General features: G+C 65.3%; 53 protein-coding genes and 1 tRNA gene (2 of these 54 running past the window's edge). 15 read left to right on the plus strand and 39 right to left on the minus strand.

Annotation, left to right across the window (positions count from 1 at the left end; all coding sequences use genetic code 11):
- Positions 1-163, plus strand: partial view of an O-succinylhomoserine sulfhydrylase gene (locus XW59_RS24670; protein WP_047148526.1) — the final stretch only. It extends 1,031 nt beyond the left edge of the window; only the last 163 of its 1,194 coding nucleotides appear in the window; its start codon lies off the left edge, out of view; it ends in the stop codon at positions 161-163.
- Between the two features lie 9 nt (positions 164-172).
- On the opposite strand, the gene XW59_RS24675 is transcribed toward XW59_RS24670, so the two are convergent.
- Entirely contained in the window at positions 173-778 is a 606-nt protein-coding gene (locus XW59_RS24675) for a CDP-alcohol phosphatidyltransferase family protein (protein WP_047148618.1), read from the minus strand.
- Between the two features lie 153 nt (positions 779-931).
- On the opposite strand from XW59_RS24675, the gene apaG reads away from it, so the two are divergent.
- A complete protein-coding gene (gene apaG / locus XW59_RS24680) occupies positions 932-1,324 on the plus strand; it encodes a Co2+/Mg2+ efflux protein ApaG (RefSeq protein WP_047148525.1) in 393 nt (130 codons plus the stop codon).
- Here apaG and XW59_RS29430 read toward each other — a convergent pair.
- Positions 1,317-1,460, minus strand: coding sequence for a hypothetical protein (locus XW59_RS29430; RefSeq protein WP_170990213.1), 144 nt, complete (start codon positions 1,458-1,460; stop codon positions 1,317-1,319). The two genes, apaG and XW59_RS29430, sit on opposite strands and share 8 nt — an antisense overlap.
- Before the next feature lie 89 nt (positions 1,461-1,549).
- Between XW59_RS29430 and XW59_RS24685 the strand changes: the two genes are divergently transcribed.
- Positions 1,550-1,822 (plus strand): hypothetical protein, encoded by a 273-nt coding sequence (locus tag XW59_RS24685; protein WP_047148524.1) that lies wholly within the window; start codon positions 1,550-1,552, stop codon positions 1,820-1,822.
- Here the strand turns inward: XW59_RS24685 and XW59_RS24690 are convergent.
- The 6 genes from XW59_RS24690 to XW59_RS24710 all read right to left on the minus strand — a co-directional run bounded on the left by XW59_RS24690 (position 1,815) and on the right by XW59_RS24710 (position 6,100).
- Entirely contained in the window at positions 1,815-2,096 is a 282-nt protein-coding gene (locus XW59_RS24690; RefSeq protein WP_047148523.1) for a hypothetical protein, read from the minus strand. The genes XW59_RS24685 and XW59_RS24690 overlap by 8 nt on opposite strands.
- Before the next feature lie 84 nt (positions 2,097-2,180).
- Entirely contained in the window at positions 2,181-2,342 is a 162-nt protein-coding gene (locus XW59_RS29435; protein WP_170990214.1) for a hypothetical protein, read from the minus strand.
- Between the two features lie 126 nt (positions 2,343-2,468).
- On the minus strand, positions 2,469-2,816 hold the full coding sequence (locus XW59_RS24695) for an MliC family protein (RefSeq protein WP_047148617.1): 348 nt from the start codon (positions 2,814-2,816) through the stop codon (positions 2,469-2,471).
- Between the two features lie 48 nt (positions 2,817-2,864).
- On the minus strand, positions 2,865-3,854 hold the full coding sequence (locus XW59_RS24700) for an Hsp33 family molecular chaperone (protein WP_082137808.1): 990 nt from the start codon (positions 3,852-3,854) through the stop codon (positions 2,865-2,867).
- Positions 3,855-3,969: 115 nt separating this feature from the next.
- Positions 3,970-4,887 carry an ornithine carbamoyltransferase gene (argF, locus tag XW59_RS24705; protein WP_047148522.1) on the minus strand — a complete coding sequence of 306 codons (918 nt, stop codon included), beginning with the start codon at positions 4,885-4,887 and terminating at the stop codon, positions 3,970-3,972.
- Between the two features lie 16 nt (positions 4,888-4,903).
- Positions 4,904-6,100, minus strand: coding sequence for an aspartate aminotransferase family protein (locus tag XW59_RS24710; RefSeq protein WP_047148521.1), 1,197 nt, complete (start codon positions 6,098-6,100; stop codon positions 4,904-4,906).
- A 411-nt stretch (positions 6,101-6,511) separates the two neighbouring features.
- Here XW59_RS24710 and XW59_RS24715 point away from each other — a divergent pair, with 411 nt between their 5' ends.
- On the plus strand, positions 6,512-7,018 hold the full coding sequence (locus XW59_RS24715; RefSeq protein ID WP_047148615.1) for a GcrA family cell cycle regulator: 507 nt from the start codon (positions 6,512-6,514) through the stop codon (positions 7,016-7,018).
- Positions 7,019-7,154: 136 nt separating this feature from the next.
- On the opposite strand, the gene phoU is transcribed toward XW59_RS24715, so the two are convergent.
- Positions 7,155-7,865 (minus strand): phosphate signaling complex protein PhoU, encoded by a 711-nt coding sequence (gene phoU / locus XW59_RS24720; protein WP_047148614.1) that lies wholly within the window; start codon positions 7,863-7,865, stop codon positions 7,155-7,157.
- Between the two features lie 116 nt (positions 7,866-7,981).
- Positions 7,982-9,256 carry an ATP-binding protein gene (locus XW59_RS24725; RefSeq protein ID WP_047148520.1) on the minus strand — a complete coding sequence of 425 codons (1,275 nt, stop codon included), beginning with the start codon at positions 9,254-9,256 and terminating at the stop codon, positions 7,982-7,984.
- 107 nt (positions 9,257-9,363) lie between these two features.
- Here XW59_RS24725 and ppk2 point away from each other — a divergent pair, with 107 nt between their 5' ends.
- On the plus strand, positions 9,364-10,260 hold the full coding sequence (ppk2, locus tag XW59_RS24730) for a polyphosphate kinase 2 (RefSeq protein WP_047148519.1): 897 nt from the start codon (positions 9,364-9,366) through the stop codon (positions 10,258-10,260).
- A 5-nt stretch (positions 10,261-10,265) separates the two neighbouring features.
- On the opposite strand, the gene XW59_RS24735 is transcribed toward ppk2, so the two are convergent.
- Complete coding sequence (locus tag XW59_RS24735; RefSeq protein ID WP_052958509.1) at positions 10,266-12,200, minus strand: glycosyltransferase; 1,935 nt, start codon at positions 12,198-12,200, stop codon at positions 10,266-10,268.
- Between the two features lie 239 nt (positions 12,201-12,439).
- Between XW59_RS24735 and XW59_RS24740 the strand changes: the two genes are divergently transcribed.
- On the plus strand, positions 12,440-13,300 hold the full coding sequence (locus XW59_RS24740) for a transporter substrate-binding domain-containing protein (protein ID WP_047148518.1): 861 nt from the start codon (positions 12,440-12,442) through the stop codon (positions 13,298-13,300).
- Here the strand turns inward: XW59_RS24740 and XW59_RS24745 are convergent.
- Both XW59_RS24745 and XW59_RS24750 read right to left on the minus strand, forming a co-directional pair.
- Complete coding sequence (locus XW59_RS24745; RefSeq protein WP_047148517.1) at positions 13,294-14,142, minus strand: sterol desaturase family protein; 849 nt, start codon at positions 14,140-14,142, stop codon at positions 13,294-13,296. The genes XW59_RS24740 and XW59_RS24745 overlap by 7 nt on opposite strands.
- A gap of 54 nt (positions 14,143-14,196) precedes the next feature.
- Positions 14,197-14,610: a tellurite resistance TerB family protein gene (locus XW59_RS24750; RefSeq protein ID WP_047148516.1), complete on the minus strand. Its 414-nt coding sequence runs from the start codon at positions 14,608-14,610 to the stop codon at positions 14,197-14,199.
- Between the two features lie 157 nt (positions 14,611-14,767).
- Between XW59_RS24750 and XW59_RS24755 the strand changes: the two genes are divergently transcribed.
- A complete protein-coding gene (locus tag XW59_RS24755; protein ID WP_047148515.1) occupies positions 14,768-16,426 on the plus strand; it encodes a lysine--tRNA ligase in 1,659 nt (552 codons plus the stop codon).
- Here XW59_RS24755 and XW59_RS24760 read toward each other — a convergent pair.
- From XW59_RS24760 to XW59_RS24815, 11 genes are all read right to left on the minus strand, one after another.
- On the minus strand, positions 16,415-17,131 hold the full coding sequence (locus tag XW59_RS24760) for a thermonuclease family protein (RefSeq protein ID WP_052958508.1): 717 nt from the start codon (positions 17,129-17,131) through the stop codon (positions 16,415-16,417). The genes XW59_RS24755 and XW59_RS24760 overlap by 12 nt on opposite strands.
- 6 nt (positions 17,132-17,137) lie before the next feature.
- Positions 17,138-17,779 carry a helix-turn-helix transcriptional regulator gene (locus XW59_RS24765; protein ID WP_047148514.1) on the minus strand — a complete coding sequence of 214 codons (642 nt, stop codon included), beginning with the start codon at positions 17,777-17,779 and terminating at the stop codon, positions 17,138-17,140.
- Positions 17,780-17,901: 122 nt separating this feature from the next.
- Positions 17,902-18,522, minus strand: coding sequence for a 2-hydroxychromene-2-carboxylate isomerase (locus XW59_RS24770; RefSeq protein WP_082137807.1), 621 nt, complete (start codon positions 18,520-18,522; stop codon positions 17,902-17,904).
- Between the two features lie 18 nt (positions 18,523-18,540).
- The gene (locus tag XW59_RS24775; RefSeq protein ID WP_082137806.1) at positions 18,541-18,828 is read right to left on the minus strand and encodes a type II toxin-antitoxin system RelE/ParE family toxin; all 288 of its coding nucleotides are present in this window, start codon (positions 18,826-18,828) and stop codon (positions 18,541-18,543) included.
- 6 nt (positions 18,829-18,834) lie between these two features.
- Complete coding sequence (locus tag XW59_RS24780) at positions 18,835-19,089, minus strand: hypothetical protein (protein WP_136068486.1); 255 nt, start codon at positions 19,087-19,089, stop codon at positions 18,835-18,837.
- A 4-nt stretch (positions 19,090-19,093) separates the two neighbouring features.
- Positions 19,094-19,639: a thioesterase family protein gene (locus XW59_RS24785; RefSeq protein WP_047148610.1), complete on the minus strand. Its 546-nt coding sequence runs from the start codon at positions 19,637-19,639 to the stop codon at positions 19,094-19,096.
- A gap of 220 nt (positions 19,640-19,859) precedes the next feature.
- Positions 19,860-22,076, minus strand: coding sequence for a 3-hydroxyacyl-CoA dehydrogenase NAD-binding domain-containing protein (locus XW59_RS24795; RefSeq protein ID WP_047148511.1), 2,217 nt, complete (start codon positions 22,074-22,076; stop codon positions 19,860-19,862).
- A gap of 20 nt (positions 22,077-22,096) precedes the next feature.
- Positions 22,097-23,305 carry an acetyl-CoA C-acetyltransferase gene (locus XW59_RS24800; protein ID WP_047148510.1) on the minus strand — a complete coding sequence of 403 codons (1,209 nt, stop codon included), beginning with the start codon at positions 23,303-23,305 and terminating at the stop codon, positions 22,097-22,099.
- Between the two features lie 171 nt (positions 23,306-23,476).
- Positions 23,477-24,649, minus strand: coding sequence for an acyl-CoA dehydrogenase family protein (locus XW59_RS24805; protein ID WP_136068482.1), 1,173 nt, complete (start codon positions 24,647-24,649; stop codon positions 23,477-23,479).
- 72 nt (positions 24,650-24,721) lie between these two features.
- Positions 24,722-26,518, minus strand: a complete 1,797-nt coding sequence (locus XW59_RS24810; RefSeq protein WP_047148509.1) for an acyl-CoA dehydrogenase C-terminal domain-containing protein — start codon at positions 26,516-26,518, stop codon at positions 24,722-24,724.
- Positions 26,519-26,721: 203 nt separating this feature from the next.
- Positions 26,722-27,153, minus strand: a complete 432-nt coding sequence (locus tag XW59_RS24815; protein ID WP_348639332.1) for a MerR family DNA-binding transcriptional regulator — start codon at positions 27,151-27,153, stop codon at positions 26,722-26,724.
- A gap of 421 nt (positions 27,154-27,574) precedes the next feature.
- On the opposite strand from XW59_RS24815, the gene XW59_RS24820 reads away from it, so the two are divergent.
- The 3 genes from XW59_RS24820 (at position 27,575) to XW59_RS24830 (ending at position 33,022) form a co-directional block, all read left to right on the plus strand.
- Positions 27,575-31,117, plus strand: coding sequence for a peptidoglycan-binding protein (locus XW59_RS24820; protein ID WP_047148508.1), 3,543 nt, complete (start codon positions 27,575-27,577; stop codon positions 31,115-31,117).
- Positions 31,118-31,305: 188 nt separating this feature from the next.
- Positions 31,306-32,229: a sulfite exporter TauE/SafE family protein gene (locus XW59_RS24825; RefSeq protein WP_047148507.1), complete on the plus strand. Its 924-nt coding sequence runs from the start codon at positions 31,306-31,308 to the stop codon at positions 32,227-32,229.
- 4 nt (positions 32,230-32,233) lie between these two features.
- Positions 32,234-33,022, plus strand: a complete 789-nt coding sequence (locus XW59_RS24830; protein ID WP_047148506.1) for a TIGR02186 family protein — start codon at positions 32,234-32,236, stop codon at positions 33,020-33,022.
- A gap of 8 nt (positions 33,023-33,030) precedes the next feature.
- Here the strand turns inward: XW59_RS24830 and pdeM are convergent, their stop codons facing one another.
- The 3 genes from pdeM to XW59_RS24845 form a co-directional block, all read right to left on the minus strand.
- Positions 33,031-33,741, minus strand: a complete 711-nt coding sequence (pdeM, locus tag XW59_RS24835; RefSeq protein ID WP_047148505.1) for a ligase-associated DNA damage response endonuclease PdeM — start codon at positions 33,739-33,741, stop codon at positions 33,031-33,033.
- Entirely contained in the window at positions 33,738-36,251 is a 2,514-nt protein-coding gene (locus tag XW59_RS24840; RefSeq protein WP_082137805.1) for a ligase-associated DNA damage response DEXH box helicase, read from the minus strand. Before XW59_RS24840 ends, pdeM begins: the two co-directional genes overlap by 4 nt.
- Positions 36,252-36,314: 63 nt before the next feature.
- Entirely contained in the window at positions 36,315-37,289 is a 975-nt protein-coding gene (locus XW59_RS24845) for a methyltransferase domain-containing protein (RefSeq protein ID WP_047148503.1), read from the minus strand.
- 106 nt (positions 37,290-37,395) lie between these two features.
- On the opposite strand from XW59_RS24845, the gene XW59_RS24850 reads away from it, so the two are divergent.
- A complete protein-coding gene (locus tag XW59_RS24850) occupies positions 37,396-38,406 on the plus strand; it encodes a ligase-associated DNA damage response exonuclease (protein WP_047148502.1) in 1,011 nt (336 codons plus the stop codon).
- A gap of 6 nt (positions 38,407-38,412) precedes the next feature.
- Positions 38,413-40,014 (plus strand): cisplatin damage response ATP-dependent DNA ligase, encoded by a 1,602-nt coding sequence (locus XW59_RS24855; protein WP_137327094.1) that lies wholly within the window; start codon positions 38,413-38,415, stop codon positions 40,012-40,014.
- 241 nt (positions 40,015-40,255) lie between these two features.
- Here XW59_RS24855 and XW59_RS24860 read toward each other — a convergent pair whose 3' ends face one another.
- On the minus strand, positions 40,256-41,314 hold the full coding sequence (locus tag XW59_RS24860; RefSeq protein ID WP_047148500.1) for a hypothetical protein: 1,059 nt from the start codon (positions 41,312-41,314) through the stop codon (positions 40,256-40,258).
- Between the two features lie 213 nt (positions 41,315-41,527).
- On the opposite strand from XW59_RS24860, the gene XW59_RS24865 reads away from it, so the two are divergent.
- Entirely contained in the window at positions 41,528-42,481 is a 954-nt protein-coding gene (locus tag XW59_RS24865; protein ID WP_047148499.1) for a nitronate monooxygenase family protein, read from the plus strand.
- A gap of 73 nt (positions 42,482-42,554) precedes the next feature.
- Here the strand turns inward: XW59_RS24865 and XW59_RS24870 are convergent, their stop codons facing one another.
- From XW59_RS24870 to XW59_RS24895, 6 genes are all read right to left on the minus strand, one after another.
- Positions 42,555-43,802: an RNA polymerase sigma factor gene (locus XW59_RS24870; RefSeq protein WP_047148498.1), complete on the minus strand. Its 1,248-nt coding sequence runs from the start codon at positions 43,800-43,802 to the stop codon at positions 42,555-42,557.
- 98 nt (positions 43,803-43,900) lie between these two features.
- Positions 43,901-44,326 carry a YciI family protein gene (locus XW59_RS24875; RefSeq protein ID WP_047148497.1) on the minus strand — a complete coding sequence of 142 codons (426 nt, stop codon included), beginning with the start codon at positions 44,324-44,326 and terminating at the stop codon, positions 43,901-43,903.
- Between the two features lie 131 nt (positions 44,327-44,457).
- Entirely contained in the window at positions 44,458-46,980 is a 2,523-nt protein-coding gene (locus tag XW59_RS24880; RefSeq protein WP_047148496.1) for a heavy metal translocating P-type ATPase, read from the minus strand.
- A 255-nt stretch (positions 46,981-47,235) separates the two neighbouring features.
- Entirely contained in the window at positions 47,236-48,036 is an 801-nt protein-coding gene (locus tag XW59_RS24885) for a xanthine dehydrogenase family protein subunit M (protein WP_137327095.1), read from the minus strand.
- 110 nt (positions 48,037-48,146) lie between these two features.
- Positions 48,147-50,501 carry a xanthine dehydrogenase family protein molybdopterin-binding subunit gene (locus XW59_RS24890; protein ID WP_047148495.1) on the minus strand — a complete coding sequence of 785 codons (2,355 nt, stop codon included), beginning with the start codon at positions 50,499-50,501 and terminating at the stop codon, positions 48,147-48,149.
- A gap of 102 nt (positions 50,502-50,603) precedes the next feature.
- Positions 50,604-51,104 (minus strand): (2Fe-2S)-binding protein, encoded by a 501-nt coding sequence (locus tag XW59_RS24895; protein ID WP_047148494.1) that lies wholly within the window; start codon positions 51,102-51,104, stop codon positions 50,604-50,606.
- Between the two features lie 404 nt (positions 51,105-51,508).
- Between XW59_RS24895 and XW59_RS24900 the strand changes: the two genes are divergently transcribed.
- Positions 51,509-51,584, plus strand: a tRNA-Thr gene (locus XW59_RS24900).
- Positions 51,585-51,629: 45 nt separating this feature from the next.
- On the opposite strand, the gene XW59_RS24905 is transcribed toward XW59_RS24900, so the two are convergent.
- On the minus strand, positions 51,630-52,430 hold the full coding sequence (locus XW59_RS24905) for a glycosyltransferase (protein WP_137327096.1): 801 nt from the start codon (positions 52,428-52,430) through the stop codon (positions 51,630-51,632).
- Positions 52,431-52,663: 233 nt separating this feature from the next.
- Here XW59_RS24905 and XW59_RS24910 point away from each other — a divergent pair, with 233 nt between their 5' ends.
- Entirely contained in the window at positions 52,664-53,908 is a 1,245-nt protein-coding gene (locus XW59_RS24910) for a mechanosensitive ion channel family protein (RefSeq protein WP_047148493.1), read from the plus strand.
- A gap of 49 nt (positions 53,909-53,957) precedes the next feature.
- Here the strand turns inward: XW59_RS24910 and XW59_RS24915 are convergent, their stop codons facing one another.
- The 4 genes in view from XW59_RS24915 to XW59_RS24930 are tightly spaced (at most 10 nt apart) and all read right to left on the minus strand, a layout consistent with a single transcriptional unit that may run on beyond the window.
- Positions 53,958-54,785 (minus strand): dipeptide ABC transporter ATP-binding protein, encoded by an 828-nt coding sequence (locus XW59_RS24915; protein ID WP_047148492.1) that lies wholly within the window; start codon positions 54,783-54,785, stop codon positions 53,958-53,960.
- The gene (locus XW59_RS24920; RefSeq protein WP_082137804.1) at positions 54,782-55,630 is read right to left on the minus strand and encodes an ABC transporter ATP-binding protein; all 849 of its coding nucleotides are present in this window, start codon (positions 55,628-55,630) and stop codon (positions 54,782-54,784) included. The genes XW59_RS24915 and XW59_RS24920 overlap by 4 nt, the downstream gene beginning before the upstream one ends.
- Positions 55,631-55,632: 2 nt before the next feature.
- On the minus strand, positions 55,633-56,541 hold the full coding sequence (locus XW59_RS24925) for an ABC transporter permease subunit (protein WP_047148491.1): 909 nt from the start codon (positions 56,539-56,541) through the stop codon (positions 55,633-55,635).
- Between the two features lie 10 nt (positions 56,542-56,551).
- Positions 56,552-56,917, minus strand: partial view of an ABC transporter permease subunit gene (locus XW59_RS24930; protein WP_047148490.1) — the end only. 639 nt of this gene lie beyond the right edge of the window; the window shows 366 of its 1,005 coding nt (coding positions 640-1,005); its start codon lies off the right edge, out of view — the gene reads right to left on this strand; the stop codon is at positions 56,552-56,554.

Consider the following 56,917-nt stretch of genomic DNA (forward strand, 5'->3'; position numbering starts at 1 on the left):
GAGCCTGATCACGCATCCGGCGACGACGACGCACAAGAACCTCACCGACGAGGCCCGCGCCGAGCTGGGCATCACCGGCGGCACGGTGCGTCTTTCGGTCGGGCTCGAGGACGGCGACGACCTGATCGAGGACATCGAGCGGGCATTGGCGAAGGCTGCCTGAGCCGGCTCGTCAGCGCAACGTGCGCCAGGCAAGCACCACGCGCGAGATCGCGGTGTAGAAGGTGAGAGCGGCGAAAGCGTAGGCCAACGCGGCAAACCATTGCGGGAACAGGCAGAAGGCGGCGAAGAACAGGATCGTCTCGCTCGCCTCTGCCAGACCGGTGGTAAAGAACAGCGACTTCTGGCCGCGCGCCGACGTCTCCATTTTCCGCCGTTCCGCCATCACCGCGTAGGCGAGGAAGCTCGACCCGTTGACGTAAAAGGCAACGAGGAGCACCGCGCCGGCCACCGCGTTGGCGGCCGGGTCGGCAAGCACGAAGGCCATCGGGATCGCGCCGTAGAAGGCGAAGTCGAGGACGATGTCGAGATAGCCGCCGAGATCGGACTTGCCGCCGATGCGCGCCACCGCGCCGTCGAGCCCGTCGCCCAGGCGGCTTGCGAGCAGGAGGATGAGGCCGGCGAGATAGGCCCCGCCGGCGATGGCAGCGGCGGCGGCGAGGCCGACGGCGAAGGCGCCGATCGTTATCGCGTTCGCCGAGACGCCGCGACGGGCGAGGACGGCCGCGATGCGGTCAAGCATCGGATCTATTCTCGGCCTCACCCACCCGTCGAGCATCGATGCGTCCTCGCTTTTCCCAAGGCGACCATAGATCGGGCGAGGCCGCGGCGCCAATCCCGGCCCGTCACGGCCCGAACAAATTTCCGGTATCCATGTTGACCGGCCCTCCGTTCGTGCCAAATCTCCCTTCATGCTTTCAGGTTGAAACGGATGTACCGCAGCAAGACACGCAATATCGAGGTCGAGGTCGAGCCCTTCTATCTCGAGGACCGCTCAAGCCCGGCGGAAAGCCGGTTCGTGTGGGCCTACCGGGTGACGATCGCCAACAATTCCGACGAGTTCGTCAAGCTGATCTCGCGCTACTGGCGCATCACCGACGCGTCCGGGCGGACCGAGGAAGTGCGCGGACCGGGTGTCGTCGGCGAGCAGCCTGAACTCAATCCGGGAGACAGCTTTCAGTATACGTCGGGTTGCCCGTTGCGTACGCCCTCGGGCATCATGGTCGGCGCCTATACGATGAAAAACGCCGACGGCGAGACCTTCGACATCGACATTCCCGCTTTCTCGCTCGACATTCCGGGCGAGGCGCGTTCGGTCAACTGATCCTGGACCTGGCGCGAACGGGTGCAACCTTCGCCCGCCGGGGGGCGGGCAACAGCGCCGGCGTCCCCGACTGCCGGTTTTCCTCGATGATGCGGAAAGCCGCCCAGGCCGCGACGGCGAGAAACAGAAGCCTCATTTCGTGACTCTCCTATTGTGCCACATGAACCAGTGTGGAACGGATTTTGTTCCCCGCGTGTTGACGAGACAGGAAAGAGGGAGACCGGCATGGCAAGCGGAAAACCAATCACGACGGCGCCAAGGGACGGCAGCAAGATCACCGTCTATTGGACGGACAAGGACGGGCAGGAAAACGAGTCCATCGCCCAATACCGCTCGCTGGAACAGCTGAAGAATTCGGGCGGGGAATGGGATGAGAGCGACGCCGGCTGGTGGACCTTCATAGACGGCGACACCCAGCAGCGCATCGAACCGCATTCCTGGAACCCACACCCGGACGAAGAAGACGAGGAAGGGGGCGACAAACCACGCCCTATGTAGCGGGTTCGGTTTCCTCGGGGTCTTCCCCCTCGGGAAAGAGATTTCGGTCCATCAACGCCCTGCCGAAACGATAGACGATGTCGGCGGCTATCTCGTGCTTCTCGCCGATGAGACGGTTGTAGACCTTGCCGGCGGCAAAGTTCATGCGCCGGTGGGCTCCGGGATCCGCTTCGTGGATGATCTGCGCTATGCAGATAGCGATCTCACAGATCGCCTCGGCGACCTCTTCGCGCTCCTGCGCTGGTTCTGCAACACCGTCCGGCATATTGCCCATTCATGAATCCGCCCCCGCAGATTCGCGAATCCTGCCGCGCATCGGTTTAATAATGCTTAACCATGACATCGCAGACAGTGACACCTATCGCAGGACCGGCGGCTTGCAGTCGGGATTCGACCATTGCTCGCAGGGCAACGACGCCCTTTCCGGCGGGCCGGTTTCCGAAGTGTGCGAGACGAGCTGGGCCAGCCCGGCCGCGAAAGCGGCTGCAACGAGGTAGATTATCGCCAGGCGAAACAGCATCGGCCATCCGGCAGGTTGCGCCCCTCGCCACCATCCGAAGCGGCACCGATCTTCGGCGGTTTGCCGTTTACGAACGCTTACCCCTAGCTTTAACCATAACTTGGTAACGCTTATCGCGGAGTCAAATCAACCCTTGACCGAACAACTCACCGGATCGGCGTCCTCGCCCTGCATGAGATCGTAGAAATCGGCGTCGTCGCCCTTCGTCCACCAGACATATTGCGCGCCGGCATATTTCGCGCCCGAGGCGGCAATGACGTTCGACGCCACGATGGTTTCATCCGCCAGGGTCAGCACCGCCAGCGAGACGTTCTCGGCATTGACGTATTCGACCGCGATTTCCCGATCGCCACAGACATAGGTCGCGCTGGTGCGCTCGACCTCGCCCTCGCCGGGGACGTCGATGGTGATCTCCGCCGCCTGCAGCGGCAGTGCAAAAGCAAGAAAAACGGCTGTCGAGAAAATGATACGCATAGTGGACCTCCATTCCGCGCCGCGCGCCGACACGGAACGAGGCATCCCTCAATCCGTTCCGGCGAATTCGGCCGGGTCGAAACTATATTGCTTCGAACAGAACTCGCAAGAAACGCTTATCTCCTCGTCCTCGGTGCTCTCCGCGATCTCCTCGGCGGTGAAACCGTCGAGGATCGAACGGATCTTCTCGCGCGAGCAACTGCAGCGGTCCGCCACTCCGACGCCTTCGAACACGCGCACGCCGTGCTCGTGGAAGAGGCGGTAGAGCAGCCTTTCGGAGCCGACCGTCGGGTCGAGAAGCTCGTCGGGCTCGACCGTGCCCACCAGCGCCTGGACTTCCGCCCAGGCGTCGTCGGTCGGGTCCGGCGCGTCGCCATTGTCTCCGTCGCCGCCATGCAGGTCGGGAAGACGCAGGCGTTCCGGCGCGTCCGGCAGGAACTGCGCGAGCAGGCCGCCGGCACGCCAGTGCCAGCGCGATCCGCCGTCGTCACGCACCATCTGCCGCGCGACCGCCAGCCGAACCTCGGTCGGTATCTGCTCGGATTGCCGGAAATAGGTTCGAGCGGCCTCCTCCAGCGAGCTGCCGTCGAGCTGCACGATGCCCTGGTAGCGCTGCATATGCGCACCCTGGTCGATCGTCAGCGCGAGCACGCCGGCGCCGAGAAGATCGGCGGGCGAGGCCTGGCCGGCCGCGACGGCCGCTTCGAGGCGCTCCTCGTCGAAGCGCGCATAGGCGCGCAGCGAACCAGGCGTCGTGAAATCGGCGACAAGCATGTCGACCGGCCCTTCCGAACGGGTTTGCAGGATGAACTTGCCGTCGAACTTCAGCGACGTGCCGAGAAGCACGGTCAGCGCCATCGCCTCCGCGAGCAGCCGCGCCACCGGTTCGGGATAGTCGTGGCGTTCCAGGATTCCGTCGAGGATGGGCCCCAACTGCACGGCGCGGCCGCGCGCGTCGAGCGCCGCCACCTCGAAGGGCACCACATGGTCGTCGCCGGCGAAACCGAATTCGCCGAGCTTTCTTTCCGTCTCAGCCAATGGAGCAAATCCCGTCAGAGCATCCCGCGCGAACGGCAACTTGCCCTCGCGAAAAACGCGTTCAAATCAAAAACAATGCGCCAAGCCCATCAAATAGGTTTGGGCGAGCCGGGTATCAAGCGCTCAAGCACCAGGCAAGCACGGCCTTCTGCGCGTGGAGCCGGTTCTCGGCCTCGTCGAACACCACCGAATGCGGCCCGTCGATCACCTCGTCCGTGACCTCCTCGCCGCGATGCGCGGGCAGGCAGTGCATGAAGAGCGCATCGGGTTTCGCATGCTTCATGAGCGCTTCGTTCACCTGATAGGGCGCGAAGATGTTGTGGCCGCGGGCGCGATGCTCCTGGCCCATGGACACCCACGTGTCGGTGACGACGCAGTCCGCGCCGTCTACGGCGTCGCGCGCGTTCGCTATGAACTTCACGCGGCCGCCATTGGCCGCCGCCCAGTCGACATATTTCTCCTGCGGCTCGCTGCCCCCCGGGACCGCGATATTCAGCCGGAAATCGAACCGGGCCGACGCCTCGACCAGCGAATGCAGCACGTTGTTGCCGTCGCCGGTCCAGGCGAAGAGCCTGTCCTTGACCGGTCCGCGATGCTCTTCGAAGGTCATCACGTCCGCCATGATCTGGCAGGGATGCGTGTCGTCGGTCAGGCCGTTGATGACGGGGACGGAAGCGTTCTCCGTCAGTTCCACCAGCCGCTCGTGCGTCGTGGTGCGGATCATGATCGCGTCGACATAGCGCGAAAGCACCTTCGCCGTATCGGCGATGGTTTCCGAGCGGCCGAGCTGCATTTCGGTGCCGGTCAGCATGATCGTCTCGCCGCCAAGCTGGCGCATGCCGACATCGAAGGACACGCGGGTGCGTGTCGACGGCTTGTCGAAGATCATGGCGAGCACCTTGCCGGCAAGCGGCTTCTCGGTCTCGCCCGCCTTCAGCCGCGCCTTGCGGGTGCGCGCATCGTCCAGAATGGCGCGCAGATCCGCCGCCGAAACTGAGGAGAGGTCCGTGAAATGGCGAAAATCGGCTCCCATGGGTTGCTCCTTTCGCTCAGTTGCTTGTCTTGGCGGTCACCGCGCCGAGCTTGGCGGCGGCGCTGCGGATGCGGTCGATGCCGACCCGGATTTCCTCTTCGCTGACGGTCAGCGGCGGCAGCAGGCGTATGACGTTGTCGCCCGCTGGCACGACCAGGAAATGCTCGTCGCGAAGCGCGGCGTTGACCGCGGCGTTCGGCGCGCGGCATTTGAGGCCGAGCATCAGGCCGACACCGCGAACCTCCTCGAAAACGTCGGGAAACTCGTCGACGACGGAGGCAAGCCCCTGCTTGGCGAGCAGCGCCTTGTCGCGCACCGACTGCAGAAAGCCTTCCTCGAGAACGACGTCGAGAACCGCGTTGCCGACGGCCATCGCCAGCGGATTGCCGCCGAAGGTGGTGCCGTGGACACCGGCGGTCATGCCCTTCGCGGCCTCGTCGGTCGCCAGGCAGGCGCCGACCGGGAACCCCCCGCCGATGCCCTTGGCGATCGCCATGATGTCCGGCGTGACGCCCGACCATTCATGGGAAAAGAGCTTGCCGGTGCGGCCGATGCCGCTCTGGACCTCGTCGAAAATGAGAAGCAGGCCGTTCTGGTCGCAGAGCTCGCGCAGCTTCTGGAGAAAAGGCGCCGATCCCTCGCGGATGCCGCCCTCGCCCTGCACCGGCTCGATCAGGATCGCGGCGGTCTCGTCCGTTATCACCTTCCTCACGGCTTCCAAATCGCCGAACGGAACCTGGTCGAAGCCCTCGACCTTGGGGCCGAAGCCCTCGAGATATTTCGGCTGCCCGCCGGCGGCGATCGTCGCCAGCGTCCGGCCGTGGAAGGCTCCCTCGAAGGTGACGATGCGATAGCGGTCCGGCTGGCCGTTCACATAATGATAGCGGCGCGCGGTCTTGATCGCGCATTCCAGCGCCTCGGCGCCCGAATTGGTGAAGAACACCTTGTCGGCGAAGGTGTTCTCGGCCAGGCGCTCGCCGAGGCGGCTCTGGCCCGGAATCTGGTAGAGATTGGAGACGTGCCACAGCTTGCCCGCCTGTTCCGTCAGGGCGGAAACGAGGTGCGGGTGGCTGTGTCCGAGCGAGTTGACCGCAATGCCGCCGGCAAAGTCGAGATATCGCTCGCCGCTTTCCGTCACCAGCCAGCTTCCCTCTCCCCGGTCGAATGCCAGGGGCGCGCGGGCAAAGGTCTCGTAAAGCGCCGAACCGCTCATTATATGGGTCTCCGGATACTCGTTTGCCGAGCGGACAAAGCCTTTCCAGGGGCATTTTCCGCCAAGCCGCGGACGAAATCAAAAAAGCCGCCCAAAGGGCGGCGAGGAAGAACTTATATCGGGTTTTTCGGCTGGTGTGTCAATCGAAAGGTCTCGGCGAACCAGGCCTCCGCAACTCTCCCGCAGCCTCCATCGGGCCGCGGGATGGCAAGTTGGGGAAAACCGAAAAAACCGATTCGTCAAGCTGGCCGGACTCTTGTCACGGAGTCCGCCGATAAGGTAGTTTGAGGCCGGAAATAACTAGATTTCGTGCGGCGGATCTAATCACACCAGTAGATGTGGTGCCCTCCCGGCATTGCCCGGGCGGTTGTGGATTCCGATTCCCGCATGCTGCAGCAGGAGCATGTCCCGATGAACTGGACTGACGAGCGCGTTGAACTTCTCAAGAAGCTCTGGTCGGAGGGCTTGAGCGCAAGCCAGATCGCGAGCCAGCTTGGCGGGGTCAGCAGGAACGCGGTCATCGGCAAGGTGCATCGTCTCAAGCTTTCGGGACGCGGTCGTGCCTCGGCCGCTCCCTCGCGCCCGAAGAAGGCCGCCCAACCCAGCGCGCCGCGCACGGTGACCCGGACGTCGCGTCCCGTCGCCGCCTCGGTCGGCGCGACCGCGCTGCAGGTCCAGTTCGACGCCGAGCCGGTGGCACGTCACGCCCTGCGTCCGATTCAAAACGTCGTCGTCCCGATGTCGCGCAACCTGAAACTGGTCGAGCTCAGCGAGCGCACCTGCAAATGGCCGAACGGCGACCCGCTCGCCGAGGATTTCAGCTTCTGCGGCAACGATGTGGGCGAAGGCGGCCCCTACTGCGCGTACCATTCGCGCGTCGCATACCAGCCGGCGGCGGAGCGTCGCAAGGCCCGCTGACGCAGGCGTCGAGCTGCATGAAAACCAAAGGGAGCGGTCCTTGCCGCTCCCTTTTTATTTTTTCGGTAATGGAGAGGATCGCCACGCCGGTCCCGAGACGACGCCGGCGATGAAGGGCAACCCGCGTTCCGCCCCCTCAGCCTTCCACCACCACCTTGTGGCTCTTGTCTTCCTTGGGTCTTTCGATCGGCATCTGCTCGCCGGTGACGATGTAGTAGACCGTCTCGGCGATGTTGGTGGCATGGTCGCCGATGCGCTCGATGTTCTTGGCGCAGAAAAGCAGATGGGTGCATGACGAGATGTTGCGCGGATCCTCCATCATGTAGGTGAGGAGCTCGCGGAAGAGCGACGTGTACATGGCGTCGATCTCCTCGTCGCGGTCGCGCACGAAACCGATGCCGTCCACCCCGCGCGAGGCGTAGACGTCCAGCACCTGCTTCAACTGCGTGAGCGCGAGGTTCGACAAAGCCTCCAGCCCGCGGAAGAAGCGGATGGGCTGGCGCGCGTCCACCACCGCCACGACGCGCTTGGCGATGTTCTTGCCGAGATCGCCGACCCGCTCCAGATCGGCGGAGATGCGGATGGTGCCCACGATCTCGCGCAGGTCGTCGGCCATGGGCTGGCGCTTGGCGATGAGCACGATGGCGCGGTCGTCGATCCAGCGCTGGCCCTCGTCGAGCACGACGTCGTCGGCGATGACCTTCTGGGCGAGATCGACATCGGAATTGATCAAAGCGGCGACGGCCTGCTCGACCATGCGCTCGGCATGTCCGCCCATGGCGGCGATGCGGTTGCCCAGCATCGCAAGTTCTCCGTCATATGCTCGAACGATGTGATGCGACTGCATCATGATCCGCCTCAGTATCCTCAACCCGCGATTCGCGACCTTCCAACCTTTCTAGGCCAGGCTGATGACAATAAAAAGAAACCCGGCTTCATTCGCGTCAAGGCGCGGCCCGCGCCTCAGCGCAAAGGCAGATAGACGGTGAAGGCCGCGCCCTTGCCGACCTCCGATTTGATCGTGAGACGTCCGTCGTGGCGCGTCAATATATGCTTGACGATGGCCAGCCCCAGCCCGGTGCCCTTCTGCGAGCGGCTGGTCTCCACATCGACGCGGTAGAAGCGCTCGGTAACGCGGGGAATGTGCTCCTCGGCAATGCCGGGGCCGAAATCGCGCACCGTGACGGCTGCCTCCGGTCGGGGACCGACCATCGTTTCCTCGATGGCGACCTCCACCCGCTTGCCGGACTGTCCGTATTTGCAGGCGTTTTCCAGAAGGTTCTCGAAGACCTGGATGAGCTCGTCGCGGTTGCCGGAGACCTCCACGGCATGGTCGGGAAACGTCTTGTCGAAGACGAGCCCGGATTCCTTGGCAAGCGGATTGAGCGAGTCCGCCACCGAGCCCACCAGTTGCACGAGGTCCACCCTGCCGGCCGATTTGACGTGCGGGCGCATTTCGAGACGCGACAGCGACAGAAGGTCGTCGATCAGCCGCGCCATCCGCTCGGTCTGGGTCTGCATGATCTGGAGGAAGTTCTCGCGCGCCTTCTCGTCGTTCCTGGCCGGGCCGCGCAAGGTCTCGATGAAGCCCGAGATCGACGCCAGCGGGGTTCTCAGCTCATGGCTGGCATTGGCGATGAAGTCGGCCCGCATGCGGTCGATGCGCCGGCTCTCGCTCTGGTCCTTGAAGAGCACGGCGAACAGGCCGGTGTTCTCGCCGACGGGCATGGCCGCGACCCGGTAGACCCGCTCGATGGGAACCTTCTCCGCATAGTCGACGACGGCGGCGGGCTTGCCTTCCCGCACATCCAGGAAAAGCTGCTGGATTTCGGGGGCGCGGAACTTGAGCTGCATCAGCGAGCCGGTGGGCAGCGGCTCGAATGCCGAGAGCGCGGCCTGGTTGGCGTGAACGGTCGAGCCGTTGCGGTCGAAGATGATCAGCGGATCGGGCACGGCGGCGGCGAGATCGAGCGCGCTCATGCCGGCCATGTCGCCCGCATGGGAGATGGCCGCGCTCGTTTCCTCGTCTCGACGAAAGGCGCGGCGCGGAGCCAGCACCGCGACGATGACGACGAAGAACATGGCGAGGACGGAGTGCCAGAGCCTGCCGCCGGCAAGCACGCCCACGGCCAGGATCGCGGCCGCGGCGGCCATCAGCGGCCAGCGTGCCGAATAAAGCCGCGCACGCGCCAGCGCCGCCATGCGGCGCCCCGTTTTCGCGCGCGTCGCATCTACCATCCGCAAACTCCCGCCATCCGTCACCAAAAGGGAATCAACTTGCCGCTGGACCGCGTCGAGGCCACCCAATAGCATGGATTCGGGGGAAGACAGCCAGGAATGTCGCCATGCCGAGAGACGATGCAGCACCATCGAAGGAGAGGACCAAGCCGATCGCCATCAGGATCGACGGCAAGAAGCGTTCCTTCGACATCGACGACCCGAAACTGCCGGACTGGATCGCCAAACGCCAGTTGAAAGCCGGCGGCTACCCCTATGACGAAAAGCTGCCGTCCAAGGACTACAAGGAGACGCTGGAAGGCCTGCAGGTGGAGCTGGTGAAGCTGCTCGCCTGGATGCAGGCGAGAGGCGAGCGCGCGATGGTGCTTTTCGAGGGCCGCGACGCGGCCGGCAAGGGCGGCACGATCGCGGTCCTGCGCGAATACATGAACCCGCGCGTCGCCCGCAACGTGGCGCTGCCCAAACCCACCGAGACCGAGCGCGGGCAATGGTATTTCCAGCGCTATGTCACGCATTTCCCGACCGCCGGCGAGTTCGTGACCTTCGACCGCTCCTGGTACAATCGCGCGGGCGTCGAGCCGGTCATGGGCTTCTGCACGCCCGAGCAGCACGAGAAATTCCTCGCCGAAACGCCGAGCTTCGAAAAGCTGATCGTCGACGAAGGCATCCGCTTCTTCAAGATATGGCTCAATATCGGCCAGGAAACGCAGCTCAAACGCTTCCACGACCGTCGCCACGATCCGCTCAAATCGTGGAAGTTCTCGCCGATCGACATTGCCGGCGTGCAGAAGTGGGAGGATTACACGAAGGCGCGCGACCTCATGTTCGAGAGGACCCATACCGAGCACGCGCCCTGGACGGTCGTGCGCTCGAACGACAAGCGGCGGGCGCGGCTCGCGGTCATCCGCCGCATCCTGCTTTCGATCGACTATGCGGGGCGGGACACGAAGGCGATCGGCGAGGAAGACCCGAACATCATCGGCGATCCACAGGCGATATTCTGACGACGCTACGGACGTCGCCTGCTGACATGCGGCGTCTTGTTCCAGTGATGCGGGCGGCGCCAGATCTCCCACAGCGAGCGCCAGGCGGCGACCGACAGCATGAGCCAATAGACAGGCGTGAAGACGACCGCCCGGCGAAGACCACTTCTCTCGCCGGAAGCGAGCGTCTGCGCGCCCAGCGCCAGGAAGGCTCCATAGCCGAAGGCGATGTTGGCGAGATCGACGAAGAAGATGATCGAATTCGACAGGCTTACCGTGCCGGTGACCGCGAGCTTGCCGATGGTCCACAAGATGGTGACGACGAAGAAGGGGTGCACCAGCGCCGAGATCAGCAGGCCCAGGAAGAGTATCTGCGAGACGATGAAGGTACCCGTCCCGACCTGCCTCGCAAGGACGACCGGGCTGCGCATATGGACGAGCCAGGTCTGCAGCCAGCCCTTGAACCACCGGGTGCGCTGCGGCAACCAGGTGGCGAAATCCCTCGGCCCGTCCTCCAGCGTCGGATGGGCGATCGTCTTCGTGCGGTAGCCGAAACGGGCAAGCCGCAGGCCGAGATCGGCATCCTCCGTCACATTGTAGGGGTCCCAGCCGCCGATATCATCGAGAGCCGCGCGACGGAAGTGGTTCGAGGTACCGCCGAGCGGAAGCATCAGCCCCTGCCCCGCAAGCCATGGCAGAAGGCCGCGAAACAGCCCCGCATATTCGAAGGCGAAGAGGCGCGGCGTGAGACCGTCCTGGAAATTGGCGACCACCAGCGGCGCCTGCACGCAGGCGAGGTCGTCGCCGCCGGAGCGGAAGCTCTGCCACGCCTCCCTCAGTTGAAGCGGGTGCGGCCTGTCCTCGGCGTCGAAGAGGGCGACGATCTCGCCCGAGCAGAACGGCAGCGCGTAGGCCAGGGCCTTCGGCTTCGTCCTCGGTTCGCATGGCGGAACCTCGATGATCTCGATCGAGGGATGGAGCCCGTGGGCGCGCAGCGCTTCGAGCGTTTCCGCGTCGTCCGCCTCGCAGACCAGCTTGATCTCCAGCTTGCTTCGCGGCCATGACAGCCGCCCCAGCGCCACGAGAAGCTGCGGCACCATCTCCGCCTCGCGGCGAAGGGCGACGAGCACCGAATAGCGCGGCATGTCCGCCGGATCGTCCTCGGCGAGCGCCGGCAAGCGCAACGGTGCCGCCACCGTCAGCGCGAGTACCCGCAGCACGACGCAGCACGCAAAGAACAGCGTCGCGGCGAGATGAAGCGTCACCAGCGTCTTGTTCGTGTCGAGCAGCAGTCCCAGCGGAACGGCGACGAGAAGCGCGCCGACGACAAGCCCCTGCCAGGCATTGCCGACGATCCTCGCGGAGAGCCGGGGATCGCGCGTGAAAAGCCCGTGCACGGCATCGCGCCGCAAGTTTTCCCTGCTTCTTTCGGCGATCGCTCGGCGAAGGACGTCATGTGGAACGATGCGGATGCGCGCGGCAGTTTCCGGATTTGCCGCCAGCCGCCGCAGCCAGTCGAGATCGTCGCCGTCGGGAACCACCAGCAGAGCCGTCTCGCCGCGTTCCTCGATCCTCGCAATCAGCCGGCCGCGCGGCCGCTTCAGCGCCGCAAGGCGGTGGTTCTCCCGCATGAGCAGCCTGTCGGGATCGACGCGCGCGACAAAGCGCAGGCCGAATTCGGCCGCGACCGCGCTTGCGAAGCCGGTCGGCTCGATCGCTCCGGCGGCAAGCAGCTCGGCCTGCAACGAAGTGGCGTTGCGGCTTGCCAGGAACGCCGCCCTGAGCGCGGCCGATCGCCCGACGGCAAGTCTGTCGAGGATGTTCCACCAATCGCGCGAGATCACGGAGGAGAATTCCGTCCGCGAGACGGAGTGCAAATCGTGCGCGTGCCGCTCTCCGGCGAAATCCCGGAAGCCGGAATGAAACGCCGGCTCCGTCTCCTGTCCCCACAGGACGGCCATGCCCCCTCCACCCAAAGCGGCGTTCCTGCCCCGATGCGAGGCGGCGCCGTCTGTCGTTCCCCAAGCTTTTTCAGGTAAGCGCGCCCGGAGGAAATTTGCAATATGGTTGTTCGTGTCGTGGATCAGGCTCCGCTTTCCCGTTCAGCTCTGTCGGATTTTTCGTCGCCTGCCGCCCGCGTTGACATCGCCCGCGCTTGCTGGGAGAGATGCGGGCGTCCCCCAAGGCTTCCGGATCGTCCATGGCTCGCAAGTTTCTTCCCGCCCTTTCGGCCATAATGCTTACGGCAGCGGCCGTGCTCGCAGGGTCGATCGCCGCGTGGGCGCAGGAACCCACGATCCCGAATTTCTGGGACGAGAAGGAGCGGATGGCGAAGCCGGACCTGTCGCAGGTGGCCCGGGTCCGCTTCCTCACCACCATCGACTTCCCGCCCTTCAACTATATCGATGCCAGCGGCCGCCTGGCCGGCTTCCATGTCGAACTCGCGCGGGCGATCTGCGCGGAGCTCGGCATCGTCGCGCGCTGTCAGATCCAGGGCCTGCCCTGGGAGGAACTCGAGGAGGCGATCGAGCGCGGTGATGGCGAAGCCCTGATCACCGGCACCGCGATCACCGCCGAAAACCGCGAAAAATACGCCTTCACCCGGCCGTATCTCGGATTTCCCGCGCGTTTCGTGGCGCAGAAGGCGGCCGATGATTTCCGCGAGCCGATGAACGCGGCGGTCGTCGGCAAGAAGATCGGCGTGCTTTCCGGCTCGTCGCACGAGGCCATGCTGCGCGCCTATTTCCCCGGCGCGGTCGTGACCGCCATCGAGGAGAGCGAACAGCTCTATGAGGCGCTTCGGGAACGGAAGGTCGACGGTGCCTTCGGCGACGGCATGCGCATGTCGTTCTGGCTGCAGGGATCGGAATCGCGTGATTGCTGCCGTTTCGTCGGCGGCCCCTACATCGCGCCGGAATTCCTCGGATACGGCATGGCCATCGCGACCAGGCTCGACAATCGAGAACTCGCCGAGGCCTTCGACTACGCGCTGCGCGAGATCGGCGTGAAGGGCAAGTTCGCCGAACTCTATCTCAAATACTTCCCCGTAAGCTTCTACTGATCCCCCGGCAGGTCCCACCGGCGGCCGGCCCTTCCCCTGAAGGGCAGCATCAGCGCCCAGACCAGGCGCGACGGTTCGGCTCCGCGATATTCGTGGAGGCCGATCTCCATGCCGTCATGGCCGCGCGCGGGCTGCGCGACATAGGTGCCGAAGATCCTGTCCCAGAAGGGGAAGTTGAAGCCGTAGTTGGAATCGGTCTCGCGCCTGATGCTTGAATGATGCACCCGGTGCATGTCGGGCGTGACCAGGAACCGCCTGACGACGCGATCGAGCTTGAGCGGGAGCCGCACGTTGGAATGATTGAACATCGAGGTGCCGTTGAGCACGATCTCGAAGATCAGCACCGCCAGCACCGGCGGGCCGAGCGCGATCACCACCGCTGCCTTCCAGAACATCGACAGCAATATTTCGAGCGGGTGGAAGCGCAAGCCGGTCGTCACGTCGAAGCCGGTGTCGGCGTGATGCATGCGGTGGATGCGCCAGAGCAGGCCGATCTTGTGGCTTGCGACATGTTCCAGCCAGACGGCGAAATCGAGAATGACGAAGGCGGCGACGCCGGCAAGCACCGGGTCGATGCCCGCCAGGCGCAGGATGCCCCAGCCATTGGCCTGCGCCCAAACGGCGGCGCCCACGGCGGCCGCGGGAAAGACGACGCGCAGCACGAGCGACGAGATCACCACCATCGACAGGTTGGTGAACCATCGCCGCGACTTCAGCGCGCCCGCCATCTCGTCGCGCTCGAGCCGCGGCGACCAGAGCTCGAAAGCCGCCATCGCGCCGAAAATCGCCAGGAAGGCGACGGCGCGCACTGCTGCTTCCGAAAGATTCAGCGCATCGATCATTCAGCCATGCTGAGCCTTTACCGGAAAAGGATCAACGTGGAATGACGCCGCCGCTCAGGCGATCGTACGGTGGCGGATGCTCGCCGCGCGTTCGATCGCGGCGACGGCGAGCGGATCCAGCGCGAAGCGGTTCTTCATGATGTCCAGCAGCCGCGTTTCCTCCACGCCGACCGCGAGGTCGACGGCCGCCACGTCGACCGCCAGAGCGTAGGCGGTCTCGCGGATATATTCGGGCAGCGCCTCCCTGATGATCGACAGCAGCCCATCGAGCCCGGCCTCCTCCTGGAGAAGCTTCTGGCATTGCTGCGCCACTTCCAGGGTTCGCGCCTGATCAAACCCCTCGAAGACCGGAAGCGTGCGGATGATCGCGCCGATGCGCGCCAGTTCGGAATCGCGCATGTTCCGATCCGACGCCGATATGATGACCATCAGATAGACCAGCGCTTCCTGCGGTGTCGGCTTCGTCATGCCCGTTCTCCATTCGCCTTGTTGTGACCGGATGAAGGTAGGAACGCGAAACCGCCCCCGCAACGAAAAACATGGGCCGCGATTGACGCATCTGATGGACGCGCATAGACGTTCGGCGCGGCCTCGCGGCCGCAAATGACGGACAGGACGCAACAAGATGACCCACACGCGATCGAACTCGCTGATAATCACGCCCGAAATTCTCGAAGCCGCGCGCGCAAGCAAAGCCTGGCCGTTCGAGGAAGCGCGGAAAATCATCGATCGCTACAAGGGGCGCGACTGGCCGGAAACCGTCCTCTTCGAGACCGGCTACGGGCCTTCCGGACTGCCGCATATCGGCACGTTCGGCGAGGTGGCGCGCACGACCATGGTGCGCCATGCCTTTCGCATCCTGACCGAGGACGCCGTTCCGACCAAGCTCATCTGCTTTTCGGACGACATGGACGGGATGCGCAAGATTCCCGAAAACGTTCCGGCCCGCGCCGCGCTGGAGCCCTATCTGCACATGCCGCTCACCGTGGTGCCGAACCCGTTCGGCGGCGACTACGAGAGCTTCGGGCATCACAACAATGCAATGCTGCGGCGCTTCCTCGACGCGTTCAAGTTCGACTACGAATTCGCCAGCGCGAGCGAGTACTACAAGTCCGGCCGTTTCGACGCGATCCTGAAGCGCGTGGCCGAGCGCTACGACGCCATCATGGCGATCATGCTGCCGACGCTCGGACCGGAGCGCCGCGCGACCTATTCGCCCTTCCTGCCGATCTCGCCGAAGACCGGGCGCGTGCTCTACGTGCCGATGAAGAAGGTCGATGCGGAGGCCGGCACCATCACCTTCGACGACGAGGACGGCGAGGAGACGACACTGCCTGTCACCGGCGGCAAGGTGAAGCTGCAATGGAAGCCGGATTTCGGCGCGCGCTGGGCGGCGCTGGGCATCGATTTCGAGATGTTCGGCAAGGACCATGGGCCGAACATGGGCGTCTATGACCGCATCTGCGAGGCGCTTGACGGCCGCGCGCCCGAGCATTTCGTCTACGAGCTCTTCCTCGACGAGAAGGGCGAGAAGATCTCCAAGTCCAAGGGCAACGGCCTGACGATCGACGAATGGCTGACCTACGCGCCGACCGAAAGCCTCGCGCTGTACATGTTCCAGAAGCCGCGCACGGCAAAGAAGCTCTATTTCGACGTCATTCCGCGCGCCGTGGACGAATACTACCAGCTCCTGGCGGCCTATCCGCGCCAGGAGTGGAAGGAACGGCTGGGCAATCCGGTATGGCACATCCATGACGGCAATCCGCCGGCGATCGTGCTGCCGGTCAGCTTCGCGCTGCTGCTCAACCTGGTCTCGGCCTCCAACGCGCACGACAAGGGCGTGCTCTGGGGCTTCATCTCGCGCCATGCGCCGGGCGTGACGCCGCAGACGCATCCCGAGCTCGACCGGCTCGTCGGCTTCGCGCTCCGCTACTTCGACGATTTCGTGAAGCCGACCAAGGTGTTCCGCGCGCCGGACGAGGTAGAGGCCGCGGCTCTCCAGGCGCTCTCCGACAGGCTCGGCACGCTGCCGGCCGACGCCGACGGCGAGGCGATCCAGAACGCGGCGCTGGACGTGGCGCGCGGCGTCGAGCGCTACCAGGATCATTCCAAGAAGAGCCCCGAAGGGGGACCCGGCGTGTCGGTCGCCTTCTTCCAGATGATCTACCAGGTCCTGATCGGACAGGAGCGCGGGCCGCGCTTCGGCTCGTTCGCGGCGCTCTACGGCATCGCCGAAACCCGCGCGCTGGTCGGAAAGGCCCTGAAAGGCGAGCTAGTCGCCTGATTGCCGGGAAGTGATCGGCGCCGGTCCGAACAGGCCGAGCCGCGCCTTGCGCGCGACCTCTTCCGCCTCGACGTAGGATCCGTTCGGCTCGGCGCGCACCCAGCCATGGCTGACGAGCCATTCGGCGGCGTCCTCCTTGCCGAGCGTGCAGCCGGTCACGTGCTCGGCCTGGCCGGGCACGGGCGGCACGACGCAGTTGAGGGCGCGCCCGCGCAGCCAGTTGCGGAACGCCGTCCGCGCATGAATGCCGCACGGCCAGGACAACCCTTCGGGGGTGGTGCAATTCTCCCCGACATCGGTGGGTTGCACGCCTTCCAGCCGAACGCTGTAGCCCTGGGCCTCGAAGCGGCCGGCGCCGGCGGTCGTCGGGCGATAGAGGATCGTTTCCTTCGGCGGACCTTCCGACAGCGACCGTGCCCGGCCCAACGGCCCGAGCGGATCGCGCGGGTCGACGCGCTCCAGTCCTCCCTCGCCGACGGGCGGTGCGGCCACGACATCCGGAACGACCGGCCGAATGCGGCGGCTGACTTCCGGCAAGGGCGGCGGAGGCGGCACCGGCCTTTCCACGATCCTGGCCGCCGTGGCGGCCTCGGAAGCCTTCTGCGCGGCGAGATCGACGGCGAGGATATGATCCCTCGCAAAAACGCCGGTCAGCGTGGCGGCGGCGAGGCCGGTGAGCGCGACGGCTATGCCCGCTTTACGCATGAGGCCTTACTGGCTCGCCCAGACGATGCGGGCAAGCCACTCGACTTCCGACACGAGGATGCTGCGGTCCGAATGCTCGGGATTGAGCGAAACGAGCTCGATGAGGCTCGTCGTGCGCCGCGCGAGGATTTTCGCCATCACCTCGCCGGCATTGGTCTTCAAGACGACGCGGTCGCCCCTGCGGATGGCGGCGTCGGGCTCCACGATGAGGACGTCGCCGTCGCGATAGAGCGGCAGCATGGAGTCACCCTGAACCTGCAGCGCATAGGCGCCGTCGCCGGCGCCGGCCGGCAGCTCGACGAGTTCCCAGCCCTGCCCGGCCGGAAAACCCGCATCGTCGAAATAGCCGCCCGCGCCGGCCTGGGCAAAGCCGATCAAGGGCACGGTGGTGCGCCTCGCGGAAACCGCCTGCGCCGACTTGCCTTCGATGAGCACCAGCAATTCGTGCAGCGACGCGCCGGTCGCCTCCATGACCTTCGCCAGCGATTCGGTCGAAGGCCACCGCGGCCTGCCGTCGGACGAAAGCCGCTTGGATTTGTTGAAGGCGGTCGAGTCCAGCCCGGCCCGCTTGGCAAGGCCCGACGCCGAGAGGGAGTAACGCTCCGCGAGACCGTCGATCGCGGCCCAGACCTGATCATGCGAGAGCATGACGAGCTCCCTTGCGAAAACAGGAAAAAATACCTTTATCGACTAGTTAGCCGTCCCTCGGAGGCCTGTCCAGAGCAAAAGTACGGTCCCTAAGCTTCTCCGCCATCACGGTCACGCGAACGTCAGCCGCGGAAGGGTCCCCTTCCGGTTTCCAGCGCATGCGCCAGATAGTCCAGCCGGTCCTGCCCCCAGAACGGCTCGCCGTTCAGCACATAGACCGGTGCGCCGATCGCGTCGGCGGCGACGGCGTCGTCTGTGTTGCGCTGGTATATCGCGGCGACCTCCCCGCCTTCGGCGGCGGCCAGCACCACTTCGCCATCATGTCCCTCGGCTGCAAGATAAGCGGCGAGCTGCGCGCGGTCGGACACGTTCTCGTCGCCGACCCACACGCCGCGATGGACCCGCCAAATGAAGCCCGTCGGGTCCTTGCCGCTTTCGATCAGGGCAATGATCGCGCGGTCCGCGAGCGAGGAGTCGACCGGGAAATATTTCGGCTCGACATTGAGCGGAAGGCCGCGAATGTCGGCGACGCGCTGAAGCTCGATCCGGCGATAGCGCTTGCGCGTGTCGGATCGCTGGCTCAGCGGAACCGAGCCCGACTTCTCCCAGACGCCCATGAGCTTCATCGGCTTATAGCGGATCGTCGCGCCGTGCTTCACCGCAAGGGCATGAAAGGCCTCGTGCCCGAGATAGGCGAAAGGCGAAACGCATACGAAGTAGTAGTCGATTTCGATCTCGGGCAAGCGTGGCTCCTGAATGGCTCAATGATTGATGAAGTCCGTCGAATCGATATCGCGCGACGAATGAAGAATTCTTACGATCTCAAGCCGTTCCTCATAGGAGCGATAGTAGATCACGTAGGGAGGTACGGTCATTTTCCGCATCCCCGAAAAGCCGATCCAGCTTGCTGCCGGCCCGATGAACGCTTTCTCCGCAAGCAGCGAGATCGTTCTTGTGAATCGCTCCAGCATGCGTATCGCAGCGTGTTCGTCGTCGGCTGAGATGTAGTCCAGAATATCCCGGAGATCGTGTGCGCCAGCGGCGCGAATACGACCTCAAGCGCCATATCGCGCTTTCAATCCCGAAAGGACCGCCTCGCCGCGAATGCCCTTGTCCGCATCGAGCTCGGCGACACCTGCCGAGAGGTCATCACGAAGCGCGAGAAGCTTATGAACCGAATGCAGCAACTCGTCTCCAAGTTTCTCCTGGAGCTCGGTCGGCAGTTTTTCCGCTTCGGCTATAGCGCGTTCAAGCTTGGTCATCGGCTGCACCTCATCACCGCACGATAGCGCAATGCCGGATTTGCGCAAGGAACTAGCCTTCGCCCTTCGCCAGCTTCCTGAGGCCCGCATGCGACGCCATGAAGATGCGCTCCTCCTCGCTCGGCGGGCGCGGCTCGATGCGTTGCCCGAGTTCGGCGACGAGGTCGTCGATCGGCACGAAGCGGCGGTTGCGGAAATCGTAGATGCCCGCGGTCGTCATGACCAGCGCCGCCGTCTCGCCATCCTCGAAAACGAAGCGGTGACGGCCGATGACCTGCGTGCCCTCCCAGGTCTCGACGGTGGAAACCACGTCGAACTTGCGCCACAGCCTGATCTCTCGGACATAGACGGATTGCAGTCCGCCCATCATCGGCGCCCAGCCCCGGCCGCGGGCAAGCTTGATCAGGCCGGCGCGCATGAAGATATCGATGCGGCCGACATCCGCGAGCATCATGTAGCGCGCATTGTTCAGGTGGAAGTTGGAATCGATGTCGGTCGGCAGGCAGCGGAAGGTCAGCCTGCTCTCATCTCCCATGCGGTAGACGCCGCGCGATTTCGCGGTCAGCGCCATTCTGGCGAGACGGGCCCAGACGTACATGAGATGCTCCATTCCCCGTTCACGGGGAGAAGGTGGCCCGAAGGGCCGGATGAGAGGCAGAGCCTATCTGGCCGGACGAAGTACCGCCCCTCACCTGCCTGCCGACCGGCCCTTCGCTTTCGCTCCGGGCGTTCGTCGCTCGAAAAGCCAAATCGTTGGCTTTTCGTCCGCTGCGCGGATCACTCCTCACCCCCGCGAGCGGGGAGAGGAACGCCGCACCCTACGCCGCCTTCTTCATCTTCGGATACGGGTTGAAGCGGTCGTAGAAGGTCTCGCCCTTCTCCGCCATGTCGAGGAGCAGCTTCGGCGCCTTGAACTGCGCCCCGTATTTCTTCTGAAGATCCTTGGCGAGCCTGACGAACTTCTTGGCGCCGATCCCGTCGATGTAGGACAGCGCACCGCCCGTATAGGGCGCGAAGCCGAAGGCGAGGATGGAACCGACATCCGCCTCGCGCGGGTCGGTGACGATGCCTTCCTCCATGACGCGGGCGGCCTCGAGCGCGATGGTGAAGAGGAAACGGCGCTTCAGCTCCTCGACGTCGACCTTGTCGGGATCCTGCTGCGGATAGAGGTCCTTCAGCTCCGGCCACAGATGTTTCTTGGCCGGCTTTGCCGGATAGTCGTAGAAGCCCTTGCCGTTCTTGCGGCCATGACGCCCATGGGTGTCGACCATGGTGTTGATCAGCGCGAACTGATCCTTGTCGACCGCCTTCTCGCCGAGGTCGCGGATCGTCTGCTTCATGATCTTCTGGGCGAGGTCTATCGCCGTCTCGTCGGTGAGGGCCAGCGGTCCGACCGGCATGCCGGCCATCTTCGCCGCATTCTCGATCATCGCCGGCGGCACGCCCTCGATGAGCATCTGGAAGGCTTCCGACATGTAGCGCAGCACGCAGCGATTAACGTAGAAGCCACGGGTGTCGTTGACGACGATCGGCGTCTTCTTAATCGCGCGCACATAGTCGATGGCGACCGCCAGCGCCTTGTCCTCGGTCTTCTTGCCGAGGATGATCTCGACCAGCATCATCCTGTCGACCGGCGAGAAGAAGTGGATGCCGATGAAGTTCTTCGGCCGCGCCGAGTTCTTCGCCAGCGAGGTGATCGGAATCGTCGAGGTGTTGGAAGCGAAGACGGCGTCCTTGGCGATGACGGCTTCGGTCTTCTCGGTCGCGCCCTTCTTGACCTCGGAATCCTCGAACACGGCCTCGATCACGAGGTCGCAGCCGTCGAGGTCCTCGTAGTCCACCGTCGGCGTGATGAGCGAAAGGAGCTGCTCCTTCTCCGCCTCGGTTGCGCGGCCCTTCTTGATTGCGCCGTCCACCAGGCCAGCCGAGTGCGCCTTGCCCTTTTCGGCGGAGGGCATGTCGCGGTCGAGAAGCACGACCGGAATGCCGGCCTTCGCCGTCACATAGGCGATGCCGGCGCCCATGAATCCAGCGCCGAGCACGCCGATCTTCTTGAACTTCGTGTCGGGAACGCCCTGCGGCCGGCGCGCGCCCTTGTTCAGCTCCTGCAGCGAGACGAAGAGCGAGCGGATCATCATGCGCGCCTCGGTGGTGCGCAGGATCTCGGTGAAATAGCGCTGCTCGATCCGCAGCGCGGTATCGAACGGAACCAGCAGACCCTCATACGCGCATTTCAGGATCGCGGCCGCGCCCGGATAATTGCCGGAGGTCTCGCGGCGCAGGATGGCGATCGCCGGCGGCCAGAGGTTCGCGCCAGCCGCCGAATAGACCGGCCCGCCGGGCAGCTTGAAGCCCTTCTCGTCCCAGGGCTGGACCGGCTTCAGCCCGTCCTTGATCATCTTCTTCGCCGTCTCGATCAGCTTGTCGGGAGCGGCGATCTCGTGGATCAGGTTCATGCCCTTCGCCTTCTTCGGCGACAGGTTCTGGCCCGAGGTCAGCATCTGGAGCGCCGATTGCGGATCGGCGAGACGGGGCACGCGCTGGGTGCCGCCGGCACCGGGGAAGATGCCGACCTTCACCTCGGGAAGCGCCATCTTGACCGCATCGCTGTCGGCCGCGACGCGACCGTGGCAGGCGAGCGACATCTCGAAGGCGCCGCCCATGCAGGTGCCGTTTATCGCCGATACCCAAGGCTTGCCGGAGGTTTCCAGCTTGCGGAAGAGGTGGCTCATGCGACCGGCATTGTCGAACAGGAGCTGGATCGCCTTCTGCTCGTCCTTCGCCTGCTCGTCGGCGAAGAGCTTGAGCATCTTCTGCAGCATGGTGAGGTCGGCGCCGCCGGAGAAGGTCTCCTTGCCGGAGGTGATGACCGCGCCCTTGACCTTCTCGGTCGAGGCGACATGGTCGACGATCCTGTCGAGCTCGTCCATCACCTCCTCGGTAAAGACGTTCATCGACTTGTCGGGCATGTCCCAGGTGACGAGCGCGATGCCGTCGGAATCGGTTTCGACGGTGAAGTTCTTGTAGTCAGCCATTTTTCTCTCCTCCGGCCCGATCAAACCCGCTCGATGATCGTCGCGGTGCCCATGCCGGCGCCGATGCACAGCGTCACCAGCGCGGTGTTCAGGTCGCGACGCTCCAGCTCGTCCAGCACCGTGCCGAAGATCATCGCGCCGGTGGCACCCAGCGGGTGGCCCATGGCGATGGCGCCGCCATTGACGTTGATCTTGTCGTGCGGAATGTCGAAGGCCTGCATGTAGCGCAGCACCACGGACGCGAACGCCTCGTTGAGCTCGAACAGGTCGATGTCGGAAAGCGTCATCTTCGCCTTCTTCAGAAGCTTTTCCGTCACGTCGACCGGGCCGGTCAGCATGATCGCCGGCTCGGAGCCGATATTGGTGAAGGCGCGGATGCGCGCGCGCGGCTTCAGGCCCATCGCCTTGCCGGCCTTCCTGGAGCCGAGCAGAACGGCGGCCGCGCCGTCGACGATGCCGGAGGAATTGCCGGCATGGTGGACGTGATCGACGGCCTCGACCTCCGGATGGCGCTGGATGGCGACGGCGTCGAAGCCGCCCATCTCGCCCGGCATGACGAAGGACGGGTTGAGCGAGGCGAGCGACTGCATGTCGGTCGAGGGCCGCATGTGCTCGTCATGATCGAGGATCGTCAGGCCGTTCTGGTCCTTGATCGGGATCACCGAGTTCTTGAACCAGCCCTTTTCCCAGGCCTTCGCGGCGCGCTTCTGGCTCTCCACCGCATAGGCGTCGACGTCGTCGCGCGAGAACCCGTATTTGGTCGCGATCAGATCGGCCGAAACCCCCTGCGGCACGAAATAGCCCGGCAGGCCCACCGAAGGGTCCATGAACCACGCGCCGCCCGACATGCCCATGCCGACGCGGCTCATGCTTTCCACCCCGCCGGCGATCACGATGTCGTCGGAGCCGCCGGCGATCTTGGCGGCGCCGAGATTGATGGCGTCGAGGCCGGAAGCGCAGAAGCGCGAGATCTGGATGCCCGGCGCCTCGGTGGCGTAGCCGGCCTCGAAGGTCGCCGCGCGCGGAATGACCGAGCCGGCCTCGCCGACCGGATCGACGCAGCCGAAGATGATGTCGTCGACCTGGCTTGTGTCGAGACCGTTGCGGTCGCGGACCGCTTCCAGCGTCTTCGCGGCGAGGCGCACGGCCGGCACCTCGTGCAGCGAACCGTCCTTCTTGCCGCGGCCGCGGGGCGTGCGCACGGCGTCATAGACATAAGCGTCAGACATTCGTTTCTCCCTGTTTTTGCGAACCGGAGCGAAATCCGGATCAATTGGTACGAAGCTTCTTTCCACCTGCGTCTGAACGGCTGGCGGCCCGCCGCAGTTGCGTTCCGCTCTCCATGGGGAGACGGTCATCGGAGCAGAGGGAAATAGGAAGCACCTGTTTCATTTCGGCTCCTACAAGCTCCTCGCAATGAGCAGCTTCATGATCTCGTTGGTGCCGCCATAGATGCGCTGGACGCGGGCGTCGCGATACATGCGCGCGATCGGATATTCGTTCATGTAGCCATAGCCGCCGTGAAGCTGCAGGCACTCGTCGACGATCTTGCCCTGAAGGTCGGACAGCCAGTATTTGGCCATCGAGGCCGTGACCGGGTCGAGCCCGCCATTGACGTGGCGCGCGACGCAATCGTTGTAGAAGACCCTGCCGATCGTGGCCTCCGTCTTCAGCTCCGCAAGCTTGAACTGCGTGTTCTGGAAGTCGAGGATCGCCTTGCCGAAAGCCTTGCGTTCCTTGACGTAGTCGATCGTCAGCGCCAGTGCCCGCTCGACCATCGAGATCGCGGTCGTGCCGATCTGCAGGCGCTCCTGCGGAAGCTGCTGCATCAGCTGGACGAAGCCCTGGCCTTCCTCGGTTCCCAGCAGGTTCGAGGTCGGCACGCGAACGTCGTTGAAGAAGAGCTCGGACGTATCGTTGGACTTCAGACCGATCTTGTCGAGGTTGCGGCCGCGCTCGAAGCCGTCCACCTCGTCGGTCTCCACCACGATCAGCGAGGTGCCCTTCGCGCCCATCGCCGGGTCGGTCTTGGTGACGACGACGATGAGATTGGCGAGCTGGCCGTTGGTGATGAAGGTCTTGGAGCCGTTGATGCGGTACTGATTGCCGTCCTTCTCCGCACGCGTCTTCACGCCCTGAAGGTCGGAGCCGGCGCCGGGCTCGGTCATGGCGATGGCACCGATGAGCTCGCCGGTCGCCATCCGCGGCAGCCATTTCCTCTTCTGCTCTTCGGAACCATAGTGAAGTATGTAGGGCGCGACGATCGAGTTGTGCAGTGCGATGCCGAAACCGTCGACGCCGACATGGCTGATCGCCTCGATGATCGCGCTTTCATGGGCGAAGGTGCCGCCCGAGCCGCCATATTCCTCGGGCATCGAGGCGCAGAGCAGGCCGGCCTCGCCGGCCTTCCTCCAACTCCCCCGGTCGAAAATCTCCGCCTTCTCGAATTCCTCGTAGCGCGGCGCGATCTCGTCGGCGAGGAAGCGGGTGGCCATGTCGTAGAGCATGCACACTTCCTCGTCGGCCCAGGAGGCCTTCGGAAGAGCGAGAACTTCGGCCGGATTTGTCGCCATCAAACAGTACCTCCCGCACCAATCATATAGTGAAGACGTTCAATCTTGAACAGACTTCCGCTGGAATAGAGGTTAGAACGCCTCCTCCGCAAGCGCCATCATGGAATCGGCGCCGCTGGAGATGCGGGCGAGATGCGCTGCCGATTCCGGCATGATGCGGTCCATGTAGTAGCGGGCGGTCGCGACCTTGGCCTCGCAGAAGGCGGCCGAGCCGTCAGCGCCCTCGGCGAGCTTCCGTTGCGCGGTCTTCGCCATCCGCGCCCACATGTAGCCGAGCGCGACGAGGCCGAAGAGATGCATGTAGTCGGTGGAGGCCGCGCCCGCGTTGTCCGGCTTCTGCATGGCGTTCTGCATCAACCACATGGTCGCCGCCTGGAGATCGTTCAGGCCCTTCTTCAGCGCCTTGGTGAACGGCGCCATCCTTTCATCGGCGCGGTTTTCCTCGCAGAAATCACCGACCTCCTTGAAGAAGGCCTGTACGGCGCGGCCGCCGTTCAGCGCCAGCTTGCGGCCGACGAGGTCGAGCGCCTGGATGCCGTTCGCGCCCTCGTAGATCATGGCGATGCGGGCATCGCGCACGAACTGGCTCATGCCATGCTCCTCGATATAGCCATGGCCGCCGAAAACCTGCTGCGCCATGACCGCATTGTCGAAGCCCTTGTCGGTGAGCACGCCTTTGACGATCGGCGTCATCAGACCCATGTGGTCGTCGGCCGCCTGACGCTCCTTCTCGTCACCGGAGCGATGGGCGACATCGGATTTGAGCGCGGTCCACAGCACCAGCGCGCGGCCGGCCTCGTTGAAGGCCCTCATGGTCATCAGCTTGCGGCGGATGTCGGGGTGGACGATGATCGGGTCGGCCTTCTTGTCGGGCGCCTTGGGGCCGGAGAGCGAACGTCCCTGCAGGCGCTCCTTCGCATAGGCGACCGCGTTCTGATACGCGATCTCCGAGACCGCGAGGCCCTGCAGGCCGACGCCGAGACGGGCTTCGTTCATCATCACGAACATCGCCTTGAGGCCGCCATTCTCCGCGCCGAGCAGATGGCCCTCCGCGTCGTCGTAGTTCATCACGCAGGTGGCGTTGCCGTGAATGCCCATCTTCTCCTCGATCGAGCCGCAGGAGACGCCGTTCGGCCCGCCGGGATTGCCGTCGGCATCGAGCCTGAACTTCGGCACTATGAACAGCGAGATGCCCTTCACGCCTTCCGGCGCACCCTCGATGCGGGCGAGCACCAGATGCACGATGTTGTCCGCCATGTCGTGCTCGCCGGCGGAGATGAAGATCTTCTGGCCGGAAATCCGATAGGAACCGTCGCCGTTCGGCACCGCCTTGGTGCGCAGCAGGCCGAGATCGGTGCCGCAATGCGGCTCGGTCAGGTTCATCGTGCCGGTCCACACGCCCTCGACCATCCTGGGAACGAAGGTCTGCTTCTGCTCCTCCGAGCCGTGCGCGAGGATCGCCGCGATCGCGCCCTGGGTCAGGCCCGGATACATCATCAGCGCCATGTTGGCGGACGACATGTACTCGCCGACCGCCGAATGGACCGAATAGGGAAGCCCCTGCCCGCCATATTCGGCCGGAACGGCAAGTCCCATCCAGCCGCCTTCGCGATACTGGCCGTAGGCTTCCCTGAAACCCTTTGGCGTCGTCACGCTGCCGTCGCCCTGGCGCACGCAGCCTTCCTCGTCGCCGACGCGGTTGAGCGGGTGAAGCGTGTTTTCCGCCAGCTTCGCACCTTCCGCGAGGATCGCCTCGAGCACGTCGGGCGTCGCGTCCGAAAATCCGGGCAGGTTGGAATAACGCTCGTAGCCGAGCACATCGTTCAGGACAAAAAGCGTATCCGCGACCGGCGCTTTGTAAGTCGGCATGACAATCCTCCAACAGGGCGTGCAAGCACTTCCGCGCGGCGTCCGCCGGGCGGAAGCGAAGGTTGCGGCGAAGCTAGCAAACTTTGACGTTTGCGTAAACGTCAATTTTTCGGGAGCAGCGGATCAGAGGTATGCGCAAACGCGAAAAGACGCCCGTGGAAAACCACGGGCGTCCGGGCCGACCCGACGGGACCGGAAGCTTTTTAGGCGGAAGCGATCTGGCGGTCGGCGAGAGCGGCGCGCCAGGACGACATCGCGTTCCTGAGCTCCGACATCGCCTCTTCGATCGCAACCCGCTGCTTTTCGAGCTTGGTCAACTGGCGCTCGGACTTGTCGAGCACGAGCTTGAGCTGCTTGATGTTGCTGCCCTTCGGATCGTAGAGATCCATCATCTGCTTGACCTCGCGCAACGAGAAGCCGACGCGGCGGCCAAGCATGATCATCTGGAGGCGCTTGACCTCGCGCTGGCTGTAGAGGCGGGTATTGCCGTCCCGCTTGGGGCTGATCAGGCCCTTGTCCTCGTAGAAGCGCAGGGTGCGCAAGGTAACGCCGAAGTTCCTGGCCATATCGCCTATGCGAAGATAATCGTCAGCAACTTCCGTGGAGTTGGCCATGCTCTCGCTGGCCGGCATCATGTTCATCATTTCATTTTTCCCCGTCACTGCGCTCCGACGGAACGCAGAGAGGAAACCGCAGGGGCGAGCAGCTTCCATTTTCTGGTGAGACATTGCGACAGGCGGCCCCGGGCCAGCCTTTGCGTTTTGCGCGCATATAGGCGCGGGAAGTTTTCGCGGCAAGTGCGAAAAGACGCCGCAGGACTCCCGTGAGCCGGTCGAACATTTCGATTTGGTAAACGCGATTAAGGGATTGTTTACCACGATGGAGGAATGGTGCGGATAGCGATTTCCCGTGGTTATCCCGTATCTCGTTGCTCACGGACCTTCCCTGGAAGGACAGTCTTTTCGCCATTCCCCACATGCACGAGGGGGACGGCGAGCGGCGGAAACGCAAGGGCGGGCCGGATTTCCCGGCGAAAAAGGGGCGGCGGAAAATTCGATGAACAACAGACGGTCCTATCTCGAAAGCCTGAATACCGGTCGCCGGCGGCGTCCGAGTTCGGCCATCGAACACCTGGCCCAGACGCTGGAAGAGCTGGAAAGCCGCATCGCCCGTCCGCAGGCAGGCGGGACGCCGCAGGCCGATCCCCGGGCCAGCGCGGCCAGATCGGCGAGCGAGGTCAGCGCACTGCGCGACGAGCTGCGCCAGCAGATGAGCACCGGGCTGCGCCGCGAATTCGCCGCCCTCAAGGCGGATATCGAGCGCGCCTTCGCGACGCCCCGCGCCGAGCCCCAGGCGGCCGAACTCAGCGCCGAATTCGAACGGCTCTCGGGCATGATCCGCCAATTGGCCGAACGCACGGACGACCGCCAGATCAACCTGCTCCGCCTCGAGATGGAGCAGGTGAAGAATGCGCTCGGCAAGCTCGCGCGCGAGGAGACGCTGCAATCCGTCGACCGGCGCTGGGACGAATTCGACCAGCGCTGGAGCGCCTTCGAGGACCGCCTTTCGAGCAAGCCCGACGCCGACCCCGCGATCCAGGCGCTCACCAGCCGGCTGGAGGAGATCGGCGGAGCGGTGAACAGCCTGCCCTCCTCGGTCACGCTGCGCTCGCTGGAAGAGAAGATGAAGCTGCTCGCGACCGCGGTCGACCGCTTCGCGCACCAGCAGCAGGACCGTGGCGGCCCGGCCGCGATGGAAGCGATAGAAGAGCGTCTCGACGAGATATCGCGGGCGATCGCCGCGTCCTCGGCGATCGCCCACACCGCCAATTTCGATCCCGAGCCGTTCCAGCGGATCGAGGCGCGCATCTCCTCGCTCGCGCATCAGATCCAGGAACTGATGGAGGACGACACGACCGGCGTGCTCGCCGGTCAGCTCGCGACGCTGTCGGAGCGCGTGGACGACATCGCCAAGCGGGTCGATCTTCCCGACCAGGCAATCGAGCGTTTCGCCGACCAGATCACCGCGATCGCGGCGAAGCTCGACAATGCCGCACCCGCAATGCCCGACATGGACCGCGTTTTCCGGTCGCTCGAAGATCGTTTCGTCATGCTCTCCGACATGCTGGACCAGCGCCAGGGCGACGCGATCGAACAGAGCCAGGCACTTTTCCAGGAGCTCGAAAGGCGGCTCGAGGAAGTGGCTTCCCGGATCGATGCCGCCCCCGACATGCAGGACCGCGGCGGCCTGATCGAGGCGATGGACGAGCATTTCGCGGAGCTCGCCGCCAGGCTGGAACGCAACGGCGCTGCCGCCGGCGACGCCGCGATCCGCTCGATCGAAACGCGGCTGGAGGACATCTCGCTGCGGCTGGAGCGTACGGCGCATGCCGAGCTGGGGCTCGACAAGGATCTGATCCTCAGTCTCGAGGCGCAGGTCGCGGCGCTGTCCTCCCATCTCGCCACGCCCGCCGGCGATCTTGCGCCGAGGCTCGACGAGATCGAACGATCGATCGTCGAAGGACGCCAGGACGTCATCGTCGCCGCGCGCCAGGCAGCCGAGGACGCGGTCCGTTCGTTCGCCGGATCGGCCGCCGAGACGACGCTCGTGAAAGGGCTCGCGGAAGACCTTCGGGCGCTCGAGACGCTGACCCGCAAGTCGGACGACCGCAACGCCAAGACCTTCGAGGCCATCCACGACACGCTGCTGAAGATCGTCGAGCGCCTGGCCACGATCGAATCCGGCGCGGCGAGAACCCCGGACGACCGCGCCGCGCCATCCGGGCGGCAGCTCGGCGTCGCCGCGCCGTCGATCCAGAGCGACCTCGACCAGATGGAACTCGTCGGCCTCGAAGCGGACGAAGCGGAAGCCCGCACGCCGGCGACCGCGGCAGCGCTTGCGGCCGAAGCCGCGCTGGCCGAGCAGGAAGGCGCTTCCGAGACCGAGAGGAAGCGTTCGGTTCTCGGCGGGCTGACGCGCGCGCTTTCCGGCAGGAAGGCCTCCGGCCGGGTCAAGCGGGACGCTTTCGAGCCAGCCCCGACCGTCGCGAAGTCCGCCGCGCCGAGCGTCGAACTCGACGAGCCGCTGGCGCCGGAAATCGCCAACCAGCCGCTGGAGCCCGGCTCCGGCGCACCGGACCTCAACGCGATCATGCGCCGCGTCCGCGACGAGCGCGGCCCCGCGCTTCGCGGTAGCGAGCCGGACGCCGCCAAGTCGGATTTCATCGCCGCCGCCCGGCGCGCGGCGCAGGCGGCCGCCGCCGAGGCCGAGATGCTGAAGCGCCCCGCCTCCAAGAGCAGCACGACCGGCTTCAGCATCGGGGGGCTCCTGAAGCGCAACCGCAAGCCGGTGATGATGGGCATCGCCGCGATCCTGATGGCGCTCACGGCCATGCAGCTCGGCAAGTCGCTTCTGGCCGAGAACGCGGAGCTTGCCGCGACAGATACGCCGACGCCCGTGGCAGTCGAGGAAGTCGCCGACGAGAAGACGGCGGCGGTGGCGCCCGCCGAGACGGAAGTTTCCCGGGACAGCGGCGCGGCGACGGCCGCCAACCCCGAAGCCCCATCGGCGAAGGCGGCGATGATGACCGCTGCCTCCACCGCCGACGTGACCACCGAATGGCTGGACTCCGTTTCCGCGGCGACTGCCGCGCCGGCAATGGAGGAGGAAGCCGCAGTCGCACCAACGCCGGTCACGCCGGCAGAGGCCGCGCAAGAAATCGGGGCGGCGGCAGCCGGCGAAGCGGTTGCGGCGATCCCGCTCGAAGCCGGGCCCGTCGCATTGCGCGAGGCAGCCGCCGCGGGCGACGCGAAGGCGCTCTACGAGATCGGCAATCGCTACGCGGAAGGCCAGGGCGTTGAAACAGACCTGGCGAAAGCGGCCTCCTGGTACGAGCGCGCGGCCGAATTGGGGCTTGCACCGGCCCAATACCGCATCGGCAATCTCTACGAGAAGGGCATCGGCGTCGCGCGTGACGTCGCCAAGGCGAAGACCTGGTACCAGATGGCCGCGGCGCAAGGCAACGCCAGCGCCATGCACAATCTCGCGGTGCTGTTCGCCATGGGCGCCGACAGCGTAGCCGACAACGAATCGGCGGCGCGGTGGTTTCTCGAGGCCGCCGAGCTCGGCGTGAAGGACAGCCAGTTCAATCTCGGCATCCTGTCGGCCAAGGGCGTCGGCATGCAGCAGGATCTGGAGGAAGCCTACAAATGGTTCGACCTCGTCGCCCGCACCGGCGACAAGGACGCGGCCGAAAAGCGCGACGAGATCGCAAGAACGCTCAATCCCGACCAGCTCGAAAAGTCGAAGGCGGCGGCCGAGCTCTGGCAGCCGAAGGAGATCGACGCCCAGGCCAACACCGTCGAGGTTCCGGACGGCTGGCGCGAAGACGGCACGACCACCTCCAGCATCGACATGAAGCAGGCGGTGAAGAACATCCAGACGATCCTCAACAAGAACGGCTACGACGCCGGCGCGACCGACGGCGTGATGGGCCAGAAGACCAAGAACGCCATCTCCGCCTTCCAGAAGGACAGCGGCATGGCGGCGACCGGAGAGGTCGACGAGCCGCTGGTGCGCGCGCTGCTCGCCCGACGCTGACGCCGCCGTCCGGCAGGGCTCGCGATCTCCTTTCCCGCGAAATGGCGGGAACAGGAGCTTTTTTAGGCAAAACAAGGCTTAAGCCGTTTGACTTCGCCTAATTGTGGGCGCAAGAACGATATATTTTCCAGACATCATTCCGGCAGGAACGGGTCGCTGAATTAGACACTAGTAATCGAGTTTGACGGGTGGGCATTTATCTCCCGATCGCAGAAATGTCGGTGAACATGCTCGTGCTCCTGGCGATGGGCGCGGCGGTGGGGTTTCTCTCTGGAATGTTCGGCGTCGGCGGCGGGTTTCTGATCACGCCGCTTCTGATTTTCTACAACATCCCACCGGCGATCGCGGTCGCCACCGGCGCCAACCAGGTGGTCGCCTCGTCGATCTCCGGAGCGCTGGCGCATTTCAAGCGGGGAACACTCGACTTCAAGCTCGGCACCGTGCTCCTGCTCGGCGGCATCGTCGGATCGAGTCTCGGCGTCTATGTCTTCTCGCTTCTGCGCAGCGTCGGCCAGCTCGACCTGTTCGTCTCGCTGCTCTATGTCGCGCTGCTCGGCACGGTCGGCGGGCTCATGCTGGTGGAAAGCGTGCAGGCCATGCGACGCGCGGCCGGCGGCAATGCGGCGAGCCTGCGCAAGCCCGGCCAGCACAACTGGATCCACCGGCTGCCGCTCAAGATGCGCTTCCGCGCCTCCAAGCTCTTCGTCAGCATCATCCCCGTCCTCGGCATCGGCGCCATCATCGGCTTCCTCGCCTCCATCATGGGCGTGGGCGGCGGCTTCATCATGGTGCCGGCGCTGATCTACCTGCTGAAGGTTCCGACCAACGTCGTCGTCGGCACCTCGCTCTTCCAGATCGTCTTCGTGGCCGCCTACACGACGATCGTCCATTCGACGGCCAATCAGAGCGTCGACGTCGTGCTCGCCTTCCTGCTGATGATCGGCGGCGTGGCGGGCGCGCAGTACGGTGCGCGCGCCGGACAAAGGCTGCGCGGCGAGCAGCTCCGGGCACTGCTTGCCCTGCTGGTGGTGGCGGTGGCGCTGCGGCTCGCCTTCGACCTCTTCGTGCGGCCGGCCAGCGTCTATTCGCTCACCTCGCTGGCGGGGGCGTGAAGCGATGCTCGCCGGACGCGCCGCCCTGTCGCTGCTGTTCCTCCTCGTTCCCCTCGCCGCCCAGGCGCAGATGGAGGATCCCAACCCCGAGCGCATTCAGATCGGCCTTTCGACCGACCGCATCTCCATCACGTCGGACTTCTCGGGCGCCGACCTCACCATTTTCGGCGCGCTCGACAATGCCGACCCGCTGATCGCCAGGCAGGGGCGCTACGACATCATCGTGGTCCTGGAAGGACCGGCGCGGCCGGTGGTGGTGCGGAAGAAGACGCGTGTGCTCGGCATGTGGATCAACACCCATTCCGAGACCTTCATGAACGTGCCGATGTCCTATTCGATCGCGACGACGCGCGCCATGCAGGACATCACCAACCAGCAGAGCTACCGGCGGCTCGCGCTCGGCGCGGACTACGTCACCGTCTCGCCGCTCGACCGCGAGGGCAACCGGGCGACGATCGAGGAATTCACCGCCGCGCTGCGCGATCGCAAGAAGGCGACCGGGCTTTACAGCGAGCGCATCGGCGGCGTGCAGTTCCTCTCGCAGAGCCTCTTCCGCGCGACCGTTCACCTCGCGCCCAACGTGCCGGTCGGCACGCACCGCGCGCGTGCCTTCGTCTTCAAGAACGGCGTCTTCATCAAGGAGAACTCCGCGCAGCTCGCGATCCTGAAAGCCGGCTTCGAGCAGGCGATCTATCGCTGGGCGCAGGACCATGGCTTCTTCTACGGCCTGTTCGCCGTCGCGCTCGCCTTCGTCACCGGCTGGCTCGGCCGCATCATTTTCCGCAAGGATTGAGAAGCGCCTCAGCCGGCGCGCAGGACGCGGTGCTCCATGCGGTAGACGCGGCTTTCGCCCAGCATGTAGGCGACGAAGCTCTCCCAACGGAACAGGCGCCGATAGGCACGGTCGAGCACGTTGAGCGTGCCGGTATAGGCGCCGAATGCCGGCATGACGAGCCGCTCGCCGTCGGTCGCGAAGCATCGCCGGCGCACCGCGCGGCCGCGCCGCACGATCATCGCGCCGGGATGGAGATGGCCGGCGATCTCGCCCGGCTCGGCGCCCGTCGCCGGTTCATGACGAAAGCGCAGCCTGCCGAGCGCGACCTCCGCGGCGGTCGTTCCCGGCAGGTCGGCGGGCGCATCGGGATCGTGGTTGCCGGCAACCCAGATCCAGTCGCGCCCCGCCATCAAGGCGAGAAGCTGCTGGCGATAGGTTTCGGGCATCCGCCCCGCCCCGCCGCCGTCGTGGAAGCTGTCGCCGAGGCTGATGACGGTCTCGGGGCGGTGGTCGCCGATCACCCGCGCCAGAAGGGCAAGCGTCGCGCCGGTGTCGTAGGGCGGCAGCATCTGGCCACGCCGGGCATAGGACGAGCCCTTCTCCAAATGCAGATCGGAAACGGCGAGCAGCTTCCAGTCGGGCAGGTAGAGCACGCCGCGCGGATCGCAGACCGCGACCTCGCCCGCGATCTCTATCTCGCCCTGCCTGAATTGCGCCCTGCCGGCTTCGATCGTCATTCGGGTCCCATGGCTTCGAGAATGAGGTCTTCCTCGGTCTCCGACAGAAGCGCCTCGTCCGCCTCACCCTTCACCCGTTCCTTGCCGATCTCCAGCATGACCGGCACGGCGAGCGGCGATATCCGTGTCAGCTGCTTATGCACGATTCGTCCCTTGATGCGCGATAGCATCTCGCCGAGCCTCCTGACATCGAGCAGGCCGGTGGCGGCATCCGATCGCGTCGCGCGCAGCAGGATGTGGTCGGGATCATGCGTGCGCAGCACGTCGTAGATCAGATCGGTCGAGACGGTCACTTGCCGCCCGGTCTTCTCCTTTCCCGGATGGCGCGTCTCGATCAGGCCCGAAATGACGGCGCAGGCACGGAAGGTACGTTTCAGAAGGTAGCTGTCGTCCAGCCAGGCCTCGAGATCGTCGCCCAGCATGTCCTCGTCGAAAAGCGTGGAGAACGGCAGCTCGCCGCTTTCATGCATCGCGCCGATGTCGCCATGCGCCCACACGGCGAGCGAATAATCGGTGGCGACGAAGCCGAGCGGACGGGCTCCCGCCCGCTCCAGCCTGCGTGTCAGGAGCATGCCCAGCGTCTGGTGGGCGAGCCGCCCCTCGAAGGGATAGGCGACCATGTAGTGGCGGCTGCCGCGCGGAAAGGTCTCGACCAGCAGGTCGTCCCTGCTCGGCAGCACCGATTTGATCTTCTGGATCGCCAGCCATTCCGAAACCTGCCCGGGCAGCGCCTTCCAGCGCTTCGGGTCGGCGAGCATCGCCCGCACCTCGCCGGCCAGATAGGTCGACAGCGGGAACTTGCCGCCCGCATAGACCGGAACCTTGGCGTCCTGGCCCGGCGCGTTCGATACGTAGCATTCGTTCTCGCGGATGCCCTCGAAACGCAGCACCTTGCCGGCGAACAGGAAGGTGTCGCCCGGCGACAGCGCCTCGATGAAGGATTCCTCGATCTTGCCGAGCACCGGGCCGCCAGCGACATTGGCGCCGCGCCCGCGCTGGCGCGTCATGCGCACGTTGAGCATCGGGAATTCGACGATGGTACCGACATTCAGCCTGTACTGCTGGGCGAAGCGCGGGTGCGAGACGCGCCAGAGCCCGTCCTTCGTCTGGCGGATCCGCGCGTAGCGTTCGTAGCTTCTGAGCGCGTAGCCGCCGGTGGCGACGAAGTCGACCACGCGCGCGAAAGTGTCCTCGTCGAGCTCCGTATAGGGCGCGGCGGCCCTGATCTCGGCCAGCAGTGCGGCGGCATCGAACGGTTCGGCGCAGGCCATGCCCATGACGTGCTGGGCAAGCACGTCGAGCGCGCCGGCGATCAGCGGCGGCGTGTCCTGGGCGCCGAGATAATTGGCCTCGAGCGCGGCGCGGCACTCGAGCACCTCGAAGCGATTGGCCGGCACGAGGATCGCCCGGCTCGGCTCGTCCATGCGGTGGTTGGAACGGCCGATGCGCTGCGCGAGCCGGCTCGCGCCCTTGGGCGCACCGACATGGATGACGAGATCGACGTCGCCCCAGTCGATGCCGAGGTCGAGCGTCGAGGTGGCGACGATGGCGCGCAGGCTGTTGGCCTCCATCGCCTTTTCCACCCGCCGCCGGCGCGCCACGTCGAGCGAGCCGTGATGCAGCGCGATCGGCAGCGATTCCTCGTTTATCCGCCACAGCTCCTGGAACAGGAATTCGGCCTGGCTGCGCGTGTTGACGAAGAGCAGCGTCGTGCGGTGGTCGAGGATCGCGCGGTAGATGTCGTCGATGGCGTAGCGCGCCGAATGGCCCGCCCACGGCACGCGTTCTTCCGATTCCAGTATGGTGATGACGGGCCTGGCGCCGCCCTCGACGGTGATGATGTCCGCCATCGCTCCCGGCGGGTTCTGCGGAACCAGCCAGCGGCGCAGCTCGTCGGGCTGGGCGACGGTGGCCGAAAGGCCGATCGTCCGCAGGTCGGGCACGAAGCGGCGCAGCCTGGCGATGCCGAGCGAAAGCAGATGCCCACGCTTGGAGGTCACCAGCGAATGCAACTCGTCGAGCACGACATATCGGAGATCGGAGAAGAAGCGCTCGGCATCCTTGGACGAAAGCAGGAGCGCGAGCTGCTCGGGCGTGGTGAGCAGGATATCGGGGGGCGCAAGCTTCTGGCGCTGACGCTTGTGGGACGGCGTGTCGCCGGTGCGCGTCTCGATCCTGATGTCGAGTCCCATCTCCGCGACCGGCCTGCCGAGATTGCGCTCGATGTCCACGGCGAGCGCCTTGAGCGGCGAAATGTAGAGCGTGTGGACGCCACGCTGCGCCTCTCCGGGCCTACGCTTCGGCCGACCAGCGAGATCGGTCAGCGACGGCAGGAAGCCGGCGAGCGTCTTGCCCGCTCCGGTCGGTGCGATGAGCAGCGCCGAGGCGCCGCTTCGCGCGCGGGCGAGCAGGTCTAGCTGATGCGCGCGAGGCGCCCAGCCGCGCCCGGCGAACCAGCGCGCGAAAGGTTCGGGCAGTTCGATGGCGCCGTCGAGCGAAGCGCTGTCCAATATCCTGGTCACCGCAAAGAAGTAGCGCCGGGCGCTTTTCGAGCCAAGTCGTTAGTTCGCGACCTAATGCAGCGCCTGCACGGCTTCATCCCGCTCGACCGGCAACGGCACGTCGACGACGGCATTCGCCGCCCGCCGCACAGCGACCACGATCAGCCCCTCGATCGGCTCGCCGCGGTCGAAGCGGAGCACGGCATTTTCCATGCCCGCCAAGTCAAAGCCGTTGACCCGCAGGAGCTCGCGTATGTGCGCCTCGGAATGCGCGTAGCGCCGCGACGGTCGCAGCACCAGGTCTTCCGCGCCATCGTGCCTCTCGACCGAAAAGGCGAAGACACCGCCCGGCAGGAGCATGCCGGCGACGGTCGCGAATACCCGCTCCAGCCGTCCGACATAAAGGAACACGTCGGCCGCGGTCACCAGGTCGACCTTGCCGGCTGGCGGTTCCAGCGTCTGCAGGTCGCCCCGCTCCAGCGCATCGTAGATGCCCTTGGCCGCCGCCTTGACCAGCATCTTCGCGGATATGTCGCGGCCTTCGAGATAGCTCGACATCACGCGCAGCCGCTCGCCCATCAGGCCAGTGCCGCAGCCGAGGTCGACGGCATGGGCGAAAGAGGCCTGGCCGGTTGCCGCGATGGCTTCGGCCAATCTTTGCGGCACGCTATAACCGAGGCGCTCGACCAGGGATCTGTCGAATTCGTCGGCATATTGGTCGAACAGGGTCTCGACGAAACGGCTTGGAACGGCGCCGAGACCGCTTATCGCTCCGGCAAGCTCCAGCTTGAGCGCCGCACCCAGCCGATCGTCGGCATCGAGGCGCAGCGCCTCGCGCCAGGCATCGACGGCATCCGAAACGCGGCCGGCGGCCTCGAACATCTCGCCCAGCCTGAACCAGCCGCCCGACCAGTGCGGCACAAGGGTGAGCGCTTCGCGCATGAGTTCGGCCGCCGCGGCGGGGTCACCCGTCGCGGCCAGCATCTCCGCATAATCGGCACGCCGGTCCGCGACCAGATCGCCGGAAGACAGTTGCAGCTTTTTCATGGGGCATCCATCGCTCGCCGGACGGCGAGCGGACGGCTTATCCTTCAGGTCCCGAAAATTTGCAAGGGCTTTCCTGCGGGCTGCGAATGCCTATCTAATTGGGCGCATGAACGCGCATGAAATCCTGCAACCGAGACCCGAAGGGCTTTATTGCCCGCCCGGCGATTTCCACATCGACCCCGTGCGGCCGGTTTCCCGCGCGCTCGTCACCCACGGCCATGGCGACCATGCGCGCGCCGGCCACGGCCATGTGCTCGCCACGCGGCAGACGCTCGACATCATGGCGCTGCGCTATGGCGAGGACTTCGCAGGAACCACCCAGGCTATCGGCTATGGCGAGCGGATCGCGGTGAAGGATGCCGCGGTTTCCTTCCATCCCGCCGGGCACGTGCTCGGCTCCGCGCAGATCGCCGTCGAGTGTCGGGGCAAGCGAATCGTCGCTTCCGGCGACTACAAGCGGCGCAGCGATCCCACATGCGCCGACTTCGAACTCGTTCCCTGCGACGTCTTCATAACGGAGGCGACCTTCGGCCTCCCGGTCTTCCGCCATCCGAGCGCCGGGGGCGAGATCGAAAGGCTCCTGAAATCCGTCCGCCAGTTTCCCGAGCGCGCGCACCTCGTCGGCGCCTATGCGCTCGGCAAGGCGCAGCGCGTCATCCGCCTGATCCGCGACGCCGGCTACTCCGAGCCGATCTACATCCACGGCGCGCTGGCGAGGCTTTGCGACTACTACCAGGCGCAGGGGGTGGATCTCGGCCCGCTGGAGCCGGCGACGGCGGAAGGAACAGCAAGGGATGAATTCGCCGGCAAGATCGTCGTCGGCCCGCCATCGGCCTTCGCCGACCGCTGGGCGCGGCGCTTTCCCGATCCCGTCACCGCCTTCGCCTCGGGCTGGATGCGCATCCGCCAGAGGGTCAAGCAGCGCGGCGTCGAGCTGCCGCTGATCCTTTCCGATCATTCCGACTGGGACGAGCTGACGGATACGATCGCCGAGACCGGCGCCGGCGAGGTATGGGTGACGCACGGCCGCGAGGAGGCGCTGGTGCGCTGGTGCGAGCTCAACGGCATCAAGGGCAAGCCGCTGCATCTCGTCGGCTACGAGGACGAAGGCGACTAGACGACGATGCACCGCTTCGCCGAACTCCTCGACCGGCTGCTGCTCACGCCCTCGCGCAACGCGAAATTGCGGCTGATGATCGACTATTTCCGGGAGACGCCCGACCCGGATCGCGGGCTGGCGCTGGCGGCCATCACCGGCAATCTCTCCTTCTCCTCGGTCAAACCGGCGATGCTGCGCACGCTCGTGATGGAGCGCATGGACGCGGTGCTGTTCTCCTATTCCTACGATTATGTCGGCGATCTTGCCGAGACCATCTCACTCGTCTGGAACACATCCGTTGGCGCGCAGGCCAACGACCGCGAGATCAGCCTGTCCTTCGCGGTCGAGCGCCTGCTGTCGGCGAGCCGGTCGGACGGGCCACGCGTTCTCGCCGATCTCCTCGACCGGCTCGAGGCGCCCTCCCGTTTCGCCGTCATCAAGCTCGTCACCGGCGGGCTCAGGGGGGGCGTGTCCGCCCGCCTCGCCAAGCAGGCCCTGGCCGACTACGGCGAGGTCGAAGTGCACGACATCGAGGAAATCTGGCACGGGCTGAAGCCACCCTATACGGAGTTGTTCGACTGGCTCGACGGCCGGGCCGCGAAGCCAGAGCGCACCGCGCTCGCGATGTTCCGCCCGGTGATGCTTTCCAATCCGGTCGAGGACAGCGACCTCGCCCGCATCGAGCCCGCCGACTACGCGGCGGAATGGAAATGGGACGGCATCCGCGTGCAGGCGGTCGCCGAAGGCGGGCTGCGCCGGCTCTATTCACGCACCGGCGACGACATTTCCGGTGCGTTTCCGGATCTCGTCGAGGCGATGGATTTCGCCGGAGCGCTCGACGGCGAACTGCTGGTAGGCAGGCCGCCCGAACATACGGGCAGCTTCTCCGATCTGCAGCAGAGGCTGAACAGGAAGACGGTGGCGCAAAAGACGATGCGCGACTATCCCGCCTTCGTGCGCTGCTACGATCTCCTGCAGCAGGGCGAAGAGGACCTGCGTGCCCTCCCCTTCGCCGAGCGGCGGAAGCGCCTCGAGGCATTCGTACCCACGCTCGATCCGGAACGGTTCGACCTGTCGCCGCTCGTGTCCTTCGGCGACTGGCAGCATCTCAATGCATTGCGGCTCGACCCGCCGCACCCGATCATCGAAGGGGTGATGCTGAAGCGGCTGGATTCCGCTTATGTGCCGGGCCGTCCCAAGGGTCCCTGGTTCAAATGGAAACGCGATCCCTACACGATCGACGCGGTGCTGATGTATGCGCAGCGCGGCCACGGCAAGCGCTCCAGCTTCTATTCCGACTATACGTTCGGCGTGTGGACGGGCCCGGAGAACAAGCTCGAGCTGGTTCCGGTCGGCAAGGCATATTTCGGCTTCACCGACGAGGAGCTGAGACAGATCGACAAATATGTGCGCGACAACACGGTCGAGCGCTTCGGCCCGGTGCGCTCGGTTCGCGCCGACCCGAACCACGGGCTGGTGATGGAAGTCGCCTTCGAGGGGCTCAACCGCTCCACCCGCCACAAATCGGGCGTGGCGATGCGGTTTCCGCGGATATCGCGGCTGCGCTGGGACAAGCCGGCGGCGGAGGCCGACCGGCTCGAAACGCTCACCGCAATGCTCGTCTAGGGCAGTTCAGGTTTTCACCGAAACACCTCCTCCACCATTTCGTGGTTCCCCTCCCCCATGAAAATGGGGGAGGATCCACGGGGCGGCCGGCCGCGACGCCGGTTCCTCACCTGCGGAGCAGGGGGGTCCGAAGGACGGGCGAGACAAGCGGCTCGCCCTGAAGGACCACGCGAAGCGTGGTGAGGGGGCGTTTCAAGCGACGATTCCATTTCATCTGGAAACACCCCAGGGAGCCGGGCGGTCAGTTCGCCGGCGAGACGCGGATTTCGTAGATATCCACCGCCTTGTTGCCGTTCTCGATGTCCGACCTGATGGCGATCGCGCCCGACGCGCCGGGATTCGCGTCCGGCAGATCCATCTCGAACAGGAAGTCCTCGCGCGTCGCTCCGACTGCGTAGCGCTTGCGACCGCAATCGCCGAGCTCGCCGAGATTGCATTCGACGGAAATCTGCGTCTCCTGCCCATCCTCGGCGCTGGCGACGATATTGAAGACGGCCCGCCTGCCGGCGATCTGTTCGAGAACGCCCTGTCCGACATCGAACAGCACGGCAGCGCCCGACGTTCCGGAGCGGATGCGGATGAATTGCTGGCCGTCCTCCTCCATCGCCTCGGCGGTCGAGCCGCCCGGAGCGGTGACCGTGGTCGGGTCCGAAGGCTGGAAGACGGGAATCCAGTTCTCCAACTGCTCCGCGCGACCGGGCGCAAGCGGCTCCGAACTCGTTTCGGGCTGATAGTCCTCGCCGCCCAGTTCCTGGGGGGGGTTGGGAACGCTCCGGTCGCGCTGCGCCTGCGACTGGAAAATGCCGCTGCCGATCGACCACCAGGCGCCGATCGCCAGGAGGCAGAGCGCGGTGACGGCGATGAAGCCCATCACATAGGGCCGCCCCCTGCGTCGCGGCTTGCGGTATTCGCCGGCGGGCGCCTCGACCTCCCTCGCCCCGCGCGCGCCAGACCAGTCGTCGCGTTCCATGCGCGGCTCGAACACCGGCTCCCTGCGTGGCGATTGAGCACGCGAGCCGTTGCCGCCATTCGCGACCGGCGGCGCCGCCGAAGCAGTTCCGCCGGCGACATCGGGATCCACCGCCGGCACGGCCGGGATGAATTCGGATTCGATCTCCGAGATCTTCGCCGACAGCGCCTGACGGCGCCGCATCGCCGTTTCGACCGTCGTCTGGGGATTTGCCTTCAGCGCCTTGTCGAGCGCGGCGAAAGCCGACCGGTAGACCTTCTCGCGAAAAGCGCGGTCCTGCGAGTCGCCCTTGCCGAAAGCATTTCTGATCGCTTTTTCGAACGGGTCCAACGGCCGCCCCTGTCGCAAACGGGAATTTTTCCTACGACATGGTTAGCCTTAGCCGACCGTTCAATCAACGGCAGGCAGCGCGGAATGCCCAGGAAGCTGATCCCGCAGGTCCGTCGCCGCTTTTCCCATCGCGGCAGTTGCTCCGGATTTCCGATCTGCTAAGAAGATGACGTTTACGCAAACGTCAAAACATCGACTGGGAGAGACGCGACGATGGCGCTGCCGAACATCCTCAAGGAAAACCTCCGCATTCCGGCCGTCGGCTCGCCGCTCTTCATCATTTCCCATCCGCCGCTGGTGCTCGCGCAATGCAAGGCGGGCATCGTCGGCTCCTTTCCCGCGCTCAACGCCAGGCCCGAGGCCCAGCTCGACGAATGGCTCGCCGAGATCACCGAGGAGCTGCGCGATCACGACGAGAAACATCCGGACCGCAAGGCCGCGCCGTTCGCCGTCAACCAGATCGTCCACAAGTCGAACGCGAGGCTCGAACACGACCTGTCGCTTTGCGTGAAATACAAGGTGCCGATCGTCATCTCCTCGCTCGGCGCGGTCGAGGAGGTCAACCAGGCCGTCCATTCCTACGGCGGCATCGTGCTGCACGACATCATCCATGACCGTCATGCCCGCAAGGCGATCGAGAAGGGCGCGGACGGGCTGATCGCGGTGGCGGTGGGCGCCGGCGGCCATGCCGGCACGCTGTCGCCATTCGCGCTGATCCAGGAAATCCGACACTGGTTCGACGGGCCGCTGCTGCTTTCCGGCGCGATCGCCAATGGCGGCGCGATTCTGGCAGCCCAGGCGATGGGCGCCGACATGGCCTATATCGGCTCCCCCTTTATCGCCACGACGGAAGCCCGCGCGAACGACGATTACAAGCAGATGATCGTTGAGGCGAAGGCGGCGGACATCGTCTATTCCAACCTCTTCACCGGCATTCACGGCAACTATCTGAAAGGCTCGATCCGCGCCTCCGGGATGGATCCCGACAATCTGCCGGTCTCCGATCCCTCGAAGATGAATTTCGGCAGCGACAAATCGAAGGCCTGGAGGGACATCTGGGGCTGCGGACAGGGGATCGGCGCCGTGACGGAGATCGTCGGCGCCGCGGATCTGGTCGATCGGCTGGTCCGGGAATATGAGGAGGCGAGGCACAAGCTCGCCGCCTGATGGAACCTGGAATACCGGAAATACCGGAAATACCGGACGCTGAGGATCGAATGGCCCGCCGCTCGAGACGAGATTAAAGCGCCGCGGCGCGCGCGAGCAGGATGTCGCGCTCGCGGCCATTCCTGGTCAGCGCCGCCGCCTTCTCGAACTCCGCCCGCGCCTCGTCCTTACGGCCCAGCTTCTCGAGAAAATCACCGCGCACGGTGGGCAGCAGGTGATAGGGCACGAGCGACGGTTCTTCCCTGAGCCCCTCGACCAGCTCCAGTCCGGCCGCCGGTCCATAGGCCATGGAAACCGCCACGGCGCGGTTCAGCTCGACGATCGGCGACGGCATGATTTCGCCAAGCGCGGCATAGAGCGCCGCGATCCGCGCCCAGTCCGTGTCTTCAGCCTTGCGCGCCCTTGCATGGCAGGCGGCTATCGCCGCCTGGACGACATAGGGGCCAAGCGCGTCGGAAAGCGACTCCGCGCGCTGCAGGGCGGCAAGCCCGCGCCTGATCAGCAGATGGTTCCAGCGCGAGCGGTCCTGATCGGCCAGCAGCACCGGCTCGCCCTTCGGCCCGACACGGGCGGCGAAGCGGGACGCCTGGATTTCCATCAGCGCGACAAGGCCGTGCACTTCCGGCTCGTTCGGCGCCAATTGCGCGAGGATGCGGCCGAGCCGGAGCGCCTCCTGCGACAGTTGCGGCCTGATCCAGTCCTCGCCGGCCGTAGCCGCATAGCCTTCGTTGAAAATCAGATAGACCACCTCCAGCACGGAAGAGAGCCGCTTCGCCATCTCCTCGCCGCGCGGCACCTCGAATGGAACGCGCGCCTCCGACAATGTCCGCTTGGCACGGACGATGCGCTGCGCGACCGTCGGCTCCGGCACCAGGAAAGCCCGGGCGATCTCGTCAGTCGTCAGCCCGCCGAGCAGGCGCAGGGTCAGCGCCACCCGCGCCTCCGAAGAGAGGATCGGATGGCAGGAGGTGAAGATCAGCCGCAGAAGGTCGTCGCCGACATGGTCGTCCAGCGCCTCGTCGGGATCGGGCGGTGCGTCGGTTTCGATATCGTGGCCGATTTCCTCGAGCTTGCGGCCCAGGCGCTTGTTGCGCCGCAGCAGGTCGATCGCACGGTTGCGGCCGGTGGCCATGAGCCAGGCGCCGGGATTGCGCGGCACGCCCTGCTCCGGCCACTGCTTGAGGGCGACGACCAGCGCATCCTGCGCGAGTTCCTCGGCTATGCCGACGTCGCGCACGATCCGCGCCAGCCCGGCGATGAGCCTCGGCTGCTCGATCCGCCAGACGGTTTCTATGGTCCGATGTACATTCTCCGTCGTCACGGCGGCGGATCAGATCACCGGACAGCGCTTCGCGCAAGGGCGGATTGGCGGGTTTGAAGGCTCGATCATCGAGCGGCCACCCTACCCGCCACAGGCCGCTACCGCGCCTTTCGGCCAGCGGCCTCGTGCATTTCCGTGAATCCGGCAGTCGCCTGCTGCAAGTCCTCCGGAAAGTCGGAGAATTCCTGGACCTGGCGGATCTCGATCGTCTCGTTCTCGGAGGCCGGGCAACGCTTCGCCCATTCGATGGCTTCCTCGCGCGAGCGCACATCGATCATCCAATAACCACCCAGCACTTCCTTCACCTCGGGAAAGGGCCCGTCCGTGACCGTCGGCTTGCCTCCCTTGAACGACACGCGCGCGCCCATGGAAGGCGGGTGCAACCCGTCGAGCGCGAGCAGCACGCCCGCATTCTGCAGTTCCTCATTGTATTTCATCATCGGCCCGACAGCTTCCGCGTCGGGCATCGTGCCGGGCTCCGCATTCTCGTAGCCGCCGGGAATCATAAGCATCATGAAACGCATTTCGGTTATCCTTTCCTGATCCGAAGGCCGTGCCCCGCAGGTTTTCGGCGCGGGGCACGTGCCTTCATCCGGACGACGAACGGCATGCGGCGGAATCGACAGCGATATCGCGTTTCGCCGGTTTTTTCTCCTCAGCCCAGGCGAAGCGAGCGCAATCGCAGCGCATTGGCGATGACCGATACCGAAGAGAGGCTCATCGCGGCGGCGGCAAGCATCGGCGAAAGCAGCATGCCGAAGACCGGATAGAGTATTCCGGCCGCGATCGGAACGCCGAGCGCGTTGTAGACGAAGGCGAAGAACAGGTTCTGCTTGATGTTGCGGATCGTCGCCTGTGCAAGGGTACGCGCCCTGACGATGCCGTTCAAATCGCCCTTGACCAGAGTGATGCCGGCGCTCTCCATCGCCACGTCGGCGCCGGTGCCCATGGCGATGCCGACATTGGCGGCGGCAAGCGCCGGCGCGTCGTTGACGCCGTCGCCGGCCATCGCGACCGAGGCGCCCTTGGCGTGAAGCTCGTCGACCAGCGATTTCTTCGCTTCCGGCAGCATGTCGGCCCGCACCTCGTCGATGCCGAGCTTCGCCGCCACCGCCCTGGCCGTACGCTCGTTGTCGCCCGTCGCCATGACGATCCTGAGCCCGCTTTCATGCAGCGCGCGGATCGCATCCGCCGTCGTCTCCTTGATCGGATCGGCGACCGCCACCAGGCCGGCAAGCCTGCCGTCGACCGCGACGAACATCGCCGTCTTGCCATCCGAGCGCAGCGCGTCGGCCCTGCCGCCGAGCGCATCGACGGCGATGCCCGCATCCGCCATCATCGCGGCATTGCCGAGCTCGACGAGGCGTCCCGCGACCTTGCCGCGCACGCCCTTGCCGGTGACCGCCTCGAAGTCGGCGGCATCCGAAATGCTGGCGCCACGCTTCTGCCCGCCGGCGACGATCGCCTCGGCCAGCGGATGCTCGGAACCCTTTTCCAGGCTCGCCGCGAAGCCGAGCAGTTCCTTGCCGTCGAGGCCTTCAACGGCGACGACATCGGTGAGGACGGGCTTGCCCTCGGTGAGCGTACCGGTCTTGTCGACGATCAGCGTGTCGACGCCGGCGAAGCGCTCCAGCGCCTCGGCATCCTTGATGAGCACGCCCGCCTGCGCGCCGCGCCCGGTCGCCGTCATGATCGACATCGGCGTGGCGAGGCCGAGAGCGCACGGACAGGCGATGATCAGCACCGAGACCGCCGAGACGATGGCGAAGATCATGCTCGGCTGCGGGCCGAACAGCGCCCATACGATAAAGGCGACGATGGCCACCAGCACCACGGTCGGCACGAAGTAGTAGGACACGCGGTCGGCCATGCCCTGGATCGGCGCGCGGCTGCGCTGGGCCTTGGCGACCATTTCGACGATCTGCGAGAGCATGGTCTCGGAGCCGACCTTCTCGGCACGGATGATCAACGTTCCATTGCGGTTGAGCGTGCCGCCGGTGACGAGATCGCCCTCGGTCTTCTCTACCGGCACCGGCTCGCCGGTGAGCATGGATTCATCGATCGACGTGCGGCCTTCCAGCACGACGCCATCGACCGGCACGCTGTCGCCGGGCCGCACGCGCAGCCTGTCGCCGGTCTCGACCTCATCAAGGGGCACGTCGGTCTCGCTGCCGTCCTCGCCGAGGCGCCGCGCCGTCTTCGGGGCGAGGTCGAGCAGCGCGCGGATCGCCGAGCCGGTGCGCTCGCGCGCCCGCAATTCCAGCACCTGACCGAGGAAGACCAGCGTGACGATGACGGCCGCCGCCTCGAAATAGACGGGCACGGTATCGCCATGGCCGCGGAACTGGTGCGGGAAGATGTCGGGGAACAGCGTCGCCACCACGCTGTAGAGATAGGCGGCGCCGACGCCGATCGAGATCAGCGTCCACATGTTCGGGCTGCGGTTGACGATCGATTCCCAGCCGCGATGGAAGAAGGGAATGGCCGCCCACAGCACCACCGGCGTGGCCAGCGCGAATTCGAGCCAGATCGCGTTGCGCTCGCCGAGCCAGTCGCGCACCGGCAGGCCGAGCATCGGCCCCATGGTGACGGCGAGAAGCGGAAGGGAGAGCACCGCGCTCACCCAGAAACGCCGGCTGAAATCGATGAGTTCGGGGTTCGGCCCCTCGTCGCCGGTGGGCACGCCCATCGGCTCCAGCGCCATGCCGCAGAGCGGGCATGAGCCGGGCTTGTCGCGCACGATCTCGGGATGCATCGGACAGGTATATTGCGTGCCCTTCGGCATCGGTTCGGGCTCCGGCCGATCGCCGAGATATTTTTCGGGCTCCGCCTCGAACTTCTCCTTGCAGCGCGCGGAGCAGAAATAATAACCGGTGCCCTCGTGCCGGGCGAAATGCTTCGCCGTGGCGCGCTCGACCTTCATGCCGCAGACCGGGTCTGTCGCGGTCATATAGTTTTCAGGATCGGCCGCGAACTTCTTGCGGCAGGAATCGCTGCAGAAATGGTAGACGTGCCCGCCATGCTCGACCGTCGGCTTGCCCGCGGACGGGTCGACCGTCATTCCGCAGACGGGATCGCGAATGACGGCTTGCGTCGCCGCGGCTTCCGATTTTCCGCCATGGCTGGAGTAGCATGCGCCGCTCCCGTGATGATGGTGGTGGTCGTGATCATGAGACATGGTTGCATCCTTGAACTGCGATTTGCAGCAGTTGTAGGTCTTCCAGTAACTGGAAGGTCAAGGGGCTTCGCAACACAAACTTTCAGCCCGGGAAATGGTTCGGCGGCCGGCGGTGTCAATCGCGGCAGGCCCGACATGCACGCTTCGCGGGCCATCGACCACGCGGCGCGTCCAGGCTTGCCCCCGACGAACCCGCGCCCAAAAAGAAGGGGCCAAGCCGGCCCCTTTCAGATCGACGCGTTGCGCGGCAGAGGGTCAGGCGTTGGCGCGCACCACGGCACGCTTCGCCATCACCACCACCAGATTGGCACGGTATTCGGCCGAAGCATGAATGTCGGTCATCAGATCATCGGACGGAACGCTGACGCCTTCGAGGGCGGCAGGCTCGAATTTCTTCGACAGCGCCGCCTCGATCTCCCCTGAACGGAAGACGCCGTCCTCGCCCGCGCCGGTCACGGCGGCGCGCACGCCATCCTTGCCCTTCGCGACGAAGACGCCGGTCATCGCATAGCGGGAAGCCGGGTTCGGGAACTTCTCGTAGCCCGACTTGGCCGGCACGGTGAACGTGACGGCCGTGATGATCTCGTCCTCCTTGAGCGCCGTTTCGAACAGCCCCTTGAAGAACTTACCGGCGGGGGTTTCGCGCTTGTTGGTGACGATGATGGCGTCGAGCGCCAGCATGGCGGCGGGATAGTCAGCCGCCGGATCGTTGTTGGCGATCGACCCGCCGATGGTCCCCATGTGGCGCACATGCGGATCGCCGATATGGGAAGCGAGGTGGCTCAATGCCGGGCAAGCCTTGGCTATCCTGGCGTCGGTCGCGACCTCGGCATGGGTGGTGGCCGCGCCGATCGTCACGGTCTTGCCGGAAACCGCGATGCCTCTCATCTCGGGAATGTGACGCAGGTCGACCAGATCGGCCGGAGCGGCGAGCCGCGTCTTCATCGCCGGGATGAGCGTCATGCCGCCCGACACCAGCTTGGCGTCGTCGGATTTCTTCAGGTGCTTGACCGCGTCGGAAACCGAGGCGGCGCGGTGATAGGTGGTTTGATACATGAGTGCCTCCGGACAAAGGGAGTAGGGGAAATAAGGGAGTAAGGGAGTAGGGAAGAGGCTCGAGGGTCGGCGTTCAAAATGGCCTATTCGCTTACTCCCCCGCTCCTCTCTTAATGCTTCGTTGCCGCCTTCAGCGCCGCCCAGACCCGCTGCGGGGTGGCCGGCATCGTCAGGTCGTTGTTGCCGATTGCGTTGGTGATGGCGTTGATGACCGCGGGCGGCGAGCCGATCGCGCCGGCCTCGCCGCAACCCTTGATGCCGAGCGGATTGCTCGGGCATGGCGTGTTCGACGTCGAGACCTTGAAGGACGGCAGATCGTCGGCGCGCGGCATGGTGTAGTCCATGTAGCTCGCCGTCAGGAGCTGACCGGAGGCCGGATCGTAATGCGCGCCTTCCAGCATCGCCTGGCCGACGCCCTGCGCGATGCCGCCATGCACCTGTCCCTCGACGATCATCGGGTTGATGATGTTGCCGAAATCGTCGGCGGCGACGAACTGCACGATCTCCGTCCTGCCGGTTTCGGGATCGACCTCGACCTCGCATATGTAGCAACCCGCCGGGAAGGTGAAGTTGGTCGGATCGTAGAACGCGCCCTCCTTCAACCCCGGCTCCATGCCGGCCGGCAAATTGTGGGCGGTATAGGCGGCGAGCGCCAGCTGGAACCACGGCACCGACTTGTCGGTTCCGGCGACCTTCAGCTCACCGTTCTCGATGACGATGTCGCCCTCGTCGGCCTCCATCAGATGCGCGGCGATCTTCTTGGCCTTGGCCTCGACCTTGTCGAGCGCCTTGACGATGGCGCTCATGCCGACGGCGCCGGAGCGCGAGCCGTAGGTGCCCATGCCCATCTGCACCTTGTCGGTGTCGCCATGGACGATGTTGACGCTGTCGACCGGCAACCCGAACCTGTCGGAAACGAGCTGGGCGAAGGTCGTCTCGTGACCCTGGCCGTGGCTGTGCGAGCCGGTCATCACCTCGATCGTGCCGACCGCGTTGACGCGCACCTCGGCCGATTCCCACAGGCCGACACCGGCGCCGAGCGAGCCGACCGCCGCCGAAGGCGCGAGCCCGCAGGCCTCGATGTAGCAGCTCAGGCCGATGCCGCGCAGCCTGCCGGCCTTTTTGGCCTTGTCACGGCGTTTTGCGAAGCCGGCATAGTCGGCGGCCTTCATGGCGGCGTCCAGAGAGGCCTCGTAGTCGCCGGCATCGTAGTTCAGGATGACTGGCGTCTGGTGCGGGAACTGGCGGATGAAGTTCACGCGGCGCAGTTCGGCCGGATCGACGCCGAGCTCGCGCGCGGCGGTCTCCATCACGCGCTCCAGGAGGTAGGTCGCCTCGGGCCGGCCGGCGCCGCGATAGGCGTCCACCGGCGCGGAATTGGTGTAGACGGCCCGCACATTGGCGTGGATCGCCGGGATGTCGTACTGCCCGGACAGAAGCGTCGCATAGAGATAGGTCGGCACCGAGGAGGAGAAGAGCGACATGTAGGCGCCGAAATTGGCGATGGTGTCGACCTTCAGCCCGATGATCCGGTTGTTCTTGTCGAAGGCCATCTGCACCTCCGACACATGGTCGCGGCCATGCGCGTCGGTCAGGAAGCTCTCGGTGCGGTCGGCCACCCACTTCACCGGCACGCCGGCGCGCTTGGAGGCCCAGAGGCAGACGATCTCTTCCGGATAGATGAAGATCTTCGAGCCGAAGCCGCCGCCCACGTCGGGCGCGATCACCCTCAGCTTGTTCTCGGGCGCGATGTTGTAGAAGGCGCTCATCACCAGCCGCGCGACATGCGGGTTCTGCGAGGTCGTCCAGCAGGTGTAGTGGTCCTCGGCCTTGTCGTAGTGGCCGAGGGCCGCGCGCGGCTCCATCGCGTTCGGAACCAGCCGGTTGTTGACGATATGCATGCGCGTCACATGCGCGGCTTTCGCGATCGCCGCCTCGGTGGCCTTGGCGTCGCCGATCTCCCAATCATAGATCAGATTGTTGTCGGCTTCCGGGTGAAGCTGGGGGGCGCCCTTCCCCAACGCCTTGACCGCGTCGGTGACCGCCTTCCTCTCCTTGTAGGTCACCTCGACGGCCTCGGCCGCGTCGCGCGCCTGGCCCTTGGTCTCGGCCACCACGATCGCCACCGCATCGCCGACATAGCGCGCCCGGTCGACCGCAAGCGGCGACCACGCGCCCATCTTCATCGGCGTGCCGTCCTTGGAATGGATCATCCAGCCGCAGATGAGATTGCCGACGCCGTCGGCTTTCAGCTCGCGACCGGTCAAGACGGCGATGACGCCGGGCATCGCCTGCGCGGCCTTGACGTCGATCTTCCTGATATCGGCGTGGGCGTAGGGGGAGCGAACGAAAGCGGCATGCTTCATGCCCGGCACGACCATGTCGTCGACATAGCGACCCGCCCCCGTGATGAACCTCTTGTCTTCCTTGCGCGCCACGCGGGCGCCAATGCCTTCAACTCCCATGAGCGTTCTCCTCCAGAACCGATGCCGAAGGGCAGTAGGGAACAAGGGAGCAGGGACCGAAATTTCCCTACCGCCTTGCTCTCTTACTCCCCATTCCCGTCTCTAAGCAGCCTTTCTCGCCTTCCCCTTGCCTGCCTTCGCCATCGTCTTCGACGCGGCGAGCACGGCCTTCACTATGTTGTGATAGCCGGTGCAGCGGCAGATGTTGCCTTCCAGCTCGGCGCGCACGGTCGCCTCGTCCAGCCCCTCGGGATGGCGACGGATCATGTCGGTTGCGGCCATGATCATGCCCGGCGTGCAGAAGCCGCATTGAAGGCCGTGATGCTCCTTGAAGGCCGCCTGGACCGGGTGGAGATCGGCGCCGTTCGCCAGCCCCTCGATCGTGACGATCTCCGATCCGGAGGCCTGCGCCGCGAGGATCGAGCACGACTTGACCGCCTTGCCGTCCATGTGGACGACGCAGGCGCCGCATTGCGACGTGTCGCAGCCGACATGGGTGCCGGTGAGGCCGAGATGCTCGCGCAGGTAGTGCACGAGAAGCGTGCGGTCCTCCACCGCACCGGAGACTTTCCGGCCATTCACGACCATCGAAACTTCAGACATGAAACCTCCTCCATAGCGCCCTGTCCTCACTCTGCCCCCGGCATGGCGGAGATCGAGCCTGGCGAAACTGTAACGCAGTCGCGCAAAGAGTCCATGGGGTGGCGGTGCCTGCGACCTTCGTCGCGGCAATGCCGGCAGAGGGCCGCCATCGTCCGCAAGGGCCCCGTCCTCCCGGAGAGCTTTCGACAAACGCAAAACTGGCGCTTGAATTTCCCGCCGAGTGCGGCTATCACGCGCTCACTTTCGTCGCCGGCCTCGCCGACACGGATGCCGCTTTAGCTCAGTTGGTAGAGCACATCATTCGTAATTAGCGGGTCCGCTAGAGAATGAGCTTCGAAGCCAATGGGTTGGGGCTGGTGACTGAAAGTTAGTAGGGCCATAGTATGGCCAGTTTGAAGGGTTAAGCCGCTTTAGCTCAGTCGGTAGAGCACATCATTCGTAATGATGGGGTCGCGTGTTCGAGTCACGCAAGCGGCACCAATTTTCCATCGCCAGTTCATTTGACTTTCGGGCGACCGGCAGCCGCTATCTCGTCTCGGCCATAGAGAGCCGTTTGACCGCCCAGTCGAAGAAGCTGCCCTGCCTCGGCGGCAGTTCCGACGGGCCCTTCCGGTGGACATGGAAGCCGACGAAGGCGGGATGGTCGAGCGGCTCGAGCCCATAGGCGGGATCGAAGATGCGCAGGGCGTCGTCTCCGGTCCAGTAGTAGAAGCTCTCCTTCGGCGCGGCATCGTCGAAGAAGCCGTGGCGGGCCGCCAGCCGCGAGATGCCGTCATTGCCGAAGATGGTTATGCCGATCGAGGCGGGCGAGACCTCCTTGCCGATGAGCCTGTACCATGCAGGGCGAAACATTCCCCTCACCGGTCCCAGCCATTCGGGCAGCACCTCCGTGCCGTGGATATAGCGCTCGAAATCGGCGACGACCGGATTGTCGGGCGGCAGGTAGAGCGCCGACACGCCGACGCGCTTGCGGTTCTCGCGCGCGAGATACGGTTTCGCCGGATCGGGCGAGAACGGCTTGACCAGATAGACGTCGGTGTCCAGCCACACGCCCTGGCGGTGCTTCATCAGCATGATCCGGAACAGGTCGCTGAACTGGACGATGGTGACGTAGTCGCCGATATCCGGAAAGTTCGGATCGAGCCGCCGGAACGTCTCGATCGGCAGGATCGCCGCGGCGTCGTGCGGTTCGACGCCGGCGGGCAGGTTGTCGACCTCGCCGTAGGAGAAGAGTTTCACCCTGTGCCCGGCCTTCACCATCGAGGCGAGACAGACCCGGTCCACGTACCGCAGCGAGCGCCCATACCAAAAGGTGCAGATATGCATTCCCGTCCCCGTCGGTCGCTGCCTTTGTCGCGGCGTTTCGATTCCGGACGCCAACATACACAAGCGTGGCAAAAAGTGACCCGTGCCGATCGTCGCGGCGCGACCGGATCGCATCGACGGACGTTTCGACCACACTTCCTTCGCGCCCTTATAGCCGCCCTGATTGGACATTGCAGCTTCGAGCCAATAGCCTGCGCGCCGACGCAAACAGCGAAAGGCAACACGTTTCAGGCATGGAATTTCTCGATACCTATCCCTGGGTGACGACGATCCTCGCGGCCGTCGCCCTCATATTGGCCGCTCTCCTCTCAACCTTCGTCGTCAAGGCGTTGCTGTTGCGCGGCCTATCGCGACTGGTCGTCAAGACGCCTTTCGGCCGGGATCCGGAATTGTCGCGCCACGGCGTGGTGGAGAAGCTGTCGAACGCGGTCCCGGCAATGGTCCTGTCGGTGGGCGTGACGTTCGTTCCCGGACTGCCGGCGGTCGTCACGGCGGTGGTGAGGAACGTCTCCAACGCCTTCATCATCCTGACGCTGGCGATGGCGCTCGCCGCCGTCGTCAACATTCTCGACACGATCTACCATCGCCGGGTGGAGGCGCGGCAGCGGCCGATCAAGGGTTATCTGCAGGTTCTGAAGCTGGCGATCTATCTCGTCGCCATCGTCCTGATGATCGCCACGATCATGGATCGCTCGCCGGTCATCCTGCTTTCCGGCCTGGGAGCGATGGCGGCGGTCCTCATTCTGGTTTTCCAGGACACGCTGCTCTCGCTCGTCGCCAGCATCCAGATATCCTCCACCGACATGCTGCGGGTGGGCGACTGGATCGAGATGCCCAACCTCAACGCCGACGGCGACGTGATCGAGATCGCCCTGCACACCGTCAAGGTGCAGAACTGGGACAAGACGATCACCACCATCCCGACACGCAAGCTGATCACCGATCCGTTCAAGAACTGGCGCGGCATGCAGGAATCGGGCGGCAGGCGGATCAAGCGCTCGGTCTTCCTGGACCAGAACACGATCCGCTTCCTCACCGACGAGGAGGCGGCGAGCCTGGCACGGATCGGCCATCTCGAAACCTACATGCACGACAAGACCCGCGACATCAGCGACTTCAACGCAAGGCTGGGCGAGCGGGCTTCCGTGCGCGCGAACATGCGAAGACCGACCAATGTCGGCACCTTCCGCGCCTATGTGGAGAATTATCTGCGCAACCATCCGCGCGTCCGGCAGGACATGACGCTTCTGGTGCGCCAGCTCCAGCCGACGGCGGAGGGTCTGCCGCTGGAAATCTACTGCTTCACCAAGACGATCGCCTGGGCCGAGTATGAAGGCATTCAATCCGACATATTCGACCACATCTACGCGATCCTGCCTGAATTCGGGCTGCGCGCCTTCCAGACGCCGGCCGGGCACGATCTGAACGAGGCGGCCGCAGCGTTCCTCACCAACCGGAGCGAGCCGGCCGCCGCCTGACCATCGTTCCGCGCCGCCGCCGGGTGGCGCGCGGAACGGCCGTCCGGCCTCAGGCCGCCCGCCTGGCGAGCCTCTTCCTGATGCTTTCGACGTCGGCACGCGGCGTCGCCGCGAACAACGTCTTCGTATAGTCGTGCTTCGGGCTCGAGAAGACCTCCTCGCGGGTGCCGTATTCCACCGCCTCGCCGAGATACATCACCATCACCTCGTCGGCGATGTAGCGCACCACCGAAAGGTCATGGCTGATGAAGACGTAGGTAAGGCCGAACTCGTCCTGGAGATCGGCGAGCAGGTTCAGCACCTGCGCCTGCACGGAAAGGTCGAGCGCCGAGACCGGCTCGTCGAGCACGAGCAGCTTCGGGTTGAGCATCAGCGCGCGCGCGATCGCGATGCGCTGGCGCTGGCCGCCGGAGAACATGTGCGGATAGCGGTTGAAGTGCTCGGGCGACAGGCCGACCTTCATCAGCATCTGCATGGCGAGGTCGCGCCTTTCGCCGGCCGGCTTGTCGGTGTTGATGACCAGCGGCTCGGCAAGCACGTCGCCGATCTTCTGCCTCGGGTTCAGCGAACCATAAGGGTTCTGGAACACGATCTGCACCTTGCGGCGCTGTTCGGCGGTGAGCCCGTTGGCAAGAATGTCGATCTTCTCGCCGTCGATGGTGAGTTCGCCGGCCGTCGGCGCGTCGATCATGGTGAGGATGCGCGCCAGCGTCGACTTGCCGCTGCCGCTCTCGCCGACGATCGCGAGCGTCTTGCCTTCCTCGAGGCTGAAGCTCACGCCCTTGACCGCGTGCACCGTGCGCGCCGGCGTGAAGAGCCCGCCGCGCATGTGATAATCGCGCACGATGCCGCGCGCTTCGAGTATCGTCCTGCTCATCGCGCGCTCCCCGATGCCGGCATTTCGAACGGTCCGGAGATCGTCGGCAGCCTGTCGCCCACCGCATTGTCGGGCAGCGCGGCCAGCAGCGCCCTGGTATAGTTGTTCTTGGGCGCCTCGAAGAGCGTCAGCACGTCCGCCTCCTCCATCTTGTGACCCTTGTACTGGACGATCACGCGGTCGGCGGTCTCGGCGACCACGCCCATATTGTGCGTGATCATGATCATCGCCATGCCGCGCTCGGCCTGCAGGCGCATCAGGAGGTCGAGGATCTGCTTCTGGATCGTCACGTCGAGCGCCGTGGTCGGCTCGTCGGCGATCAGCAGCTTGGGATCACAGGCCAGCGCGATGGCGATCATCACGCGCTGCGCCTGCCCGCCCGACATCTGGTGCGGGAAGGATTTGAGCCTCTGCTCCGGCTCGGGGATGCCCACCGCCTCGAGCAGCTTGATCGCACGCTCGCGGCGCTCACGGCGATCGAACCCCATATGGACCCGCAGCACTTCCTCGATCTGGAAGCCGACGGTGAAGCACGGGTTGAGGCTCGCCATCGGCTCCTGGAAGATCATCGCCATGTCCTTGCCGACGATCTTGCGCCGGTCGGAGGGCGAGAGCCCGAGCAGGTCGCGACCACGGAAGGTCATCCTGTCGGCGCTGACCTTGGCCGTCCAGGGCAGAAGCCCCATCACCGCGAGCATGGAGACCGACTTGCCGGAGCCGGACTCGCCGACGATGGCGAGCACCTCGCCCTCGTCCACCTTGAGCGAGATGCCGTCGACGGCGCGGAAAGCACCGGCGGAGGTACCGAACTCGACGACGAGATTCTCGATTTCGAGAAGGGCCATGGTCAGCTCCTCTTCAATTTCGGATCGAGAGCGTCGCGCAGGCCGTCGCCCATGAGGTTGATGGCAAGCACGGTGATCAGGATCGCAAGGCCGGGGAAGGTGACCACCCACCAGGCGCGCAGGATGAATTCGCGGGCCTCGGCGAGCATCGTGCCCCATTCGGGCGTGGGCGGCTGTGCGCCCATGCCGAGGAAGCCGAGTGCGGCGGCGTCGAGGATCGCGGTGGAGAAGGACAGCGTCGCCTGGACGATGAGCGGCGCCATGCAATTGGGCAGGATGGTGCGGAACATCAGCCGCAGATTGCCCGCGCCGGCGACGCGCGCTGCGGTGACGTATTCGCGATTCTTCTCGCTCATCACCGCGGCACGCGTCAGACGCACGAAGTGCGGCTGCAGCACCAGCGCGATGGCGATCATCGCGTTGGTGAGGCCGGGGCCGAGGATGGCGACCAACACCAGCGCCAGCAGGAGCGACGGGAAGGCCAAGATGATGTCCATCAGGCGCATGATCACCGTGTCGATCCAGCCACGGAAATAGCCGGCGATGACGCCGATGATGATGCCGCCCACCAGCGCGATCGAGGTGACGATCAGGCCGATGAACAGCGAGTAGCGGGCACCGTGGAGAAGCCTGGAAAGGATGTCGCGGCCGACGGCGTCGGTGCCCAGCGGATAGGCGGCGCGCCCGCCCGCTTCCCAGAAAGGCGGAACGAGAATGGCGTCTCTGAACTGTGCGTTCGGCGCATGCGGCGCGAGAACCGGTGCGAAGATCGCGATGATGACCAGCAGGACGAAGACCCAGAGGCCCATCACGGCCCCGCGGTTCTCCGAGAAATAGTACCAGAACTCGGCGAGCATCTGGCGGCGGGTGCCCTCCTGCACGGGCGCGGGAACGGTTGCCATGTCTGTCATAGCGTCCTCCTCAATGCCTGATGCGCGGGTTGATGAGGCCGTAGAGCAGGTCGACGGCGAGGTTCACCAGCATGATGATGCCGGCGATGATGAGCAGTCCGCCCTGAATGACCGGATAGTCGCGCCTGAACACGGAATCGACCATCCATTTGCCGATGCCCGGCCAGGAGAAGATCGTCTCCGTCAGGATCGCGCCGGCCATCAGCACGCCGATCTGCAGGCCGATGGTGGTGATCACGGGGATCATCGCGTTGCGCAGCGCGTGCACGCCGATCACCCGGAAGGGCGAAAGCCCCTTGGCGCGGGCGGTGCGCACGTAGTCCTCGCCGAGCACCTCCAGCATCGCCGAGCGCGTCTGGCGCGCGATGACGGCGAG

This window comes from Aquamicrobium sp. LC103 (assembly GCF_001014615.2).
GTDB lineage: Bacteria > Pseudomonadota > Alphaproteobacteria > Rhizobiales > Rhizobiaceae > LBCQ02.

Coding starts and splice junctions, on each gene's coding strand:
- XW59_RS24725 (WP_047148520.1), bottom strand. CDS start 9,256: ATGGTAGATGCGACGCGCGCGAAAACGGGGCGCCGCATGGCGGCGCTG.
- XW59_RS24735 (WP_052958509.1), bottom strand. CDS start 12,200: ATGGCCGTCCTGTGGGGACAGGAGACGGAGCCGGCGTTTCATTCCGGC.
- XW59_RS24800 (WP_047148510.1), bottom strand. CDS start 23,305: ATGTCTGACGCTTATGTCTATGACGCCGTGCGCACGCCCCGCGGCCGC.
- XW59_RS24695 (WP_047148617.1), bottom strand. CDS start 2,816: ATGCGTATCATTTTCTCGACAGCCGTTTTTCTTGCTTTTGCACTGCCG.
- XW59_RS24920 (WP_082137804.1), bottom strand. CDS start 55,630: ATGGCCCTTCTCGAAATCGAGAATCTCGTCGTCGAGTTCGGTACCTCC.
- XW59_RS24830 (WP_047148506.1), top strand. CDS start 32,234: ATGCTCGCCGGACGCGCCGCCCTGTCGCTGCTGTTCCTCCTCGTTCCC.
- XW59_RS24895 (WP_047148494.1), bottom strand. CDS start 51,104: ATGTCTGAAGTTTCGATGGTCGTGAATGGCCGGAAAGTCTCCGGTGCG.
- XW59_RS24915 (WP_047148492.1), bottom strand. CDS start 54,785: ATGAGCAGGACGATACTCGAAGCGCGCGGCATCGTGCGCGATTATCAC.
- XW59_RS24910 (WP_047148493.1), top strand. CDS start 52,664: ATGGAATTTCTCGATACCTATCCCTGGGTGACGACGATCCTCGCGGCC.
- XW59_RS24815 (WP_348639332.1), bottom strand. CDS start 27,153: ATGATGCCGGCCAGCGAGAGCATGGCCAACTCCACGGAAGTTGCTGAC.
- XW59_RS24845 (WP_047148503.1), bottom strand. CDS start 37,289: ATGAAAAAGCTGCAACTGTCTTCCGGCGATCTGGTCGCGGACCGGCGT.
- XW59_RS24855 (WP_137327094.1), top strand. CDS start 38,413: ATGCACCGCTTCGCCGAACTCCTCGACCGGCTGCTGCTCACGCCCTCG.
- XW59_RS24745 (WP_047148517.1), bottom strand. CDS start 14,142: ATGATCGATGCGCTGAATCTTTCGGAAGCAGCAGTGCGCGCCGTCGCC.
- XW59_RS24850 (WP_047148502.1), top strand. CDS start 37,396: ATGAACGCGCATGAAATCCTGCAACCGAGACCCGAAGGGCTTTATTGC.
- XW59_RS24820 (WP_047148508.1), top strand. CDS start 27,575: ATGAACAACAGACGGTCCTATCTCGAAAGCCTGAATACCGGTCGCCGG.
- XW59_RS24690 (WP_047148523.1), bottom strand. CDS start 2,096: ATGGGCAATATGCCGGACGGTGTTGCAGAACCAGCGCAGGAGCGCGAA.
- XW59_RS24890 (WP_047148495.1), bottom strand. CDS start 50,501: ATGGGAGTTGAAGGCATTGGCGCCCGCGTGGCGCGCAAGGAAGACAAG.
- XW59_RS24925 (WP_047148491.1), bottom strand. CDS start 56,541: ATGACAGACATGGCAACCGTTCCCGCGCCCGTGCAGGAGGGCACCCGC.
- XW59_RS24755 (WP_047148515.1), top strand. CDS start 14,768: ATGACCCACACGCGATCGAACTCGCTGATAATCACGCCCGAAATTCTC.
- XW59_RS24905 (WP_137327096.1), bottom strand. CDS start 52,430: ATGCATATCTGCACCTTTTGGTATGGGCGCTCGCTGCGGTACGTGGAC.
- XW59_RS24880 (WP_047148496.1), bottom strand. CDS start 46,980: ATGTCTCATGATCACGACCACCACCATCATCACGGGAGCGGCGCATGC.
- XW59_RS24795 (WP_047148511.1), bottom strand. CDS start 22,076: ATGGCTGACTACAAGAACTTCACCGTCGAAACCGATTCCGACGGCATC.
- XW59_RS24675 (WP_047148618.1), bottom strand. CDS start 778: ATGCTCGACGGGTGGGTGAGGCCGAGAATAGATCCGATGCTTGACCGC.
- ppk2 (WP_047148519.1), top strand. CDS start 9,364: ATGCCGAGAGACGATGCAGCACCATCGAAGGAGAGGACCAAGCCGATC.
- pdeM (WP_047148505.1), bottom strand. CDS start 33,741: ATGACGATCGAAGCCGGCAGGGCGCAATTCAGGCAGGGCGAGATAGAG.
- XW59_RS24875 (WP_047148497.1), bottom strand. CDS start 44,326: ATGCGTTTCATGATGCTTATGATTCCCGGCGGCTACGAGAATGCGGAG.
- XW59_RS24685 (WP_047148524.1), top strand. CDS start 1,550: ATGGCAAGCGGAAAACCAATCACGACGGCGCCAAGGGACGGCAGCAAG.
- XW59_RS24740 (WP_047148518.1), top strand. CDS start 12,440: ATGGCTCGCAAGTTTCTTCCCGCCCTTTCGGCCATAATGCTTACGGCA.
- phoU (WP_047148614.1), bottom strand. CDS start 7,865: ATGCAGTCGCATCACATCGTTCGAGCATATGACGGAGAACTTGCGATG.
- XW59_RS24885 (WP_137327095.1), bottom strand. CDS start 48,036: ATGTATCAAACCACCTATCACCGCGCCGCCTCGGTTTCCGACGCGGTC.
- XW59_RS24750 (WP_047148516.1), bottom strand. CDS start 14,610: ATGACGAAGCCGACACCGCAGGAAGCGCTGGTCTATCTGATGGTCATC.
- XW59_RS24765 (WP_047148514.1), bottom strand. CDS start 17,779: ATGCTCTCGCATGATCAGGTCTGGGCCGCGATCGACGGTCTCGCGGAG.
- XW59_RS24760 (WP_052958508.1), bottom strand. CDS start 17,131: ATGCGTAAAGCGGGCATAGCCGTCGCGCTCACCGGCCTCGCCGCCGCC.
- XW59_RS24785 (WP_047148610.1), bottom strand. CDS start 19,639: ATGTACGTCTGGGCCCGTCTCGCCAGAATGGCGCTGACCGCGAAATCG.
- apaG (WP_047148525.1), top strand. CDS start 932: ATGTACCGCAGCAAGACACGCAATATCGAGGTCGAGGTCGAGCCCTTC.
- XW59_RS29430 (WP_170990213.1), bottom strand. CDS start 1,460: ATGAGGCTTCTGTTTCTCGCCGTCGCGGCCTGGGCGGCTTTCCGCATC.
- argF (WP_047148522.1), bottom strand. CDS start 4,887: ATGGGAGCCGATTTTCGCCATTTCACGGACCTCTCCTCAGTTTCGGCG.
- XW59_RS24805 (WP_136068482.1), bottom strand. CDS start 24,649: ATGGCGACAAATCCGGCCGAAGTTCTCGCTCTTCCGAAGGCCTCCTGG.
- XW59_RS24715 (WP_047148615.1), top strand. CDS start 6,512: ATGAACTGGACTGACGAGCGCGTTGAACTTCTCAAGAAGCTCTGGTCG.
- XW59_RS24865 (WP_047148499.1), top strand. CDS start 41,528: ATGGCGCTGCCGAACATCCTCAAGGAAAACCTCCGCATTCCGGCCGTC.
- XW59_RS29435 (WP_170990214.1), bottom strand. CDS start 2,342: ATGCTGTTTCGCCTGGCGATAATCTACCTCGTTGCAGCCGCTTTCGCG.
- XW59_RS24810 (WP_047148509.1), bottom strand. CDS start 26,518: ATGCCGACTTACAAAGCGCCGGTCGCGGATACGCTTTTTGTCCTGAAC.
- XW59_RS24710 (WP_047148521.1), bottom strand. CDS start 6,100: ATGAGCGGTTCGGCGCTTTACGAGACCTTTGCCCGCGCGCCCCTGGCA.